Annotated in this window: 52 protein-coding genes and 1 tRNA gene (1 of these 53 only partly in view); 34 read left to right on the top strand and 19 right to left on the bottom strand. The window is 65.5% G+C overall.

Going from position 1 to position 56154, the window contains the following annotated elements:
- Window positions 1-314: the start of an iron-sulfur cluster carrier protein ApbC gene (gene apbC / locus KAK09_RS09885; protein ID WP_210878773.1), read on the bottom strand. The gene continues 748 nt to the left of window position 1, outside the view; only the first 314 of its 1062 coding nucleotides appear in the window; its start codon is at window positions 312-314; its stop codon lies off the left edge, out of view.
- A gap of 1 nt (window position 315) precedes the next feature.
- Window positions 316-510 (bottom strand): DUF6494 family protein, encoded by a 195-nt coding sequence (locus KAK09_RS09880; protein WP_210878772.1) that lies wholly within the window; start codon window positions 508-510, stop codon window positions 316-318.
- A gap of 63 nt (window positions 511-573) precedes the next feature.
- Here KAK09_RS09880 and KAK09_RS09875 point away from each other — a divergent pair, with 63 nt between their 5' ends.
- A complete protein-coding gene (locus KAK09_RS09875; protein WP_210878771.1) occupies window positions 574-1341 on the top strand; it encodes a hypothetical protein in 768 nt (255 codons plus the stop codon).
- Here the strand turns inward: KAK09_RS09875 and KAK09_RS09870 are convergent.
- Window positions 1335-3290, bottom strand: a complete 1956-nt coding sequence (locus tag KAK09_RS09870) for a 4Fe-4S binding protein (RefSeq protein WP_210878770.1) — start codon at window positions 3288-3290, stop codon at window positions 1335-1337. The genes KAK09_RS09875 and KAK09_RS09870 overlap by 7 nt on opposite strands.
- 368 nt (window positions 3291-3658) lie before the next feature.
- Here KAK09_RS09870 and KAK09_RS09865 point away from each other — a divergent pair, with 368 nt between their 5' ends.
- From KAK09_RS09865 to KAK09_RS09820, 10 genes are all read left to right on the top strand, one after another.
- Window positions 3659-4231 (top strand): DUF3305 domain-containing protein, encoded by a 573-nt coding sequence (locus KAK09_RS09865; RefSeq protein WP_418895525.1) that lies wholly within the window; start codon window positions 3659-3661, stop codon window positions 4229-4231.
- Window positions 4228-4854 carry a DUF3306 domain-containing protein gene (locus KAK09_RS09860; RefSeq protein WP_210878768.1) on the top strand — a complete coding sequence of 209 codons (627 nt, stop codon included), beginning with the start codon at window positions 4228-4230 and terminating at the stop codon, window positions 4852-4854. Before KAK09_RS09865 ends, KAK09_RS09860 begins: the two co-directional genes overlap by 4 nt.
- On the top strand, window positions 4851-5480 hold the full coding sequence (locus KAK09_RS09855; protein ID WP_210878767.1) for a TorD/DmsD family molecular chaperone: 630 nt from the start codon (window positions 4851-4853) through the stop codon (window positions 5478-5480). Before KAK09_RS09860 ends, KAK09_RS09855 begins: the two co-directional genes overlap by 4 nt.
- Before the next feature lie 55 nt (window positions 5481-5535).
- On the top strand, window positions 5536-5727 hold the full coding sequence (locus KAK09_RS09850; RefSeq protein WP_210878766.1) for a ubiquinol-cytochrome c reductase iron-sulfur subunit N-terminal domain-containing protein: 192 nt from the start codon (window positions 5536-5538) through the stop codon (window positions 5725-5727).
- A gap of 105 nt (window positions 5728-5832) precedes the next feature.
- Entirely contained in the window at window positions 5833-8730 is a 2898-nt protein-coding gene (locus KAK09_RS09845) for a formate dehydrogenase subunit alpha (RefSeq protein ID WP_210878765.1), read from the top strand.
- Between the two features lie 12 nt (window positions 8731-8742).
- Window positions 8743-9339: a formate dehydrogenase FDH3 subunit beta gene (gene fdh3B / locus KAK09_RS09840; protein ID WP_210878764.1), complete on the top strand. Its 597-nt coding sequence runs from the start codon at window positions 8743-8745 to the stop codon at window positions 9337-9339.
- A 104-nt stretch (window positions 9340-9443) separates the two neighbouring features.
- Window positions 9444-10661 carry a formate dehydrogenase subunit gamma gene (locus tag KAK09_RS09835; protein WP_210878763.1) on the top strand — a complete coding sequence of 406 codons (1218 nt, stop codon included), beginning with the start codon at window positions 9444-9446 and terminating at the stop codon, window positions 10659-10661.
- 4 nt (window positions 10662-10665) lie between these two features.
- Window positions 10666-11952, top strand: coding sequence for a c-type cytochrome (locus KAK09_RS09830; RefSeq protein WP_210878762.1), 1287 nt, complete (start codon window positions 10666-10668; stop codon window positions 11950-11952).
- A gap of 16 nt (window positions 11953-11968) precedes the next feature.
- Window positions 11969-12106 carry a hypothetical protein gene (locus KAK09_RS09825; RefSeq protein WP_210878761.1) on the top strand — a complete coding sequence of 46 codons (138 nt, stop codon included), beginning with the start codon at window positions 11969-11971 and terminating at the stop codon, window positions 12104-12106.
- The gene (locus KAK09_RS09820) at window positions 12103-13473 is read left to right on the top strand and encodes a sigma-54-dependent transcriptional regulator (RefSeq protein WP_210878760.1); all 1371 of its coding nucleotides are present in this window, start codon (window positions 12103-12105) and stop codon (window positions 13471-13473) included. The genes KAK09_RS09825 and KAK09_RS09820 overlap by 4 nt, the downstream gene beginning before the upstream one ends.
- A 13-nt stretch (window positions 13474-13486) precedes the next feature.
- Here KAK09_RS09820 and metG read toward each other — a convergent pair whose 3' ends face one another.
- The 6 genes from metG to KAK09_RS09790 form a co-directional block, all read right to left on the bottom strand.
- The gene (gene metG / locus KAK09_RS09815; protein WP_210878759.1) at window positions 13487-15199 is read right to left on the bottom strand and encodes a methionine--tRNA ligase; all 1713 of its coding nucleotides are present in this window, start codon (window positions 15197-15199) and stop codon (window positions 13487-13489) included.
- Between the two features lie 127 nt (window positions 15200-15326).
- Window positions 15327-17324 (bottom strand): bifunctional metallophosphatase/5'-nucleotidase, encoded by a 1998-nt coding sequence (locus tag KAK09_RS09810; protein WP_210878758.1) that lies wholly within the window; start codon window positions 17322-17324, stop codon window positions 15327-15329.
- Between the two features lie 75 nt (window positions 17325-17399).
- Window positions 17400-18626, bottom strand: coding sequence for an MFS transporter (locus KAK09_RS09805; RefSeq protein ID WP_210878757.1), 1227 nt, complete (start codon window positions 18624-18626; stop codon window positions 17400-17402).
- Window positions 18627-18702: 76 nt separating this feature from the next.
- Window positions 18703-19260, bottom strand: coding sequence for a YceI family protein (locus tag KAK09_RS09800; protein WP_210878756.1), 558 nt, complete (start codon window positions 19258-19260; stop codon window positions 18703-18705).
- Between the two features lie 94 nt (window positions 19261-19354).
- Window positions 19355-19624, bottom strand: coding sequence for a hypothetical protein (locus tag KAK09_RS09795; protein ID WP_418895523.1), 270 nt, complete (start codon window positions 19622-19624; stop codon window positions 19355-19357).
- Between the two features lie 97 nt (window positions 19625-19721).
- Window positions 19722-20540, bottom strand: a complete 819-nt coding sequence (locus KAK09_RS09790) for an IclR family transcriptional regulator (RefSeq protein ID WP_210878755.1) — start codon at window positions 20538-20540, stop codon at window positions 19722-19724.
- 200 nt (window positions 20541-20740) lie between these two features.
- On the opposite strand from KAK09_RS09790, the gene bhcA reads away from it, so the two are divergent.
- From bhcA to bhcD, 4 genes are read left to right on the top strand one after another with little or no spacing between them, the layout of a single operon-like run.
- Window positions 20741-21934 (top strand): L-aspartate--glyoxylate aminotransferase BhcA, encoded by a 1194-nt coding sequence (bhcA, locus tag KAK09_RS09785; RefSeq protein WP_210878754.1) that lies wholly within the window; start codon window positions 20741-20743, stop codon window positions 21932-21934.
- Between the two features lie 11 nt (window positions 21935-21945).
- Complete coding sequence (gene bhcB / locus KAK09_RS09780) at window positions 21946-22920, top strand: beta-hydroxyaspartate dehydratase BhcB (RefSeq protein ID WP_210878753.1); 975 nt, start codon at window positions 21946-21948, stop codon at window positions 22918-22920.
- Between the two features lie 11 nt (window positions 22921-22931).
- Window positions 22932-24095, top strand: a complete 1164-nt coding sequence (bhcC, locus tag KAK09_RS09775) for a 3-hydroxy-D-aspartate aldolase BhcC (protein WP_210878752.1) — start codon at window positions 22932-22934, stop codon at window positions 24093-24095.
- A 37-nt stretch (window positions 24096-24132) separates the two neighbouring features.
- Complete coding sequence (bhcD, locus tag KAK09_RS09770) at window positions 24133-25101, top strand: iminosuccinate reductase BhcD (RefSeq protein ID WP_472908848.1); 969 nt, start codon at window positions 24133-24135, stop codon at window positions 25099-25101.
- A 6-nt stretch (window positions 25102-25107) separates the two neighbouring features.
- Here the strand turns inward: bhcD and KAK09_RS19060 are convergent, their stop codons facing one another.
- The gene (locus KAK09_RS19060; protein WP_210878750.1) at window positions 25108-25806 is read right to left on the bottom strand and encodes a LytTR family DNA-binding domain-containing protein; all 699 of its coding nucleotides are present in this window, start codon (window positions 25804-25806) and stop codon (window positions 25108-25110) included.
- Window positions 25807-26008: 202 nt separating this feature from the next.
- On the opposite strand from KAK09_RS19060, the gene KAK09_RS09760 reads away from it, so the two are divergent.
- Both KAK09_RS09760 and murJ read left to right on the top strand, forming a co-directional pair.
- Window positions 26009-26446, top strand: a complete 438-nt coding sequence (locus KAK09_RS09760) for a PaaI family thioesterase (RefSeq protein WP_210878749.1) — start codon at window positions 26009-26011, stop codon at window positions 26444-26446.
- Between the two features lie 67 nt (window positions 26447-26513).
- Window positions 26514-28052, top strand: coding sequence for a murein biosynthesis integral membrane protein MurJ (gene murJ, locus KAK09_RS09755; protein WP_210878748.1), 1539 nt, complete (start codon window positions 26514-26516; stop codon window positions 28050-28052).
- Window positions 28053-28055: 3 nt separating this feature from the next.
- Here murJ and KAK09_RS09750 read toward each other — a convergent pair whose 3' ends face one another.
- The gene (locus tag KAK09_RS09750) at window positions 28056-30929 is read right to left on the bottom strand and encodes a calcium-binding protein (protein ID WP_247651160.1); all 2874 of its coding nucleotides are present in this window, start codon (window positions 30927-30929) and stop codon (window positions 28056-28058) included.
- A 213-nt stretch (window positions 30930-31142) separates the two neighbouring features.
- Here KAK09_RS09750 and KAK09_RS09745 point away from each other — a divergent pair, with 213 nt between their 5' ends.
- The 3 genes from KAK09_RS09745 to KAK09_RS09735 all read left to right on the top strand — a co-directional run bounded on the left by KAK09_RS09745 (window position 31143) and on the right by KAK09_RS09735 (window position 35898).
- The gene (locus tag KAK09_RS09745; RefSeq protein WP_210878747.1) at window positions 31143-32321 is read left to right on the top strand and encodes an aminotransferase class I/II-fold pyridoxal phosphate-dependent enzyme; all 1179 of its coding nucleotides are present in this window, start codon (window positions 31143-31145) and stop codon (window positions 32319-32321) included.
- Between the two features lie 18 nt (window positions 32322-32339).
- Window positions 32340-35216, top strand: a complete 2877-nt coding sequence (locus KAK09_RS09740; protein ID WP_210878746.1) for a DNA translocase FtsK — start codon at window positions 32340-32342, stop codon at window positions 35214-35216.
- Window positions 35217-35295: 79 nt separating this feature from the next.
- Entirely contained in the window at window positions 35296-35898 is a 603-nt protein-coding gene (locus tag KAK09_RS09735; protein WP_210878745.1) for a LolA family protein, read from the top strand.
- On the opposite strand, the gene KAK09_RS09730 is transcribed toward KAK09_RS09735, so the two are convergent.
- Entirely contained in the window at window positions 35899-36501 is a 603-nt protein-coding gene (locus KAK09_RS09730; protein WP_210878744.1) for a transglycosylase SLT domain-containing protein, read from the bottom strand.
- A gap of 192 nt (window positions 36502-36693) precedes the next feature.
- Between KAK09_RS09730 and hspQ the strand changes: the two genes are divergently transcribed.
- Window positions 36694-37020, top strand: a complete 327-nt coding sequence (gene hspQ / locus KAK09_RS09725) for a heat shock protein HspQ (RefSeq protein ID WP_210878743.1) — start codon at window positions 36694-36696, stop codon at window positions 37018-37020.
- A 25-nt stretch (window positions 37021-37045) separates the two neighbouring features.
- Here hspQ and KAK09_RS09720 read toward each other — a convergent pair whose 3' ends face one another.
- From KAK09_RS09720 to KAK09_RS09710, 3 genes are all read right to left on the bottom strand, one after another.
- Window positions 37046-38623: a gamma-glutamyltransferase family protein gene (locus tag KAK09_RS09720; protein WP_210878742.1), complete on the bottom strand. Its 1578-nt coding sequence runs from the start codon at window positions 38621-38623 to the stop codon at window positions 37046-37048.
- Window positions 38624-38903: 280 nt separating this feature from the next.
- Window positions 38904-39284, bottom strand: a complete 381-nt coding sequence (locus KAK09_RS09715; RefSeq protein WP_247651159.1) for an ATP-binding protein — start codon at window positions 39282-39284, stop codon at window positions 38904-38906.
- Between the two features lie 77 nt (window positions 39285-39361).
- The gene (locus tag KAK09_RS09710) at window positions 39362-39700 is read right to left on the bottom strand and encodes an STAS domain-containing protein (protein WP_210878741.1); all 339 of its coding nucleotides are present in this window, start codon (window positions 39698-39700) and stop codon (window positions 39362-39364) included.
- 93 nt (window positions 39701-39793) lie between these two features.
- Here KAK09_RS09710 and KAK09_RS09705 point away from each other — a divergent pair, with 93 nt between their 5' ends.
- Window positions 39794-40966, top strand: coding sequence for a thiolase family protein (locus KAK09_RS09705; RefSeq protein ID WP_210878840.1), 1173 nt, complete (start codon window positions 39794-39796; stop codon window positions 40964-40966).
- Between the two features lie 103 nt (window positions 40967-41069).
- The gene (locus KAK09_RS09700) at window positions 41070-41531 is read left to right on the top strand and encodes a GAF domain-containing protein (RefSeq protein ID WP_210878740.1); all 462 of its coding nucleotides are present in this window, start codon (window positions 41070-41072) and stop codon (window positions 41529-41531) included.
- Here KAK09_RS09700 and KAK09_RS09695 read toward each other — a convergent pair.
- Together KAK09_RS09695 and dapE are read right to left on the bottom strand one after the other, a co-directional pair.
- Entirely contained in the window at window positions 41464-42099 is a 636-nt protein-coding gene (locus tag KAK09_RS09695; RefSeq protein ID WP_210878739.1) for a TIGR04282 family arsenosugar biosynthesis glycosyltransferase, read from the bottom strand. The two genes, KAK09_RS09700 and KAK09_RS09695, sit on opposite strands and share 68 nt — an antisense overlap.
- A complete protein-coding gene (dapE, locus tag KAK09_RS09690; protein ID WP_210878738.1) occupies window positions 42096-43247 on the bottom strand; it encodes a succinyl-diaminopimelate desuccinylase in 1152 nt (383 codons plus the stop codon). Before dapE ends, KAK09_RS09695 begins: the two co-directional genes overlap by 4 nt.
- 291 nt (window positions 43248-43538) lie before the next feature.
- Between dapE and KAK09_RS09685 the strand changes: the two genes are divergently transcribed.
- The 8 genes from KAK09_RS09685 (at window position 43539) to KAK09_RS09650 (ending at window position 52313) form a co-directional block, all read left to right on the top strand.
- Complete coding sequence (locus KAK09_RS09685; RefSeq protein ID WP_210878737.1) at window positions 43539-45110, top strand: Hint domain-containing protein; 1572 nt, start codon at window positions 43539-43541, stop codon at window positions 45108-45110.
- Window positions 45110-46204, top strand: coding sequence for a Hint domain-containing protein (locus tag KAK09_RS09680; protein ID WP_210878736.1), 1095 nt, complete (start codon window positions 45110-45112; stop codon window positions 46202-46204). The genes KAK09_RS09685 and KAK09_RS09680 overlap by 1 nt, the downstream gene beginning before the upstream one ends.
- A 184-nt stretch (window positions 46205-46388) precedes the next feature.
- On the top strand, window positions 46389-49253 hold the full coding sequence (locus tag KAK09_RS09675) for a monovalent cation/H+ antiporter subunit A (RefSeq protein WP_210878839.1): 2865 nt from the start codon (window positions 46389-46391) through the stop codon (window positions 49251-49253).
- A 1-nt stretch (window position 49254) separates the two neighbouring features.
- Complete coding sequence (locus KAK09_RS09670) at window positions 49255-49608, top strand: Na+/H+ antiporter subunit C (protein WP_210878735.1); 354 nt, start codon at window positions 49255-49257, stop codon at window positions 49606-49608.
- Window positions 49608-51122, top strand: a complete 1515-nt coding sequence (locus tag KAK09_RS09665) for a monovalent cation/H+ antiporter subunit D (protein WP_210878838.1) — start codon at window positions 49608-49610, stop codon at window positions 51120-51122. The genes KAK09_RS09670 and KAK09_RS09665 overlap by 1 nt, the downstream gene beginning before the upstream one ends.
- A 13-nt stretch (window positions 51123-51135) precedes the next feature.
- Window positions 51136-51627, top strand: coding sequence for a Na+/H+ antiporter subunit E (locus tag KAK09_RS09660; protein ID WP_210878734.1), 492 nt, complete (start codon window positions 51136-51138; stop codon window positions 51625-51627).
- A complete protein-coding gene (locus KAK09_RS09655) occupies window positions 51624-51893 on the top strand; it encodes a K+/H+ antiporter subunit F (RefSeq protein ID WP_210878733.1) in 270 nt (89 codons plus the stop codon). Before KAK09_RS09660 ends, KAK09_RS09655 begins: the two co-directional genes overlap by 4 nt.
- Before the next feature lie 9 nt (window positions 51894-51902).
- Window positions 51903-52313 carry a Na+/H+ antiporter subunit G gene (locus KAK09_RS09650; protein ID WP_210878732.1) on the top strand — a complete coding sequence of 137 codons (411 nt, stop codon included), beginning with the start codon at window positions 51903-51905 and terminating at the stop codon, window positions 52311-52313.
- Between the two features lie 7 nt (window positions 52314-52320).
- On the opposite strand, the gene pdeM is transcribed toward KAK09_RS09650, so the two are convergent.
- Both pdeM and KAK09_RS09640 read right to left on the bottom strand, forming a co-directional pair.
- Window positions 52321-52989: a ligase-associated DNA damage response endonuclease PdeM gene (pdeM, locus tag KAK09_RS09645; RefSeq protein WP_210878731.1), complete on the bottom strand. Its 669-nt coding sequence runs from the start codon at window positions 52987-52989 to the stop codon at window positions 52321-52323.
- 183 nt (window positions 52990-53172) lie between these two features.
- Window positions 53173-54861, bottom strand: coding sequence for an acyl-CoA dehydrogenase family protein (locus KAK09_RS09640; protein WP_210878730.1), 1689 nt, complete (start codon window positions 54859-54861; stop codon window positions 53173-53175).
- A 144-nt stretch (window positions 54862-55005) separates the two neighbouring features.
- On the opposite strand from KAK09_RS09640, the gene KAK09_RS09635 reads away from it, so the two are divergent.
- The 3 genes from KAK09_RS09635 to KAK09_RS19105 all read left to right on the top strand — a co-directional run.
- Entirely contained in the window at window positions 55006-55779 is a 774-nt protein-coding gene (locus tag KAK09_RS09635; RefSeq protein ID WP_210878729.1) for a sulfite exporter TauE/SafE family protein, read from the top strand.
- A gap of 95 nt (window positions 55780-55874) precedes the next feature.
- A tRNA-Cys gene (locus KAK09_RS09630) sits at window positions 55875-55948 on the top strand.
- A gap of 46 nt (window positions 55949-55994) precedes the next feature.
- A partial coding sequence (locus KAK09_RS19105) for a phage tail tape measure C-terminal domain-containing protein (RefSeq protein ID WP_418895524.1) occupies window positions 55995-56154 on the top strand: 160 nt, incomplete at its 3' end.

Genomic DNA, 56154 nt, shown 5'->3' with positions numbered 1-56154 from the left:
ACGCCCGGCACCCGCTGCGGGCCTTTGGGTTCGGCCTTGCGGGCGGGCTTGAGGTCGGGCGGGGCCTTTGCGGAATGCGCTGTCAGCACCGCCGAGACGCTGGCCGCGCCCGCCGCTTTCGCCGCTTGTTCAGCCGCGTCGCGCACCGGGGCATAGGTCTCGGCCTTCGCGGGATCGATTTCGAGCACGAAACGCACGGTGTCGCCTTCGACATTGAGCGCGCGCACGATTCCCGCCGAGACGATATCGCTGCCGCTGATCGGATCGGCGATCTTTTTCAGCGCCTCAAGGACGCTTTCGCGTGTTGCTGTCACGTCAGTCCTGCCCCTTGATCGTGCCGGTCACGGTGTGTTCGATATCCAGCCCCTCGACGGTCAGAACCACCCTGGCCGTGAATTCCTGCCCGGCTGTGGCCCCCTTGGCGCGCAGTCCGTCCTCGATAGCCTGCTGCGAGGTGACGCCCACCTGCTTCAGGAACTTGCGCATCGACATGTTGAAATCGTCGCTCATCTCTTTCTCCCTCTCTCTGATCCCGCGCTTGACGCAGCAGCGGGGCTGTTTCTAACCTTGGGCATGGAACGCCTTATCCCAACTCCTGCCCGGATTTGCCAGTGGCTCGCGCTTGGCCTCGCGCTTATGTGGCCGCTGGCGGCAGGGGCGGATGAGCGGCGCTTTCGACTGGCCGCACCCGAGGTTCTGATCGAGAGCGGGCTTCTGGGATATATCCTGCCGCGCTTCTCGCTCAAGAGCGGGGTGCGCATAGAGGTCGTGCCCGAGGGTGCCGAGGCGGAGGCCGGGCTTGGCACGCAGGCGGGCAGCGCGGTCTTTGTCGGCGAGGGCGCGACGTGGCGGTTGCGCCTTGCAGGGGATCATCCCGGCGCGGCGCGCTTTGCCGAGTGGATCGGCTCCGAGATCGGGCAGCGCACGGTGACGGGGTTCGAGGTGGCGGGCGTTGCGCCTTTTTCCCTGCCCGAGGCGGAGGAGCAGGAGGAGACCGGCCCGGTCTTCAACGGCGACGCAGTCGAGGGTCGCCAGGTGGCGCAGGCGCAATGCGGGCGCTGCCATGTGGTCGATCCCGACCGGCGCGGCGGCATCGGCTCGACCCCCTCTTTCGGCGCGCTGAGGACGTTGGCGGATTGGGACGCGCGGTTTCAGAGTTTCTACACGCTCAAGCCCCACCCCGCCTTTACCCGGGTCATCGGCGTGACCGCACCTTTTGCCGAGCATCTGCCGCCCGCGATCGTGCCGATCGAGGTCACCCCGGAAGAACTCGAGTCGATCCTGACCTATGTGGCGGGCATGGTCCCCGCCGATCTGGGCGCTCCGGTGCAAATTCAGTGATCCTTGCGCTTGGAAAGATAATCCTCGGTGGTGCGCACGCGCGGGCGCTCGCCCATGGCAAAGGGGTTGTCGGCTGCGTTGAACTGCGCCTGGATGCGGCAATTCTCGCACATCTGGATCATGCGCGCGGCCTCTGACGTGGCAAAAAGCGCGTGCTTGCCGGCAAGTTTCTCAGTGATCCTTTGAATCGTGGATTTCGAGCCGAAAAGGACGCCGCACTCGACACAGGCAAAGGGCTCTTCCTCGTTGAGCACCACCTGCGTCAGCGCGCTGTCGGTCAGGTTCATCCGGGGCTCCAGCGTGATTGCCTTTTCCGGGCAGATCGTGGCGCAGAGCCCGCATTGCAGGCAGGCATCCTCCTGAAAGCGCAGTTGCGGCAGGTCCTCGTTGTCCATCAGCGCGCCGGAGGGGCAGAGCGAGACGCAGGACAGACAAAGTGTGCAGGCATCCTTATCGACCAGCACCGCGCCATAGGGGGCGGCGGCGGGCAGATCGAGCGTGTCCGCGCCGGGGTTGAGCGCGCGCGCGGCGAGGCGCGCAACCTGACGGCGGCTGCCCATGGGCAGAACAGGCTCTGCCAGCGGGGGCGGCGAGGGCTGGTCGTAAAGTGCGTCGCAGAGCGCGTCGGGGTCGTTGAGGTCCAGAACACGCACGGGATGCCCCCCTGCCAGCGCCTGTGCCAGCGGTATTTCCTGATCGGGGGCATCGCGCTCGGTGCTGGGCGAGAGAAGCACCGATACCTCGGCAAAGCCAGAGGCGAGCGCGGCGAGGATCTCGGCATGGCCGAAACCCGCAAGCGCCGAAACCTCCAGCGGGATAACATCGGCAGGCAGGCCGCGCCCGTGGCGCGCGGCGAGGCGGATCATCTCGGCGCCAAACCCCGCATCATGCACCAGCAGGCGCGGCGTGGTGCCGCCTGCCTTGCGATAGGCCGAGGCCAGCGTCTGGATGCGGCGAAAGATCATGTCAGGCGGCGGCGCATCATAGCTGATCGCCCCCGAGGGGCAGCGCGCGGCACATGATCCACACCCCGCGCAAATCATCGGATCAATGCTGACATGATCGCCCGCAGGCGTGATCGCGCCGGTCGGGCAGATGTCGAGGCATTTGCTGCATCCGGTCTGTTCGGCGCGGGAATGGGCGCAGAGCAGCGGCTGGAGCGTGACATAGAGCGGTTTCTCGAATGTACCGACGAGTTGCGATGCCGCGAGGATCGCGTCGGCCACCGCAGTCAGGCTGCCGGGATCGGCACGCAGATAACCCTCGCGTTTCGTGGGCGCGGGAAAGAGCGGGGTGTTGCCCGACAGATCGAGAATGACATCGCATTGCGTCTGCCCGCCATCGCGGGGGGGCGTCCAGCGCAGGACGCCGCGCCCGCCGGGATCGACCTCTTGCAGCGCGTCGATGCGCACCGAAAACCCGCCGAGCGCGCCCGCGGCCTGCGCGATCCGGCCCCGGATCACGTCAAAGTCACGGGTCTCGGGCGGGTCGATCGCGTCGCTCAGAAGGACGGTCACCCCGAGAACGGGGCTGAGTTTCTCTGCCGCCGAAAGTGCCATCTCGGCGTCGCCGATGATGAGGCACAGCCCCTCGGACACCACGTCCAGCGTCTTGTCCGGCCGTGCAGCGAGCATCGCCTCGGCCGCGAGCGCGGACATTTTGGGTAGTTTCGGGGCCGGGTCGTCGGACCATCCGGCGCGGTCGCGCAGGTCGAGAAAGGCGGGCACTTCCACCCCCAGATCGACTGCAATCTCCTCGAATATCCGCCGCTCCTGTGCGCAGCAAATAATGGCATCCCCCCCCTCGATCGCCTTGGCCGCGGCACCCGCCTCGGCGGTGCAAAGCGCCGAATGAAGTCGCGAACAGCCCATCCCCGTGGCCGCGGCAAGGGCTGTTGGGTCGATCGCCTGAGAGCCGGAACAATCACACAAAATCAGTTTCTTGGGCATGTTTCCCTCGGGGTGTTTCGGTGTCGGGAAGGGCACGGCGCGCGCCGTCTGGACCAGAGGTTAGACATGATTCGCGGCCCCCGTAAACCGGATTTCGAATCATGTCCCGGGTGCGGCAGAGGGTGTTTCGCCCCCGAAGGAAGCCTGATTGATTCCGTTTGATTTCAGTTTCTCGCGATGCGGCGACGCAGCATTCCGTGGCTGTGCCGGTCAATCTGTCCATATCGGGCGGGGCGGGCGCGGAACATGGTTCAAAATGACCGTGATTTGGGGTTTGTGGACCGCTGCACACAGAAATTACTTTGCGTGGTCAGTAAACTGCACCAATCTTGGAGGTGGCTAACAAGGGGATGAAGCCTGCCGTGGATATTGCAGTAACCGACAAGCAGATTCTGCTGCCGATCGGAGTTGTCGTGCGCAAGACGCCGGGCGTGACGCGCTGGGCGGAATGGTGCTGGCGCGCGGTGGCGGTTCTGCCCGGAGCGGGGCCCGCAGACTGGCGCGAGTTGCGGTGCGAGGGTGAGGCAGTGGAATATCACGCTGCCACCGTCACTCTTGATCTGCACCACACACAGACCGAGTCGTATCTTGAGGGCCTGCGCGCGCCCGTGCCATCGGTCTATGTCATCATGCGCCCTGTGCCCGCAGGGGCGGGCGAGATGCCCTATGAGGTGACGCTTGTCACTGCTTCGCCCTATGAGGCACAGGATTATTGCGACACCGGCGAGGAGATCGTGGAAAAGGTGCCGATGCCCGAGGGGGTTATTGCTCTTGTCCATGATTTTGTCGCCGCGCATCACGTCGAGGAAGTGTTTCAGAAGCGTCGGCGCGACCGGGCGAATGTCAATGGAACGCAGGACGGGATTGGCGACGCGCGTATTCCGCAGGCGGCGGATGTCTATCGCGCGCCCGCCCTTGCCCGCAAGGAGAGGCTGCATTGAGCCAGGAGGGCGATTTCTGGTCGCGCCGCAAGGCCCGTGTCGAGGCCGAGGCCGAGGCCGAGGCGCGCGCCTCGGAAGCGGCGGAACTGACCGTGCGCGAGACCAGGCTTGCCGAAAAGAGCGACGAGGAGCTTTGCGAGGAACTGGGTTTGCCCGATCCCGACACGCTTGGCCCTGGCGATGATTTCCGCGCATTCATGGCGAGGGCCGTGCCCGAGCGGTTGCGTCGTCGTGCGCTGCGGCGGCTCTGGCTGAGCAATCCGGTGCTGGCCAATCTCGACGGCATGATCGACTATGGCGAGGATTTCACCGACAGCAGCCGCGTGATCGAGAACCTCCAGACCGCCTATCAGGTGGGCAAGGGGATGCTCGCCCATGTGCAGGAGATGGCCCGCCAGGCCGAGGCCGAGGCGGCAGAGGATGCACCCGCAGGGCGTATCGCAGAGCCCGCGCCGGTGGCGATGACCGCGGCGGCACCGGACCCCGCGCCGGAACCGCACATCGCGCGCGCCTCCGAAGAAGACAGCGCCGGGGCACCCGACGAAGATGCCGCCGAGGCACCGCTGCCGCCGCGCCGCCGGATGCGCTTTGCCTTTGACGACAGCGCCGGAGCGCACGCATGACCAACCAGGAGACCCTCATGGATCAAGAGACCGCCGCGCCCGCGATTGCCGAAGAGGATCGCCTGCGCGCCGATCTTTACGACTTTCTTGCTGCCCTTCTGGCGCGCCCCGCCGATGCGGACCTGCTGGGGCGCACCGCCGGGCTGGCTGGCGATGACACCGCGATGGGGCAGGCGATAAGCGCGCTTGCGCGCGTCGCCGCGGTGAGCACACCGCGCGCGGTGGAGTCGGAGTTCAATGCGCTTTTCATCGGGCTGGGACGGGGCGAGCTCCTGCCCTATGCCAGCTATTACCTCACCGGCTTTCTGAACGAAAAGCCGCTGGCCAGCCTCCGCCGGGACATGGCCGCGCGGGGCATGCGGCGGGCAGACAATGTCTATGAGCCCGAGGACAATATCGCCTCGCTGATGGAGATGATGGCGGGGCTGATCCGGGGCCGGTTTGGTCGTCCGGCCAGCCTTGAGGACCAAAAGACCTTCTTCGGGCGCCATATAGGTCCCTGGGCGGGTCATTTCTTTGCGGATTTGGAAGCCGCTCAAAGCTCGGTTCTCTATGCCTCGGTCGGCGCGGTCGGCCGGGTGTTCATGGAGATCGAGGCCGAGGGCTTCCGGATGAGCGGGGCCTGAGGCCGCGCACCAACCGGCGGCTTCGGTCGCCACAACCAGAGGAGGGGACGACCCCATGACCAGGAAACCCGAGGACGGCAGCAGCCGCCGCGATTTCCTCAAGCTGGCCGCCAGCGGCGCGCCCGTTGCCGCCGTGGCTGCGGCCGTGACAGGCACGCAGGCCGAGGCCGCCGAGCCTGACCTGTCATCGAACCTGATGCAGGATACCGCGCATACCCGCGCCTATTTCGACAGCGCCCGGTTCTGATACCGGACGAGGTCACACCCGCTGACGACTGGTTGCGTGACGCCCGACTGTCTGCGGTTCGTCGTAATGCCCGGCCCATGAACGGCCCAGGGAGGAGAGAGAAACATGCTTAGGAAAAAGACCAACGGGGTTGCGCGACGCCCCCAGCGGACAAGTATCCTGTCCGAGGTCGGCGGCAAATCCGTTGACCGTCGCGCGTTCCTGCGCGGTAGCGGTCTGGCCATCGGTGGCCTTGCCGCAATGGGTGCCCTGGGTGGCACCGTAACCAGGGCGAACGCCCAGAGTGCGGCGGGTGCGGCCGTAAAGACGGTGAAATCCGTCTGCACGCACTGTTCGGTCGGCTGCACGGTCATCGCCGAAGTGCAGAATGGCGTCTGGACCGGGCAGGAACCCGGATGGGACAGCCCGTTCAACCTCGGGTCGCATTGCGCCAAGGGCGCGGCGGTCCGCGAGCACGCCCATGGCGAGCGCCGTCTCAAGTATCCGATGAAGAAGGTGAATGGCGAATGGACCCGCATCAGCTGGGACCAGGCCATCAACGAGATCGGCGACCAGATGCTGAAGATCCGCGAGGAAAGCGGTCCTGACAGCGTCTACTGGCTCGGCTCGGCCAAGCACAACAATGAACAGGCGTATCTGTTCCGCAAGTTCGCCGCCTATTGGGGCACGAACAACGTGGACCATCAGGCGCGGATCTGTCACTCGACCACCGTGGCCGGTGTGGCGAATACATGGGGCTACGGCGCCATGACCAACAGCTACAACGACATCCATAAATCCAAGGCCATCTTCATCATCGGCGGCAACCCGGCCGAGGCGCATCCCGTCAGCCTGCTGCATGTGCTCAAGGCCAAGGAAGAGAACAACGCGCCGCTTATCGTCTGCGACCCGCGGTTCACCCGCACCGCAGCCCATGCCGACGAATATGTGCGCTTCCGTCCCGGTTCGGACGTGGCGCTGATCTGGGGCATCCTGTGGCACATCTTCGAGAATGGCTGGGAGGACAAGGAATTCATCCGCACCCGTGTCTGGGGGATGGACCAGATCAAGGCCGAGGTGGCCAAATGGACGCCCGCAGAGGTCGAGCGCGTGACCGGCGTGCCGGAAAGCCAGATGCGCCGCGTTGCGCGCACGCTGGTCAACAACCGTCCGGGCACCGTGATCTGGTGCATGGGCGGCACCCAGCACACCACCGGCAACAACAACACGCGCGCCTATTGCGTGTTGCAGCTTGCGCTTGGCAACATGGGCGTGGAAGGCGGCGGCACCAACATCTTCCGCGGCCATGACAACGTTCAGGGCGCCACGGATCTTGGCGTGCTGAGCCACTCTTTGCCGGGCTACTATGGCCTCAATGCCGGGGCGTGGAAGCACTGGGCGCGCGTCTGGGGTGAAGACTCCGAATGGCTCGCCTCGCGGTTCGACAAGATCAAGGACAAGGACGGCAAGGACCAGCCACTTCAGTATCTCACTGGCATTCCGGTCAGCCGCTGGATCGATGGCGTTCTCGAGGACGCCGAGAACATCGACCAGCCCAACAAGGTCCGTGCAATGGTGCTGTGGGGACACGCGCCCAACAGTCAGACCCGCGGCAAGGAGATGAAGACGGCGATGGAGAAACTCGACCTGCTGGTCGTGGTCGATCCGTTCCCGACTGTCTCGGCGGTGATGAACGACCGCACCGACGGGGTCTATCTCTTGCCGGCCACGACGCAGTTCGAGACGCGCGGCTCTGTCACCGCCTCGAACCGCTCGCTGCAATGGCGCGATCAGGTCATGGCTCCGCTCTTCGAATCGAAGCCCGATCACGAGATCATCGCGCTTTTCTCGAAGAAGTTCGACTTCCATGACCGCATCTTCCGCAACATCAAGCTGGAAGATGACGGGCTGACGCCGGAGATCGAGGACACGCTGCGCGAGATCAACCGCGGGATGTGGACGATTGGTTATACCGGGCAGTCGCCCGAGCGGCTCAAGCTGCACATGGCCAACCAGCACACGTTCGACAGGACGACGCTGCGCGCCGTGGGTGGCCCGGCCGATGGCGAGACCTATGGTCTGCCCTGGCCGTGCTGGGGCACGCCGGAGATGAAGCATCCGGGCACGCATGTCCTTTATGACATGTCCAAACCGGTGTCTCAGGGCGGCCTGACCTTCCGCGCCCGGTTCGGCGTGGAGCGCGACGGCGACAACCTTCTGGCCGAAGGCGTCTATTCGGTCGGCTCGGAACTTCAGGACGGGTATCCGGAATTCACCATGCAGATGCTGATGGATCTGGGCTGGGATGCCGACCTGACCGATGCCGAACGCGCCGAGATCGAAGCGGCGGGTGGCCCGGCTGCCAACTGGAAAACCGACCTTTCGGGCGGGATCCAGCGGGTGGCGATCAAGCACGAATGTGCGCCCTTCGGCAATGCCAAGGCCCGCGCGGTCGTCTGGACCTTCCCCGACCCGGTGCCGCTGCACCGCGAGCCGCTCTATACGAACCGGCGTGATCTGGTGGCCGACTACCCGACCTACGAGGACCGTCGTGCCTATCGTCTGCCGACGCTCTATGCGTCGATCCAGAAGAACGACTTCTCGAAGGACTATCCGATCATCCTCACCTCCGGCCGTCTGGTCGAATATGAGGGTGGCGGCGACGAGACCCGGTCAAACCCGTGGCTGGCCGAGTTGCAGCAGGACATGTTCGTCGAAATCAACCCGCGCGATGCCAATAATATCGGCGTGCGGGACGGCGCACAGGTCTGGGTCGAAGGTGCCGAAGGCGCCAAGGTCAAGGTCATGGCCATGGTCACCGAGAGGGTGGGCGAAGGCGTTGCCTTCATGCCGTTCCACTTTGGCGGTCATTTCGAGGGGCGCGACCTGCGGGAGAACTATCCCAAGGGGGCCGATCCCTATGTTCTGGGTGAAAGCACCAACACCGCCCAGACCTATGGCTATGACAGCGTGACCCAGATGCAGGAGACCAAGTGTACTCTCTGCAAGATCATGCCAGCGTAAGGAGGAAAGAGAATGGCAAGAGCAAAGTTTCTCTGCGACGCCGAGCGCTGCATCGAATGCAACGCCTGCGTCACGGCCTGCAAGAACGAGCACGAGGTGCCGTGGGGGATCAACCGCCGCAAGGTGGTGACGATCAATGACGGCAAACCCGGTGAACGCTCGATCTCGGTGGCCTGCATGCACTGCTCGGATGCGCCCTGCATGGCGGTCTGTCCGGTGGATTGCTTCTACCAGGACGAGGAAGGCGTGGTGCTCCACTCCAAGGACCTCTGCATCGGCTGCGGCTATTGCTTCTACGCGTGCCCGTTCGGTGCGCCGCAATTCCCGCAGGCGGGCAATTTCGGGTCCCGTGGCAAGATGGACAAATGCACCTTCTGCAAGGGCGGCCCCGAGGAGAACCACAGCCAGGCCGAGTTCCAGAAGTATGGGCGCAACCGGATCGCCGAGGGCAAGCTGCCCATCTGCGCCGAGATGTGCTCGACTAAGGCGCTTCTGGCTGGCGATGGCGATGTGGTCTCGGCCATCTATCGCGAGCGCGTGGTGGCCCGTGGCTTCGGCTCGGGCGCCTGGGGCTGGGGAAGCGCCTACGGCCAGCAAAGCGGCGGATGACCCGCTCCGGCAGGGCGCGCGGTGCGCGCCCTGTTCCTTTCAGCGGCGGGCGGCCCTGGTTGCCGCCCCCGCTTCCTTTGAATTCTCACACAGGATGATCTGCCATGTCCCGCATGATCCTGACGCTGTTTCTGTCGCTGTTCCTTGCGCTGCCGCTGGCTGCGCAGCAGGGGGCAGAGGCCCCGCAACCCGACCGCTCTGCCACTGGCGGCGCGCAAACGCTTGAAGACGTGCTAGCCCGGCAGCGCGGCGAGCGGATCGACGACAGTTTCCGTCGCAAAGCCATTGGCAACCCTGACAATGCCGCCGATATGGCGGGTCAGTTGGGCACGCTAGGCGGTGCGTCCGATGCCGAGGTCTGGCGTGCGCTGCGCTACGGCCTTGAGGATGTGAAGGTTTCGGCGGGCGGGCCGGAGGCGCGCGTGCTCATTCAGGATGCCGGGATGCGCTGGCTGGAGTTCCGCAAGGGGCCGCTTGCCACCTATGGCGCATGGCTTCTGGGGGCCACGATCGTGCTTTTGGCAGTGTTCTACCTGATCCGAGGCAAGATCCGCATCGACGGCGCAAAGACCGGGCGCACCGTCACCCGTTTTCAGGCGGTGGAGCGGTTCGGCCACTGGTTGATGGCGGGCTCTTTCATCGTGCTGGCGGTGACTGGCCTGCTGGTCCTGTTCGGGCGCATGGTGATCATCCCGCTTCTGGGGCGAGAGGCTTTCTCTACCATCGCCGTAGCCTCGAAATGGGTGCACAACAACATTGCCTGGGCTTTCATGCTGGGGCTCGTCATGGTCTTCGTGATGTGGGTCGCGCACAACATCCCCAACCGGGTCGATCTCAAATGGCTGGCCGTGGGCGGGGGCATCTTCACCAAGGGCGTGCATCCGCCGGCAAAGAAGTTCAATGCCGGACAAAAGATGATCTTTTGGTCGGTGATCGTCTTTGGTGCGTCGATCTCGGCCTCTGGGCTGTCGCTGCTCTTTCCGTTCGAACTGCCTATGTTCGCCAAGACCTTCGTCATCCTCAACAACATGGGGCTACCGCAGCTGGTGGGCCTTGGGCCGCTGCCCGAGATCCTCGCGCCGCATGAGGAAATGCAGCTGGCGTCGCTCTGGCACACGATCATGGCCTTCGTCCTCATCGCCATTATCCTCGCACATATCTATATCGGTTCGGTCGGGATGGAGGGCGCGTTCGATGCCATGGGCTCGGGTGAGGTCGAGGAGCAGTGGGCGCGCGAGCATCACGGGCTATGGCTGGCCGAGTTGCAAGAGAAGGGCCATGCGCCCGACACGCCCCACAAGGCCGCCCATCCCGCCGAGTGAGATCATGCGCGGATGGCTTGCGGCGTTCTGGCTTCTGGCGGCGGTCCCGGCCGCGGGCCAGGAGTTCACCACGCTCAAGGGGCATGGCGGGCCGGTCATGGGGCTTGCCGTGCTTGATGACGGCACGCTGGCTTCGGCGAGCTTCGACAATTCCGTCGGGCTCTGGCGGGGGCGCGATCCCCGCTGGCTCGAGGGGCACGAAGCGGCGGTCATCGCGCTGGCCCCTATGGGCGAGGGGCACCTCGTCTCGGGCGGAGATGATTTCGATCTGATCGTGTGGGAGCGAGATAGCGGCACCGCGACGCGACTCGAGGGGCATCAGGGCAAGGTCGCCTCGGTTGCCATATCGCCCGATGGTGCTTGGATTGCCTCGGCAAGCTGGGATGGCTCGATCGGGCTCTGGCCAGTGGCGGGTGGTGCGCCGCGCTTTCTCAAGGGGCATGACGCGTCGGTGACCGATGTGGCTTTTGCCGCCGATGGTGCGCGGCTTTTCTCTACCTCAGCGGATGGCACGCTGCGTGTCTGGCGCTGGCAGGCGGCCGATGTGGTCTCGCGCGTGCTGGTCGATCAGGGCTTTGGAATCAACGAACTGGTGGTGGGGCCTGGCGACGCATGGATCGCCTATGGCGCGGTCGATGGCGCAACGCGGGTGGTTGACGCGGAAAACGGTGCCGAGGTCGCGGATTTCACCCTCGACCGGCGGCCCGTGCTGGCGTTGGTGCATCATGAGGGCACGGGCCAGCTTGCTGCCGGGGACGGGCATGGCTTCATCATGGTGATCGACACGGGCGCCTGGAAGATCACCCGCGATTTCAAGGCCATGGGCCGGGGGCCGGTCTGGGCGCTTGCCTTTTCGCCCGATGGGCGGATGCTCTATGCCGGGGGGTTGTCGGATGTGGTCTATGGTTGGCCCGTCGCCATGCTCGACGATTACGACGCGGCGGGCGAGGCCGAGCACAGCTTTCTGCGCCCGCCCGAGGAGATGGAGAACGGCGAGCGGCAATTCATGCGCAAATGCTCGATCTGTCACGCACTGACACCACCGCCCTCGCGCAAGGCGGGGCCGACGCTCCATGGCCTCTTCGGGCGCGCGGCCGGGGCGGTGACGGGCTATCCCTACTCGCCCATCCTTGCCAATTCCGATATCGTCTGGGGAGATGAGAGCATCGACGCGCTGTTCGACCTCGGCCCGGATCACTATATCCCCGGTTCCAAGATGCCGATGCAACGTATTACCGGGGCACAGGACAGGCAGGATCTGATTGCCTATCTGCGCCGCGCCACCAAATGAGAGGAGACCCGAGAAGATGAAAGCCATGCTTGCAGCCTTTGTGGCCAGCGCCGTGATCGCCGCCGCCGCACCAACCGTGCTGCGCGAACTGGGCTATACGGTCGAAGCGACCCGCGCCAGCGACAGTGTCAGGCTTGGTGACGCGCGCGAATGACTGCGCGCATCGCCGCCAAGGCCCCTGCGCCCCGCGACGATTACGGTGAAAATCTCGGGCGTGCCGCCGTGCTCATCATCGACGACGAGCCGGGGATGCGAAATTTTCTGGTCAAGACGCTGACTCCGCGTTGTCGGCAGGTGGAACAGGCGCGTTCCTGTGCCGAGGCAGGGGCGATCCTCGATCAGGGGCATTTCGACCTGCTGATCCTTGACAACCTCATGCCTGACAAGACCGGGCTGGACTGGCTGGAGGAACAGCGCCGGGTGGGACTTTTCGCCGAGACGATCCTGATGACCGCCTATGCCGATCTCGATACGGCGATCAAGGCGCTCAGGGCGGGCGTCACCGATTTCGTGCTCAAGCCCTTTCGTGCCAACCAGATTCTGAACGCCGTCGCGCGCGCGCTGGACCGCAAGTATCTTGCGCGGGACAACTATCTTCTGAGGCACGAATTGTCGGGTGGTGGCGGCACGGCGCGCGGTCGGCTTCTGGGCCATTCCTCCACCATTCAACGGGTGCGTGAGATGCTGACGCGGCTCGCGCCGATGCCTACCTCGGTCCTGTTCACCGGCGCGAGCGGCACCGGCAAGGAGGTGGCGGCGCGCACGCTGCATGCGCTTTCGGACCGGGCCGACAAGCCCTTTGTCGCGGTGAACTGTGCGGCCATCTCGAACGAGCATATCGCCGAGGAACTGTTCGGCCAGATCGACGAGGATGGCCGCAAGCGCAAGGATGGTCTGTTGCTGCACGCCGAGGGCGGCACGCTTTTGCTGGATGAGGTGGCGCAACTTCCCGACGGGGTGCAGGCCGCGCTCTTGCGGGTGCTCGAAGACCGGCGCATCCGCCCGCTTGGATCCGAGCGCGAAGTGCCGCTTGACCTGCGGTTTCTCTTTGCCACCAATGCCGATCTGGAAGGGGCAGTGCGCGAGGGGCGTTTCCGGGCCGATCTCTACCATCGAATCAACATCGTGAATGTCGGTATGCCAAGCCTGAAGGACCGCAAGGAGGATATCGGCGAACTGGCCGCGCTGTTCATGAGCGAATTCACCAAGGTTCTCGGGATGCCCGCGCTCGAGTTGAACGAGCAGGTGCTGTTGAAGCTGAGCCGCTACGACTGGCCCGGCAATGTGCGCGAGTTGCGCAACCTGATCGAACGGTCGGTGATCCTCGGGGGGTTTCCGCCCGAATTCGCGGGCGAGGGGCGCGTGACCGGCGCGCAGGCGATCGAGACGCTGGAGCTGGTGGAGCAGCGGCACATCATGGCCGTGCTCGATGCCTGCGGCGGTAATCGCGCCGAGGCCGCGCGGCGGCTGGGGGTCGCGCGCAAGACGATCGACCGCAAATGCGCGGCCTGGGGGATCTGAGGGGCGCGGTGCCTTAGCCCCGCACGCCCGCAAACCGCGCCTGCCAGTCCTCGCGCGCCTCGTCGGCAATCTTGGTGAACAGCACCTCGGGCACCTCGAAGGCGTGGCCGGGTTCGAGCATCTCCAGCGCGGCGGCCACATCCCCGGGCCAGCGGTCATCGGCGCTGTGCATTGCGGCCAGCATCGTCGCGGCGGCGTCGGGGATGAAGGGCGCCGAGAGCACCGCATAGAGCCGGATCAGGTTGAGCGCGAGGCGCACCTGCATCGCCGCCGTCGCGGGATCGGTCTTGACGGTGGACCAGGGTGCTGCCTCTTGCAGGTATTCGTTGCCCAGAACCCAGATTGCGCGCAACTCAGAGGCGGATTTGCGCACCTCCATCGCCTCCATATGGCCCTCATAGGCCCGGATGCGGGTGGTGAGCGTGGCAATCAGTGCCTCCTCGGCCGCGCCATACGCGCCGCCCTCGGGTACCACCTCGCCGAATTTCGCGCGGCAGAACTTGGTCACGCGAGAAACGAAATTGCCCAGCACATCGGCCAGATCCTTGTTCACGCTCGCCTGGAAATTCTCCCATGTGAACTCGCTGTCCGAGGATTCGGGCGCGTGGCTCAGCAGCCACCACCGCCAGTAATCGGCGGGCAGGATTTCAAGCGCCTGATCCATGAACACGCCGCGCCCGCGCGAGGTGCTGAACTGGCCACCGTCGTAATTGAGGTAATTGAACGACTTGATGTAATCGACAAGTTTCCATGGCTCGCCGCTGCCGAGGATCGTGACCGGAAAGGACAGGGTGTGGAACGGCACGTTGTCCTTGCCCATGAACTGGGTATAGCGCACGTCATCGGCACCCTTGTCGGTGCGCCACCAGCGTTCCCAGTCATCGCCCTTGCCCGCGTCCACCCATTCCTGCGCGCAGGCGATATATTCGATGGGCGCGTCGAACCAGACGTAGAAGACCTTGCCCTCCATCCCCGGCCAGGGCGCGTCGCCCTTCCTGACGGGCACACCCCAGTCGAGATCGCGGGTGATGCCGCGATCCTGCAATCCCTCGCCGTCATTGAGCCATTTCTTGGCGATCGAGGTCGTCAGAACCGGCCAGCCCTCGCGCGTGTCGATCCAGCGTTCCAGTTCATCCTTCATGGCCGATTGGCGCAGGTAGAGATGGCGCGTCTCGCGCATCTCCAGATCGGTTGAGCCCGAGATCGTCGAGCGCGGGTTGATCAGCTCCACCGGGTCAAGCTGCTTGGTGCAGTTGTCGCACTGATCGCCGCGCGCGCTCTCATAGCCGCAATTGGGGCAGGTGCCCTCGATATAGCGGTCGGGCAGAAAGCGTTGGTCTGCACGGGAATACATCTGCATCTCGCTCACCTCTCGGATGAGCCCCGCCGCGTCGAGCCGTGCGGCGAAATGCTGGGTCAGGCGATGGTTCTGGGGCGAGGAGGAGCGCCCGAAATGGTCAAAGCTGAGGCGAAAGCCACGGGCGATTTCGGCCTGAACGGCCCACATTTCGGCGCAATACTCGGCCACCGGCTTGCCCGCCTTGGCGGCGGCGAGTTCGGCGGGGGTGCCGTGCTCGTCGGTGGCGCAGAGAAACAGCACCTCATGGCCGCGAGCGCGGCAATAGCGGGCGAAAAGGTCGGCAGGCAACTGCGAGCCCACCAGATTGCCCAGATGTTTGATCCCGTTGATATAGGGGATCGCCGAGGTGATGAGATGCCGTGCCATCCTGACTGTGCCCTTGTCCTGCGTCGCGCCCCGTTTAGCGCGGAACGACAGGGGTTTCCAGCAGGGGCGTGGCGCACAAGGCGGGCCGGTCCGACCCGTGCGGGTCGGGTCGAACCCGGCACCCGACTCAGGCTATGGCTAGTCGTCCATCGAGACGCGCGCCCGTCTCGGGTGAGATGCCGCCCACGGCGCGGATATGGGCAATGATCTCGTTGCGGTAGACAAGGCCCGGATGGGTATAGTCCAGCCCGCGCAGGTCCATTCCGGGGATCTCGCCCGGCACGCCGGCGACGATCGGCTGGCCGTTCCACGCCTCGGCAAAGGCCCCCAGCCGGATATAACTGTTAAAGGCGACGCGGAACCGCTTGTCGCGCACCGCCTCAAGCGGGTTGCCAAGCAGCGTGATCGCCTCGGCGCGTGCCTCAAGGGCCGACGCCCCGAGCGCGATGGTGTAGCGCAGCCCCGAAGAGAAATGCAGGAACCCGCGCGAGACAAAGCCGCTCGGATCGATATCGGCGGCCTCTTCGGGACGGACGATGCGATGCGCGTTCGATTGCACCATCGCGGCGATCTCGGCCCCGGTCATTGTTGCCACATGCACCAGATCGGCATAAGGCATGACATCATACCACTGGCCAAAGCTGAGCGGTCCGGGCGTGAGACCCGCAAGGATCGCCGTGGCATTGAACAGCGCGATATCGACCGGCCCGCCGGGGAATGTATCGGAGCGCGCGACAAGCGCATCGTTCATGAAGTTCAGGAGCGCGGTTTCGCGCATGTAACGGTCGGCCATCACAACCTCGGGTGAGACCGGCGCATCCCCGGACACGGTGCCGATTGTATCGGCCATGCGCGACTCGAGTGCGACGAGAAGTGGCGCGACATGGGCGGCCTCGAAAGCGTGGTCGTAATCGTCATCGTTTTCAAGGGTCGCGGCGCGCGGATCGTTGGCGGGCACACGGTCATCGCGCTGTTTGATCGGGTGCAGGCCGACATGGCTGAACCAGCCTTGCCGCCCGTTCTGCGCCGCGATGGACATGACGATTTCGCCGAGATACCTGCCATTGGCCTCGGCCTGCGTCATCAGCACGCCCGCGATCACGTTGTTGGCATCAAGCCCGGCCTCGTTGAGCGGCGTGTGGGAATGGCCGCCGATCAGCACGACCGGCCTGTCGGTGAGGGACCCCGCAGCCTCGGCGATGTCGAAATCGCCCTCGCCGATCATTCGTGCCGCCCCGGCCTTGCCGGTGCGGTGCTGGCCGCTGCCATAGCCGCAATGTGACAGGACGAGCACCACGTCGGAGATTTCCGCGAGTGCGGGCAGCACGTTGCGCACCGCCGCGACGGGGCTTGCCACCCCCATGCCCGGATCGTCGGGCTGGCCCACGCGGGTATCGATCTGCGTCGTGAGGCCCATGACGCCGATGCGCAGGCCCTTCGCCTCGATCACTGCGGCCGCGGTGTAGTCGCGGTCGCGCAGGATATGCCGGGAGCCGTGGACATTGGCGGAGACGACCGGGAAGGCGGCATCGCGCGCAATGCCCAGTTGCAGCATCTGTGCGCCCCGGTCGAACTCGTGATTGCCCAGAACGGCGATATCGACACCCGCAGCCGAGGCCGCGCGATAACCCGCATCGGCCACGAATTCCTCTGGTGTCCAGCCCAGCAACTCGTCGAAGATCGAGCCGGTATGATCATCCCCGCCCGAGGCAAAAAGCACCACCTCGGTCTCGGTGGCGGCGGCACGGGCCGCCTTGACGTGCCGGACCATCTGCGCGAGGCGGTGCGTGTCGCCGTGTTTGGCATGACTGTCGGTGATGTGGTTGTGCAAGTCGTTGTAATGCAGCACGCGCAGCACGCGTCGGGCCCCCTCGTCCAGCGCCGGGGCGGGAACCGGGTTGCCGGTTTCGGTGACGATGGCGCGGATCGGCCCGGCCAAGGGATCGCCCTTGAGTAGGAACAGCCGCTCGGCCACCCCAGCGGGATTCGGCGTGGCGGGCACCATCAGCAACTCGCCCGGGCCTGCTTCGGCGGCGGTGCGGAACGACAGCAGCGGCGTGAGGCCTGCAGCGGCCGTGCCGACGATGAACGCGCGGCGCGAGAATGGGGCGGCAGGGTGGGACATGTCGGAAGAATCCTTGCGGTTATCGGATGGACAGAGCGGTAGCAGCAGGATGTGACAGTTTCTTGATGGCCGGGCTCAGTCCTTGCGGTCGCGGCTGCGCCCGGTCAGCCGCCCGATCAGGAACGAGGTGCGCGGCGACCAGACATAGGCGGTGCGGGTTTCGGTGCCCGGGCGCCTCCACATCCGCCAGAACCCGAACAGCACCAGCGCCGCGTGCCCCATGGCGATCATGTAGAACATGGCAGGCGGCCCGTAGGCATCGATCAGCGTCGAGGCGAGAAGCGGCGCGGCGATCGCCCCCACGGCAAAGAAGAACATGAGCGCGGCAGACAGCTCCACCCGCTCGGAGGCGTCGGCAAAATCATGGGCATGGGCGGCGGAGATCGAATAGATCGGGAATGTGGTCATGCCAAAGAAGAAGGCGGTGGCAAGAATGCCGGGGGTTCCCAGCCCCTCGATGGTCGCGGTCGAGAGACAGGACAGGATTGCCGCGACCGACAGGCCGATAAGCACCCACCGCCGGTCATAACGATCCGCAAGCCAGCCCACCGGGTATTGCGCCACCGCGCCCCCCAGCACGAAGACCGCCAGAAACCCGGCGATCTGGTCGATGGCAAGGCCGACCTGCTGGCCATAAAGCGGCCCGACCATTCGGAAGGACGCGCTTGAGAGCGCCGCCACCAGCACCCCTGCCGTGGCGAGCGGCGAACAGGCGACGAGCAGCATCGGACGCAGGCGCGGGGCTTTGGGTGTCTCGGGTTCTTTCAGCCGCGACAGGGTCAGCGGTAAAAGCGCCGCACAGCACAGTAACGCAAGGATATTATAGGAAAAATAGGCCGCAGGGGTGAGCACGGAGATGATCAGTTGCGCCGCCAGAGACGCGCCCATATCCACCACGCGGTAGACCCCCATGGTGCGCCCGCGCGTCTCGTTGGTGACCTTGGCCTGCAACCAGGCCTCGATCACCGTGTAGCAGCCCGCTACGCACAACCCCGACGCCACCCGCATCAGCGCCCAGGCAAAGGGGTCCGTCACCATCATATGCGCCAGAAGGCCGATGGCGCCCGCAGCGGTGAAGGCGGCGAAGGCGCGCGAATGCCCGATGGACCCCATGAGGCGCGGCGCGAACCAGCACCCTATGAAAAACCCGACGAAATGTGCCGATCCAAGAAGGCCGATCTCGGTGGTGGTAAAGCCCAGAACAATTCCCGAAAGCGCATCGAGCGGGCCGACCCCGCCGGTCGAAAGCTGCAGTAGCACGACCGAGAGAAAGAGGGCGGCGAAGGAGATGAGTAGGCGCATGATGCCCCGACCATGGCAGGGGCGCCTGACCGGGCCTAGAGGGATTTCGACAGGGCCATGTCGTTTTCGTCCGCCCTCACGGTCTTTCGATCCGCGCCACGATGCGCAGCGCGATTGTCGGGCCGACCAGATCGGCAAAACCCGAGGCGCCGAAGTCGTGGCGGTCGATTTCGCCGGTGAGCAGCACCGTCAGGCTGTCGATCGCGGCCGGGTCCGTGTCAACCGCGCGGTAGAGACCGGCCACCAGCGTGACGGGTCGGGTCACGCCGCGTGCGGTCAGTTTCCCCTCTATCCGGGCCGCGCGGGGCGTGCCGGTAATCCGGGTTGAGTGGAAGGTGATCACGGGATGCCGCCCGGTGTCCAGCACCTGCGGGCCACGCATCGCCTGCGTGGCCAGGACAAATCCCGCCCGCGCGGCCCGCGCGTCGAGCGTCACCGCCACCGTGCTTGCGGGAAGGTTGCGCATGTCGAGGCGGATATCAGCGGCGGTGACCGGCATGGTGCCGCGATTGTCGCCCTGCGCGATCTGATAGGTGAAGCCCACCGTCGATCGGGCGGTGTCGAGCCGCCAGGATTCGGGCGCGGCAGCGGCGGGCAGGGCCAGGAGACAGAGGGCGATGGCGTGGCGGAGCATGGTCCTTCATACGCGCCCTGGTTTCGGATGGATGTTCACATCCGGGTGAGCGCCCATGCGGCGGCGCGCGTGATGCCAGCGGTCGCTGTGCGACTCATGCGCCGGGGCCATGTGCCAGCGGCTCTCGACCCCCGGCGCGCCGCCTTCGCCGGGGGTGAGGAGAAGGCCAAGGGAAGGTTGAGGCGCGCGCGGCCCCTTCCTCGGCGGCCAGATGCAGGCGGCGCACCGGGGTCAGGCCGCGCGGCACAGGCAAATCGGCCACGCCAGCGCCGCTGCGCCGTGCTTCCTCCATGCACCACAAAAGGTCGCCGTCCTGCTCGGGGCGCACGAAAACAAAGCGTTCCGGCCCTGCGAAGGGCTGCATTCCGTGCGGGTCAGGTCGGTCGCGGGGCACGGGCGAGCAGGGGCGCGTTCATGACATCAAGGGCATTATGCTCTGTTTTCGTTCGCAACCCCCGCCATCATGCGGCGGGGTGCCCGGCGATGCGCGCGGTGATCTGGCGTGCCGCCGCCGCCACGGCGCTGCCAAACCCGGCCAGCCGGTCCTCGGCAAAGCGCGAGGACGGGCCGGAAATCGAGATGCCTGCGCAGGGTTCTCCCCGGTCGTTGAAGATCGCCGCGCCGATGCAGGACATGCCCTCGTAACGCTCGTCGCGATCGAAGGACCAGCCGCGCGCGCGGATCGTGTCGAGATCGGCGGTTAGGCTGGCAAGGCTGACATGGGTGCGCGCGGTAAAGCCCGGAAGCCCGGTCGCAGGCAGAAGCCGCGCGCGGCGTGCCTCGGGCAGGGCGGCGAGGATCGCCTTGCCGGTGCCCGAGGCGTGCATGGGCGTGCGCGAACCGGGGGGAAAGAAGGCGCGAATCGGGTTCGGCGTCTCGATCTGGCCGATAAAGACCACTTCGGCCCCGTCGGGCACGGCAAGATTGGCGGTCTCGCCGGTTTCCTCCATCAGCGCGCGCATGACCGGGCGACCCATGTCGGCAAGGCCAGCGCGCTTGAGATAGGCGACGCCCGTGCGATAGGCCTCGATGCCGATGGACCAGTCCTGTCGTTCTTCGTCAAATCGCAGAAAATCTTTTGATTGCAAGGTGGTCAGGATGCGGTGCGTGGTGGCGGTGGGGATGTCGAGGGCGCGCGAGAGATCCGTCAGGCTGATGCCGTCATGCTGCGCGATGGCGGTGAGGACCGACAGCGCGCGGTCGAGCGCCTGCATGGTGCCGGCGCTGCTCTCGGTGAATTGCGATTTGGGTCGGCCCCGAGGGCGCTTGGTCTGGGTCATCGGGAAATCCTTTCGCGATCGAGGGTGGGTATAATGAAAAATATTTCCAAATATTTTTCAAGCTGCGCTGGTGGAAAATTAAATACTATTATATATCAATAATATATATGGTTTATTATGAAAATGAAAAAACATTTCAAGAAAATTGCATCGCGCGGCGGGACAGGCGATGATGGCCTCATCTTGAGGAGGGCTTTGCCATGTCAGACCAGAATCCGGTGTTCATCCCCGGCCCGACCAATATTCCCGACCGCCTGCGCCGCGCGATGCAGGTGCAGACCATGGACCACCGCTCGCCCGCCTTTGCCGGTGCTCTCGCGCCGGTTCTGGAGGGGTGCAAGACGGTTTTCGGCACGAAATCCGGTGAGATCGTGACATTTCCCGCCTCGGGCACGGGCGGCTGGGAGGCGGCGATCACCAACACGCTGTCGCCCGGCGACAGGGTTCTGGTGGCGCGCTATGGCATGTTCAGCCATCGCTGGATCGACATGTGCCAGCGGCATGGGCTGGATGTTGAGATCCTCGAATGCGCCTGGGGCAGCGGCGCACCCGCCGACCGGTTCGAGACGGCGCTGCGCGCCGATACGGGCCATGCGATCAAGGCGGTTCTGGTCACCCATAACGAAACCGCGACCGGCGTGCGCTCGGATATCGCGGCGGTGCGTCGCGCGATGGACGCGGCGGGTCATCCGGCGTTCTTGATGGTGGATTGCGTCTCGTCGCTGGCCTCGATGCCGTTCGAGATGGACGCCTGGGGCGTCGATATCGCCGTTTCCGGCTCTCAGAAGGGTTTCATGCTGACGACCGGCATGGCGATTCTCGCGGTCAGCCCAAAGGCGCTGGCGGCGATGGACGGGGCCACCCTGCCGCGCACCTTCTTTGATTTCCGCGACATGATGGGCGCGAATGCCAAGGGTGGATTTCCCTACACGCCGCCGTTGCAACTGATCTTCGGGATGGCCGAAAGCCTGAAGATGCTGTTCGAGGAGGGGCTGGACACTGTCTATGCCCGCCACACGCGGCTGGCCGAAGGGGTGCGGCGCGCGGTCGAGGCATGGGGGCTGCGCCTTGTGGCGCAATCGCCCGATCTTTACTCGGACACGGTGAGCGCCATCTATGTCCCCGAGGGGTTTGACAGCAATGTTTTGGTGAACCATGCTTTTGCCTCATACGGGATGAGTTTCGGCGTGGGCCTGGGCGAGATGAATGGCCGCGCCTTCCGCATCGGCCATCTGGGCAGCCTGACCGATGCCATGGTGCTTTCGGGTCTGGCCACGATCGAGATGGCCATGACCGACCTGAACTATCCGATCCGGTTGGGCAGCGGGGTGATCGCGGCGCAGGAACATTTCCGTGCCACCGCCGCGACTGCCGTCACCGGCAAAGCCGCCTGAAGGAGACAATCATGCTTGACGTGAAAGACAAGACCGGGGCCGATCTGACGCTTGACGACATGCTCGCCGCGCGCGAGCGGATCGCGCCCTATATCCACCGCACGCCGGTGCTGACCTCGTCCTATCTGAATGCGTTGACCGGGGCGGAGCTGTTCTTCAAGTGCGAGAATTTCCAGAAGGCGGGCGCTTTCAAGGTGCGCGGGGCCTCGAACGCGGTCTTCGGACTGAGCGATGAGGTGGCCAGGCGGGGCGTTGCCACCCATTCGAGCGGCAACCATGCGCTCTCGCTCAGCTATGCGGCCGGGCGGCGTGGCATTCCCTGCCATGTGGTCATGCCGCGCACCGCGCCGCAGGCCAAGAAGGACGCCGTGCGCGGCTATGGCGGCATCATCACCGAGTGCGAGCCCTCGACCACAAGCCGTGAAGCGGTCTTTGCCGAGGTGCAGGCGCGTACGGGGGCGGAATTTGTGCATCCCTACAACGATCCGCGCGTGATCGCGGGGCAGGCGACCTGTTCGGCGGAGTTGCTTGAGCAGGTGGACGGGCTTGATGCCGTGATCGCGCCGATTGGCGGGGGTGGCATGGTCTCGGGATGCTGTCTGACGCTTTCGAACCTTGCGCCGGGGATGAAGATCTATGCCGCCGAGCCGGAGCAGGCGGATGATGCGGCGCGCTCTTTCCGCGCGGGCCACATCATCGCCGATGACGCGCCGGTGACGGTGGCAGATGGTCTCAAGGTGCCGCTGAAGGAGAACACCTGGCATTTCGTGAGCCATTTCGTGACCGATATCCTGACCGCGAGCGAGCAGGAGATCATTGACGCGATGAAGCTGACCTGGCAGCGCATGAAGATCGTGATGGAGGCAAGCTGCGCCGTGCCGCTGGCCACGATCCTGAAAAACCCCGAGATTTTTGCCGGCCGCCGTGTCGGCGTCATCATCACCGGCGGCAATGTCGATCTCGACACGCTGCCCTGGATCAAATGAGGAGAGAGACCATGAACAAGCCTGTGACACTCGACGGCCTGGAAGTGGGTTACGACGTGCCTGCCCTGCCCGGCATGGCAGAGGCCGACATCCAGACGCCCTGCCTGATCCTCGATCTTGACGCGCTCGAGCGCAATATCAGGAAGATGGGCGACTGGGCCAAGGATCACGGCGTGCGTCACCGCGTGCATGGCAAGATGCACAAATCCGTTGACGTGGCCAAGTTGCAGGAAAGCCTCGGCGGCGCCTGCGGTGTCTGCTGTCAAAAGGTCAGCGAGGCGGAGGTGTTCGCGCGCGGCGGGATCAAGGATGTGCTGGTGTCCAATCAGGTGCGCGACCCGGCCAAGATCGACCGTCTGGCCCGCCTGCCCAAGCTGGGCGCGCGCACCATCTGCTGTGTCGATGACGTAGCCAATGTGGCGGACCTGTCGGCAGCGGCGCAAAAACACGGCACCGAGATCGAATGTCTGGTGGAAATCGACTGTGGCGCGGGGCGCTGCGGCGTGACCACCACCCCCGCCGTGGTCGAGATTGCCAAGGCGATCGACGCGGCACCGGGGCTGAAATTCGCAGGCATCCAGGCCTATCAGGGCGCAATGCAGCACATGGACAGCTACGAGGATCGCAAGGCCAAGATCGAAGTGGCGGTCGCACAGGTCAAGGACGCGGTGGACACACTCAAGGCCGAGGGGCTGGAGTGCGACATCGTGGGCGGCGGCGGCACCGGCAGCTATTACTTCGAGGGCACATCCGGGGTCTATAACGAGCTTCAGTGCGGTTCCTACGCCTTTATGGATGCCGATTACGGGCGTATCCTCGACAAGGATGGCAAGCGTATCGACCAGGGGGAATGGGAGAACGCGCTGTTCATCCTGACGAGTGTGATGAGCCACGCCAAGGCTGACAAGGCGATCGTGGATGCGGGTCTCAAGGCGCAGTCGGTCGATAGCGGTCTGCCGGTGATCTTTGGCCGCACGGATGTGCAATACGTCAAATGTTCTGACGAGCATGGCGTGGTCGCGGACCCCGACGGCGTGCTCAAGGTCAACGACAAGCTGCGGCTGGTGCCGGGCCATTGCGACCCGACCTGCAACGTCCATGACTGGTATGTGGGCGTGCGCGGTGGCAAGGTCGAGACGGTCTGGCCGGTCTCGGCGCGCGGCAAGGCGTATTGAGGGCATGGGCATGGACAGTCAGAGCACGGCGCAGGGGATCGTCATCGTATCAGAGGCGATCTGCGAGGAGGTGATCACCCGCGCCGATGCCTTCGGCGCGGTGGAGGCGGTGTTCGCCGCCATGGCACGGGGGGATGCCTACAATTTTCCCGTGGTGCGCGAGGCGATCGGGCACGCGGACGCGCTCTATGGCTTCAAGGGCGGGTTCGACCGGGCGGGGCTGGCGCTTGGCCTCAAGGCCGGTGGCTATTGGCCGGGGAACATGGACAAGGGGCTGACCAACCATCAGTCCACCGTGTTCCTGTTCGATCCCGACACCGGGCAGTTGTCGGCGCTGGTGGGGGGCAACTACTTGACCGCGCTGCGCACGGCGGCCTCAAGCTCGGTCTCCATCGCGCATCTGGCGCGCAAGGATGCGAAAGTTCTGGGCATGGTCGGCGCGGGCCATCAATCGACCTTTCAGTTGCGCGCCGCCGTTGAGCAGCGCGCCTTTGAGAAGGTCGTGGCCTGGAACCCGCATCCCGAGATGCTGCCGCGTCTGGGCGCGGTGGCCGAGGAGCTTGGGCTGGCGTTCGAGGCGGTGAGCCAAGAGGAGCTGGGCGCGCAGGCCGATGTGATCATCACGATCACAAGCGCGTTCGAGCCGCTGATCATGGCCGACTGGATCAAGCCCGGCACGCATATCGCCTGCATGGGCACCGATACCAAGGGCAAGCAGGAGGTCGATCCGGCGCTGTTCACCCGTGCCACGGTCTTTGCCGACGAGATCGCGCAATCCATCAGCATCGGAGAGGCGCAGCACGCGGTGGCGCAGGGCCTGATTGCCGAGGATGATATCACCCCCGTCGGCGCGGTCATCAACGGCACCCATGCGGGGCGTGCCTCTGACGACGAGATCACGCTTTTCGACGGAACCGGCGTGGGATTGCAGGATCTGGCCGTGGCCTCGGTCGCGGCGCGGATCGCGCGCGAGCGCGGGCTGGGCGATATGACGCGGCTCGGCTGAGCCGCGTCAGTCCTCGGAGACGGGGCGCGGCGGGATCACACCCGCCGCTTCCAGTTGCGGCGCATAGGTGCGCGATACCGGCACGCGCTCGCCATTGCTCAGGCGCAGGAAAACCTTGCCCTCGCGGCATTCGCGGCCGGTCATGGCCGCGAGCGTTACCCAGTGGGACCGATGGGTACACATGCCAGCCACCGGCTCCATTTCGTCGATGGCATCCGAAAGACGTAACCGAAGGGTGTGCGCGCCTTGGTCTGTCACCACCTCGACGGTATGGCCGTTTCCCGACAGGCGCAGGATGTCGGCCCCTTGCAGCGCCTCGGGCAGGCGGCGCGCAAGGCGGGGACGTTCAGGCGCGGGGGCAGATAGACCCTTTTCGAGGCCGAACTGGCGCCGCAGGAGAAAGATCGGTGCCACGACGAACATCGTGTGGACCCAGATCACGCCAACGGCAAGTTCGTCATGCGTCAGCACCGGGTCGAGTGAGGCCCGCAGCGTACAGATAAGCGGGGCGAGCAGTGTCGCGGTGCCAAGGCTCATCGCGGCATCCACGATCAGCGGTCGCCAGCCGAGGCACAGGGGCAGAACCACCGCTCGGCAGGCCGCTGCGATGATCACGCCCGTGACAATGACAAAGCCCCAGTAGACCAGCCGCAAACCCATGCCCATGGTCTGAAACGTGCCGAATGGCCCCGCGACGACGACCACGAGCCATCCTGTCAGCAGGATCGAAAGGTTGGGTAGAGACGTAAATACGGCGAGCGTCTGAGAGACCACATTCCGGAAACCGGACCAGATCAATCCGTCACCCTTGCTCATACCGTTACGACATGCATCTATCTGGCGGTGTTATCGATTCCAACACGGGGTTGGGTCAATGAGGAATTTGTCGCAGGATGGAGGCAGGGTGATGGGACATGCAGGCACGGTTTCCACCGGGGTCGAAGCGCGCATCCGCGAGAGTTTCGCCGCGCAAGGCATGATGGCCACGCTCGGCGCGCGGCTGGCCCATATCGGGCCGGGGCTGGTGCGGATCGAGGCCCCGATTCTTCCGGGCAGTCGTCAGCAGCACGGTTTTGCCCATGCCGGGCTGACGTTTTCCATCGGTGACAGCGCGGCGGGTTATGCCGCGCTGAGCGTGATGCCCGAGGGGCATGAGGTGCTGACCAGCGAGATGAAGATCCACCTTCTGGCCCCGGCAAAAGGCGATCTTCTGGTGGCCACGGGCCGGGTGATCCGTGCGGGCCGCCGTCTGGTGATCGTGCAGGCGGATGTGCACGCGCATGCGCACGGGCGACAGAGCCATGTGGCGCTATTGACCGGCACGATGATACCGCTGGCGCCCTGAGCCGCCGCCCCTTTTCCCGGCGGGGCCAATCGGCTAGAGCGGAGCAAGCAACTGCACAAGGCCCGCCATGAGACCTGTCCGCCTGCTTACCGGCATCCTGACCGTCAGCGGCTGGACGCTGATGAGCCGCATCCTCGGCTTTGGCCGCGACGTGATGCTGGCAAGCCTTGTCGGCCCCGGTGTGCTGATGGATGCCTTTGTCGCGGCGTTCCGCCTGCCCAACATGTTTCGCCGCTTCTTTGCCGAGGGCGCGTTCAACGCGGCCTTCGTGCCGATGTTCTCCAAGCGGCTGGAGGTGCATGGCGATGCGATCGGCTTTGCCTCGTTGGCGTTGTCGGGGCTTGGGCTGGTGCTGCTGATCCTGACCGGGCTGGGCATGGTATTCATGCCGGCGCTGGTCTGGCTCACGGCCGAAGGCTTTGCGGGGGATGCGCGCTTTGGCCTGACGGTGGACTATGGGCGCATCGCCTTTCCCTATATCTTCTTCATCTCGCTGGTGGCGCTGTTTTCGGGCGTGCTCAACGCGGCGGGGCGGTTCGCGGCGGCGGCGGCGGCGCCGGTGATCCTCAACACGATCACGATGGCGGCGATGGCGCTGGCGGCCTTCATGGGCGGTCCGGTGGTCGAGGCGCTGATCTGGTCGGTGCCTCTGGCGGGGGCGGCGCAGCTTGTGCTGGTGTGGTTAGCGGCGCGGCGGGCGGGGCTGGGGCTGCGGCTGGTGCGCCCGCGCTGGACGCCGGAGATGCGGCAACTGGTGCGGATCGCGATTCCGGCGGCGCTGGCGGGCGGCGTGGTGCAGGTCAATCTTGTGGTGGGGCAGTTGGTGGCGTCGCAATACGACAAGGCAGTGAGCTGGCTCTATGCCGCCGACCGGCTTTATCAACTGCCGCTGGCCGTGGTGGGCATTGCCGTGGGCATCGTGCTCTTGCCGGATCTGTCGCGGCGGCTCAAGGTGGGGGATGACACGGGCGCGCGCATGGCGTTGTCGCGTGCGGGCGAGGTGGCGCTGGCGCTGACGGTGCCTTGTGCGGTGGCGCTGGTGATGATTCCGCTGCCGCTGGTGTCGGTGCTGTTCGAGCGCGGCGCGTTCGGCGCGGATGACACGGCGGCGACGGCGCTGGCGGTGGCGATCTACGGGCTGGGCCTGCCGGCTTTTGTCATGCAAAAAATCCTGCAGCCGATCTATTTCGCGCGCGAGGACACGAAAAGCCCCTTCCGCTATGCGGTCGTCGCGATGGTGGTGAACGCGGTGCTGGCCTTTGGTCTTGCCGGGTCGATCGGCTGGATCGCGGCGGCGCTGGCGACGACGGTGGCGGCGTGGTTCATGGTGGCGCAACTGATCTGGGGCGCGCGCGGCTATGGCGAGGTGGTGCGCTTTGACGTGCAGTTTCACCGGCGGCTCTGGCGGATCGCGCTGGCATCAAGCCTGATGGGCGTGGTGCTCTGGGGTGCGGGGGGGGCACTCGGGCCGTTGCTGGCGATAGGGGGCTGGCGGTGGCTGGCGTTGCTGGCGCTGATCGGCGCGGGGGCGGTGAGTTATGGCATCGCGGGACAGGTTCTAGGGGCGTTCAGCATGGCCGAGATCCGGGGGCGGATGCGGCGCTGAGGGTTACATGAGGTCGCTGAGCGCGACGGGTGCGCCGGGGGTATCGGCAAACTCGACCGCTTCGACATCGGTGAGCGTGAGCGTGCCCGCAAGCCCCTGAAGGATCACGCGCGCGCCCTCGCGCCCCAGGCCATACTCGGCGCGCTTGCCCGGAAGGATCACCAGGTCGCGCCCGGCGCCGCCATGGATCAGGTCATCGCCGCCATGGCTTAGGAACACGTCGTCGCCCGCGCCCCCGATCATGATGTCGGATTTCGCTGTGCCCTCGATCCTCTCGCCACTGTTGCCCGCGCGCAGATATGCCCCGTGCAAGAAGGTGCCGGGCGGGCGCGGATCGTCCCATGACGGCACCTGTGCGTTGGCCTGCATCAGCACCTGCCAGCGCGGCGTGGCATCGTCGAGATGCCGCAGCGCGCCCCAGCTTCCCCATTTCGAGGGCCGGGTCACATCGACAAAGGCATTGAAGAGCGTGCCGCCCGATGCGTGCCAACCGCTCAGCAATTCCTCGTAGAGCGTGCCCATCTGCGGGGAATAGCTGAAGGCGGTGAAAAAGCGGGTGATCTCGTCGTTTGCGATTGTGGATCCGTGACCCACCACATGTGTGCCGCCCTCATACATCACAAGCTCGAGGCCGTGGCGCGCGGCGACCTGCGCGTGATAGGGCAGGGCGTCACGGAGCAATTCACCAAGCGAGCCTTGCCGCAGCGCCTCTGCCGCCAGATCGAAGGCCAGATCGTCACCATGGGCGGCGAGATAGGCCGCCTCATCGGCACCGGCCCCGGCCTCGGTGGCGCGGGCGTGGGCCACGGCGCGGCTGGCGGCGATCCAGCCCTCAATGGTGGGGATCATCGACTCCTCGCCCAGCTCATGCCCGAAATAGCCAGTGACGGCATAGGCGTCGAACTGATCCACCGGGGCCGCGTCAATCTGGCCGCCCCGCACGGCCAGCGGGGCCATCAGCATCGGCTCTTCCAGCCCCGGCCAGCCGGTATGGGTGCCCGCAACCACCACAAGCCGCTCGGGCGCGTCGGCAAAGACCTTGCGCCAGATCGCAGCCATCTGTGCCGCGCGCAGCCCCGCGAACTGCATCCAGGCATCATCGCCGGCACCGTCGCCCCAAAGCGCCATGGCCGCCTCGCGTGCCCAGACCGCCTGCGGAAAGACGAGATTCCAAACCTCGTTGGAATATTCCAGATGCACCTTGAGACCGGGCGCGAGGTGGTCGCGCATGTATTCGGCAAAGGCGCGCATATAGGCGTCATCGGCGGCGTGGGGCATGTTCACCCACGGGTCGGCGCCGATCCGGTTGGCGAGCCGCACCATGATTTCCACCGGCGCGCCGCGCCAGACATAGCTGGCATCCTCGGGCACGGGGCGATCTTCCCATACGGTCTGGTCCGACCCGTTGGTAAACTGCCAGTCCATGAAGCGGACAAGCCGCAGGTCGGCGATCCGCGCCAGCCAGAGCGGGTTGAACACGGCACCTGCGGCATGGAGCGTCTCATGCTCCTCGCGCACGATGGTGATGTCGCGGAGCGGATTGTCCCGGTCGGTCCGGGTCAGTTGCAGGACAACCGATCCCTCGCCGGGGCCTGAGTCAAAGCGGATCTCGCGAGCAGCGTAATCGTAGCGCACATTGTCGGCGCGCCCCGTCACGCGCAACACGCCCTCGCCCTCGTAGCGCAGGATGTAGCGCCCGCGCAGATGCGCGGCCTCTGCGGGCTGATCGGTGAGGATGAGGGATTCGAGTGCGCGCGCCCCGTCGGGCAGCGCCAGCGGCCAGCCATGCGCGTCGAGATAGCCGCCTGCGCGCAGCGCCTCGGTCGGGAATGCCCCCCATTCAGAGGCGGTATGGCCGATCCAGGGGCGGGCGGTCTTCATGATGTCGATGAACGGATGCTGCGTGGACCAGTCCGAAAGCCCGTTGAGACCCATGCCAAGGCTCGGATTTTCCAGTCCAAGTCCCGCCTGCCGCTTCTGTGACGCGGGCGCGCGCGCCTCGTCGTGCAGGCCAAGCGCCTGTGCGATCTCGTCGGTGATCTGGCGGTAGCGCGCGCGCACCAGCGGGTGCAATGTCTCGGGCAGGGCGAAGTCAGGAGGGGCAGGGGTCTGGTAGAGCGCGGTATAGGTGACAAGCGCGGCGAGGAAATACTGTGTCGCCGTGCCATGGGGGGAATCGTCGGAAAAGAGCGCCTCGACCGGCACATCCTCCAAGAGGCCGGTTTGCAGGCCGGAAAGGACGGAAGAGATCGGTAGAAGCGTGATCTCCGCCTCGGGGCGGGCGTTCTGCAGGATGGCGATGAAATCGCGATACCAGTCGTGATAATCCGAGAGCGCATAGCCGTGCCAGCGCCGCAGATTGCGCAAGGACGGCGGAAAGCGGTGGGTAAAGCCGCCCATGTCCGGCCAGCCTTCGTAGATCAGGATGGGCGCGTCGGGCCATCTGTCGCGCGCGGCTTTGATAGTGGCGAGTGTGGCGCCGAGTGGCGTGGCGCCTTCGGGATTGTCGCCGTGATAGGGCTGGTCGGGGGCTTGATGCTGGATGAAATTCGTGGGCGTCAGGATGATGGCGTCCACCGGATCGGGCGCGCGCGCCACGCCGTCGAGCACCCATCGGTCGGCCACCCCGTCGCGGGCGAAATCGCGCAGAAAGCCCCATTGCCCCGAGAGCGCGAAGCCCTTGCCGCCCGCGCGGGCAAGTTCTGCCAGCCACCAGTGAACCGCGGTCTGCGGGCTGTCGGTGAGGTGATGAACGAGGCTGTTGCCAAAGACATGCACGGTGATCGCATCGCGCTCGGCCTTGGCCTGCACGGCGAAGACCGCGAGACCCGCCAAAAGGACAAGCATGGCGATGACTTGTCGAAATCCTGTCGTCATGGCGTTTCCTCGCGGGGAAGGAGGGTCTTGCGTCGCACTATAGGCAAGGGCCGCGCGGCTGCAAACAGCCCCGCGACGGTCCGGTTTCGCCAAAATGCCACAATTGCGCTGTCAAGCCCTTGGTTTTGCTGGACCTGAACCGGGGGCTTGAGTTAGATTCCGATCAACGGGGCAAAAACGACCCTGACACCGAGGCAGCAAAGCAGACACATCATGTTCCCCGAGCGGTTCTCGAACCTACCGGCCTATGCCTTCCCGCGTCTGCGGGCGCTTCTCGACGTGCACGCGCCGGGGGGCGAGGTTGTGCATATGACCATCGGCGAGCCGAAACATGCCTTTCCTGATTGGATCGTTGATATCATTGCCGAAAATTCGAATGGATTCGGTCAATATCCGGTCAATGAGGGGATGCCCGCGCTCTTGTTGGCGACAACCGATTGGGTTGCCCGCCGCTACGGCGTGACGCTCGATCCCGGCACCCGCGTGATGGCGCTGAACGGCACGCGCGAGGGGCTTTATAATGCGATGATGGCGCTTTGCCCCGAGCAAAAGCGCGGCAAGCGACCCGTGGTGCTGCTGCCCAATCCGTTCTATCAGGTCTATATGGTGGCCGCGCTCAGCGTGGGGGCGGAGCCGGTGTTTCTCAACGCGACGCGCGCGACGGGCTATCTGCCGGATTTCACGGCGCTTGCACCCGAGGTGCTTGAGCGGGTGACGGTGGCCTATCTGTGCTCGCCGTCGAATCCGCAAGGGGCCGTGGCCTCGCGGCAATACTGGGCAGATCTGATCGCGCTGGCCGAAAAGTATGATTTCCGCATCTTCGCCGATGAGTGTTATTCCGAGATCTACCGCGATGTGCCGCCTGTGGGCGTGTTGCAGGTGGCCCATGAGATGGGCGCGGACCCCGAGCGCATCGTGGCCTTTCACAGCCTGTCGAAGCGGTCGAACCTGCCGGGGCTGCGCTCGGGTTTTGTCGTGGCGGGTCCGGAAAGCATCGCGGCGATGAAGCAGTTGCGCAATTACGCGGGCGCCCCCCTGCCGATGCCGTTGCAGCACGCCGCCACCCGTCTCTGGGCGGATGAGGCGCATGTGGTCGAAAACCGCGCGCTTTACGCACGAAAATATGCCCGCGCCGACGAGATCATGGGCAACTTGCCCGGCTATCGCAGTCCCGAGGCGGGTTTTTTCCTCTGGCTGCCGGTGCCTGATGGCGAGGCGGCGGCGCTGCGGCTCTGGCAGGAGACCGGCGTGCGGGTTCTGCCGGGGGCCTATCTCGGGCAGGAGGCCGGCGGCGTGAACCCCGGCCATGGCTATATCCGGGTGGCGATGGTGGCCCCCGAAGATGAGATGGCGCAAGGGCTGATCCGCCTGCGCGACTGTCTTTATGGTTGAGCGAGGGTGAGCAGGAAAATGGCATATCAGACACGCGGGCGCGAGCCGCTCTTTGACAGCACCACCGCCGAGGCAATCGAGAAGCGCGGCAAGGAATTGCTGGGTCTGGCGGTTCTGGCGCTGGCGCTTGTCGCGGCGGCCACCGTCCATTCCTACAGTCCCACCGACCCAAGCTGGATGGCCGCGACCGACGCGCCGGTGCAGAACTGGCTGGGCGCGGCGGGGGCGGGGATTGCCGCGCCACTTTTCATGATCATCGGCTGGGGGGCCTGGGGCCTTGCGCTGGTGCCGGGGGCCTGGGGGCTGCGGCTGGTGCTTCATCGCGGCGAGGATCGCGCCGCCGGGCGGCTCATCTTCGCGCCGGTGTGGCTTGCGCTTTTGTCGCTTTATGCAGCGACCCTCGGCCCCGGCGCGGATTGGTCGGCGCATCACAGTTTCGGGCTGGGGGGGCTTTTCGGCGATACCATCCTTGGTGCGCTTCTGGGCCTGTTGCCGTTCGATGCGGGTCTTGGTCTGCGGCTGTCGTCGCTGGTGCTGGGGGTGGGGGTGCTGCTGGCCGGGGCCTTTGTCCTGGGCTTCAGCCGCGTGGAATTGCGCCGCACGGGGCGGTTCCTGCTGCTGGGCGTCATCATGACCTATGCCGCCTTGCGCACGGGGCTTGGCCGGGGTGCGGGCGGGCTGGCGCGCGCGGGGCAGGGAGTGCAGGCGCGCATGGCCGAGCGCCGTGCAGCGGTGGCGCCGGTGGACGCTGTGGCAACGGCATGGCCCGAAGCGCGCGCCGAGCCTCTGCTGACGGGGGCGCGGGTGCGTCGGGCGGAACCTCTGCCGGTGACCGCCCCTGCGCCTGTTGCCGACAAGCCCGGCGGGCTGCTCGCGCGGATGCCCGCGCTGTTGCGCAAGCCCGAGGCGATGCCCGTGCCGGAACTGGTGGAGCCCGACGCCCTTGACGCCGAGGCCCCCCCTGACGACCGTATCCGGGCCCGTATCACCGATGCGATCCGCAGCCGCGTGCGACAGAACCCGGCCGTTCAGGTGGAAAGCGTCGCGCCGCTGACCAAGGGGCGCGGGCGCGGACCCGATCCGCTGATCCTCAAGCCGAAGGCGCATGCGCCGATGCCGCCCGAGCCGCCGCTGACCGCGCGGAAGGCCACGCTGGCGGTGCCGCCCGCGCCCGCCTTTGACGAGGCCCCCCTTGTCGAGGATGACCTTGACGCCGCTTACGAGATGGGCTTCACCCCCGACCCCTCGCCCGTGCCGCGCATCGCCATGCCAGAACCACGCAAGGTGGTGCAGCATGTGCCGCCCAAACCGCTTACACCTTCGACGCGCGCTATGGCCGAGGCGCAGCCCGCGCTGCCCTTTACCCCCGAGGCGCCGGAATACGAATTGCCGCCGCTTTCGCTTTTGTCGGACCCGTCGAACATCAAGCGTCACCACCTCAGCGACGAGGCGCTGGAAGAAAACGCACGGATGCTGGAGAACGTGCTCGACGATTACGGCGTCAAGGGCGAGATTGTCAGCGTGCGCCCCGGCCCGGTGGTGACGATGTATGAGCTGGAGCCGGCGCCGGGCCTGAAAGCCTCTCGCGTGATCGGCCTTTCGGACGATATCGCGCGGTCGATGTCGGCGCTTTCGGCGCGGGTCTCGACTGTGCCGGGGCGATCGGTCATCGGGATCGAACTGCCCAACGACAACCGCGAGATGGTGAATTTCCGCGAAATCCTGTCGAGCCGTGCCTATGGCGATGGCAACCAGAAACTGCCGCTGGCGCTTGGCAAGGATATCGGCGGCGATCCGGTGGTGGCGAACCTCGCCAAGATGCCCCATCTGCTGATTGCCGGGACAACCGGCTCTGGCAAGTCGGTGGCGATCAACACGATGATCCTCAGCCTGCTTTACAAGCTGACGCCCGAGGATTGCCGGTTGATCATGATTGACCCCAAGATGCTGGAACTGAGCGTTTATGACGGTATTCCGCATCTCCTCAGCCCCGTTGTGACCGATCCCAAGAAGGCGGTGGTCGCGCTCAAATGGGTGGTGGCCGAGATGGAGGACCGCTATCGCAAGATGTCCAAGATGGGCGTGCGCAATATCGACGGCTACAATGGCCGCGTCGCCGAGGCGCTGAAGAAAGGCGAGATGTTCAGCCGCACGGTGCAGACCGGGTTTGACGACGTGACCGGCGAGCCGGTGTTCGAGACGGAAGAATTCGCGCCCGAGAAGATGCCCTATATCGTGGTGATCGTCGATGAGATGGCCGATCTGATGATGGTGGCAGGCAAGGAGATCGAGGCCTGCATCCAGCGTCTCGCGCAGATGGCGCGGGCGTCGGGTATTCACCTGATCATGGCGACGCAGCGCCCGTCGGTCGATGTGATCACCGGCACGATCAAGGCCAATTTCCCGACGCGGATTTCGTTTCAGGTCACGTCGAAAATCGACAGCCGCACGATCCTGGGCGAGCAGGGGGCCGAGCAGCTTCTGGGGATGGGGGACATGCTCTACATGGCCGGTGGCGGCAAGATCACCCGCTGTCACGGGCCTTTCGTGTCGGATGAGGAGGTGGAGGAGGTCGTCACCCACCTCAAGGCATTCGGCCCGCCCGACTATCTTCACACGGTGCTGCAAGGCCCCGACGAGGAGCGCGCCGAGAGCATCGACGCAGTGCTCGGCCTCTCCACTGGCGGCAATACCGAGGGCGATGATGCGCTTTACGATCAGGCGGTGGCGATCGTGGCCAGGGATCGCAAATGCTCGACCTCCTATATCCAGCGCAAGCTGGCCATCGGCTACAACAAGGCCGCGCGGCTGGTGGAGCAGATGGAGGACGAGGGGGTTGTCAGCCCCGCCAACCATGTCGGCAAGCGCGAGGTTCTGGTGCCCGAGCCGCAATAGGCGACCGCCCGCACAAGCGTGAAAAAATTTCTGCCCCGCGCCGGTGCAATCCGGCGCGGGGCCGCTTATCTGAGAGGGCATGAAAACCTTGCGTATCCTGATGGTTCCCGCCCTCTGGGCGGCGATGACCCTCCCGGCGGCGGCGGAGAAGCTCTCGCTTGGGGAAATCTCGTCCTATCTCAACAGCCTGCGCACCGCCGAAGGGCAGTTCACGCAGGTGAACGAGGATGGCTCGATCAGCACGGGGCGTATCCTGCTCAAGCGTCCGGGTAAGGTGCGGTTCGAATACGATCCGCCCGAGGCGGCGCTGGTGGTGGCCGATGGCGCGACCGTGGGCATCATCGACCCGCGTTCGAACGAGCGGCAGGGCTATCCGCTTCACCGAACGCCGCTCAAGATCATCCTGGAACGCAATGTCGATCTGACGCGGGCGAGAATGGTAACGGGTCATGCCAGCGACGGCACCGCCACCACGGTGCGCGCGCAGGATCCCGACAACCCGGATTACGGCAGCATCGATCTGGTCTTTACCGCCGATCCGGTGGAACTGCGGCAATGGATCATCAACGATGCCAATGGCGGGCGCACGACGGTGATCCTTGGTGATCTGGCCACCGGTGTGCGCCTCTCGGACGAGAATTTCGTCATTCCCGGCCGTGACCGGACGCGCATCGACAGGTGATCAGACCAGACCGCGCCCGGCACGGCAGGTGCCAAGCTGCGCGCGGTAGCGCGCGGCGCGGTCCTCGACCTCTCCCGATACCCGCAGGAGCCAGGGCTTGGCGTTCTGGCTGCCACGCGCAAAGCCGGTGCGACCCTCGTGATAGGCCAGATACTGGTTGCGCGCGTCAAAGGGCGAAATCCCCAGCCGTTCTGTTGACTTGGCCATATACCACCCGATGAAGTCCGCCGCGTCGTGGATATCGGTGCGCCGCGCGCCGAAGCGCCCGCTTTCGGCCAGGTATTCCTCCCATGTGCCATCCAGGGCCTGGCTGTAGCCATAGGCCGAACTGATCCGCCCGGTGGGGATCACGCCAAGGCTCCAGCGGTAGGGCGTGCGCGCGTCCGAGACGAACTTGCTTTCCTGATAAATGGTGGCCATCTGCACATGGGCGGGCACGCCCCAGCGGCGTTCCGCCGCGCGAAAGGCGCGGGCATATTCCGGCCGCTCATCGAGGATCGCACAGGCATTGTCGAGATTGCGCGGAGAGGTGCCATAGCCCAAGCCGCCGCCACAGGAGGACAACACAAAAAGCACCAGAACGGCGCGCAGGAACCTGCTCATCTGCCTCTCGCTTTCGCGTTTGTTTTGTCTGATCCTAGCCGATTTGCGCCTGGGAGGAAATCACGAATCCGTCCGTCCGGCGGCACATATCCGCTGTCACGCATGTGATCACAGACTGTTTCCCGAAGCCGCGCGCGCAGCATTGGACAAACCCGGCTTGCAGCGGTAAATATCTGTGCTAGGGCAATGCAAATGATCAAGACACACGCGAAATACGCTTTGGGCCAGGTTGTGCGCCATCGAAAACATCCTTTTCGGGGTGTGATCTTTGACGTGGATCCGCAGTTTTCCAACACCGAGGAATGGTATGCGGCCATCCCCGAGGACAGCCGCCCCGAGCGCGAACAGCCGTTCTATCACCTTCTGGCCGAGAACGAGCAAAGTTATTATGTGGCCTATGTCAGCGAACAGAACCTGGTCGCCGACTATTCAGGCGAGCCTGTGGATCACCCCGATATTCCCGATCTTTTCGGGCCGTTCGAGGACGGGCATTACCCGCTGCATTTTCAGTTGAACTGAGGCGGGGTTTCCCCCGCCCCTCGCGCTAGTACCCGAGCGCGCAGCCGTCCTTGCGCGCGTCGCTGCCGCCTTCGAGCAAGCCGCTGTCGTGGATGCGGATCGCCTGGGCACCGCCAAGGGCCTCGGGCGGGACGATCACCTCGTGGCCCAGATCGGCCAGCCGCGCCGCCACCTCCGGCGCGAAGCCGCGCTCGAGCTTGAGGCCGGCCGGGTCGGCAAAGGCGCGCGGTGCGTCGATGGCCGCCTGCACATCCATGCCGAAATCGACGATGTTCGAGACAAGCCGCGCGTGCCCGGTGGACTGATAGGCCCCGCCCATGACGCCGAAGGGCATCGTCACGCGGCCATTCTCGGCCAGCATGCCGGGAATGATTGTGTGCATGGGCCGCTTGCCGCCTGCGAGTTCGTTCGGGTGGCCCGCCTCCAGCGTGAAGCCCGCGCCCCGGTTTTGCAGCAGGATGCCGAATTTTTCCGATGCGATGCCGGAGCCGAAGCCGTGGAAGATCGAATAGATGAACGACACCGCCATGCGGTCGCGGTCTACCACGGTGATATAGATCGTGTCGCGATGCACGGCCTCGGTGAGCGGCTCTGCCGCGGCCATGGCGCGTTTCGGGTCGATGAGCGCGGCAAGCCGTGCCGCCGTTTCGGGGGAAAGCATGTGGTCGAGACGCGCGGTGTGATCGGGATCAGCGATGAAGCGGTTGCGCGCGTCATAGGCGAGCTTGGTGGCCTCGGCCTCGATATGAAGGCGCTCGGCCCCGAGCGGATCCATCGCGGCAAGCTCGAAATGGCTCAGGATATTCAGGAGCAGGATCGCCGTCGCGCCCTGGCCGTTGGGTGGATGCTCGACCAGCGTGGCGGTCTTGTAATCGCCGCTCACCGGGTTGGTGTAATTGCTTTCGGCGGCGGCGAAATCGGCTGCCTCGTGCACGCCACCAAGCGCGTTGAGGGCGGCCAGCATGTCTTCGGCCACTTCACCCTCGTAAAAGGCGGAGCGCCCGTTCCTAGCGATACGGCGCAGCACCTCGGCCTGACCAGGAGCGCGGAATATCTCGCCTGTCGTGAGCGGTTTGCCGCTGCGGCTGAAATGGGTGATTCCGTGGCCCTGAAGCGTCACGCCCGCGCGCGGCCAGTCGAAGGCCACGCGGGGCGCGACCGGCACGCCCTCGTCGGCATAGCGGATCGCGGGGGCAAGAAGCGCGTCGAGGCCAAGGCGTCCGTGATCCGCGCTAAGCCGGCAGAAGGCGTCGATGGCGCAGGGCACGGTGACGGCATGGGCGCTGTGCAGCGGCACGGTCTGGTGGCCCTCGGCGCGCAGCGCCTCGGCCGAGGCGGCGGCGGGCGCGCGGCCCGAGCCGTTGAGCGCGCGAATTGTCTGGTCGCCGGGGGTGGTGAAGAGCACGAAGCAATCACCGCCGATTCCGGTCATCTGCGGCTCGCACATGCCCAGCAGGACCGCGCCCGCAATCGCCGCATCCATGGCGTTGCCGCCGCGTTCAAGAATGTCGATGGCGGTTTTCGCGGCAAGCGGGTGCGACGTGGCGCACATCCCGTTCGTTGCATAGGTGCCCGAGCGCCCCGGCATGTGGAAATCGCGCATGATCCTCTCCCTTGTCCTGCGTCGGGGCGCAGGTTAGGGCGCGGCGCGGGAAAAGCCAATGCGTCCGGTGGATCATTCGGTCGCGGGCGGGCGGGCAGAAACCTCGACGCCGCGCACTGGGTGGGGGCAATGACACGCGGCGCCGAGGGAAGCTTTATGCAGCTACAAAAGCGTGTATGCTGAGGCTCTGCGGCGGCACTTGGTTCGGAATAAGGTGATTTCTTGGCGGGCACACGCCACGGTTGCGCCTTGCGCCTCGGTGGATTGGTTCGGCCAGGTTTTACACATCAAAACAAAGGGTAAGATGGTTTTCTTGCGCTGTGCGCTGATAGTGCAGATCGCGTGTCAACGTGCGAATCAGGAACCAGCCGAATCCGCCCTCGGGCAGCGTGTCGCGATGTCCCTGCGACACCGGCGGGTCATTGATCGGGATGCCGGGGCCGGGCAGGGGGGCACCGTTGTCGCGCAGATCAATGCGCAATCCCTGCGCCCCGAGCGCCATGTCGAACGTGATCTCTCCGGGCGTCCCGGCATAGGCATGCTCGACTATGTTGTTGAGCGCCTCCGCCAGAGCGATTTCCACGGTGCCGCAACGATCCGGGTGCAGCCCCGCCGTCTGCAACTCGGCGCGCATCTCGGCCAGCAGGGTGCGCACGGCCATGCTTTGCGCTACGATGTGCCTGTGAAACACTCCCGTCATATGCCTCCCTTTCCGCCCGCGGGGCGCGGGCCTTCTGCTCAGCCCGAGGCGTGGCGGATCGACGCCCCGGCAGTTTCATGGATAACGAAAACCGTGTCCATCCGCGTAAGCCGGAATACCTTGGCGACGTCGGCGGTGAGCCCGGCAAGGTCGAGCCTGCGCCCCGCGCCCATCTGTTTCATCGCGGCAACGATGGCGCCAAGCCCGCTGGAATCGACAAAGAACACGTTGGACAGATCAAGCACCACGCGATCAGGCCCCTCGGCCGTCGCTTTGCGCATCGCCTCCTTGAACTGGATGGCGGCCGCGGCGTCGATCCGTGGTCCGGGCGCGGTGACAATGCTTACCGTGTTGTGACTGGTTACCTCGAGTTTCATCCTGCCTCCGCTACGTAGTAATACAGGGCAGGCTAGACCCGATTCCTTTCCATCCGGTAAGCACGGGCCATATTTTCACGAGGAGGAGTCATGATGCGGGAAGTTGTGATCGCGGGGGCGGCGCGCACGCCCATGGGGGGCTTTCAGGGCGATTTCGACGGGGTGCCCGCGGCGGAACTGGGCGGCGCGGCGATCCGCGCGGCGTTGGCGGATGCGCGCGCGGCCACGGTGGACGAGGTGCTGATGGGCTGTGTGCTGCCTGCGGGGCAGGGGCAGGCCCCGGCGCGGCAGGCCGGATTTCTGGGCGGTCTCGGGCAGGAGGTGCCCGCCACCACGCTCAACAAGATGTGCGGGTCTGGCATGAAGGCGGCGATGATGGCCTTTGACCAGATCGCCCTGGGCCATGCGGAAACCATGATCGCGGGGGGCATGGAATCGATGTCCAATGCCCCTTACCTCTTGCCCAAGATGCGCGGCGGGGCGCGGATCGGGCATGGCGAGGTGATCGACCACATGTTTCTCGACGGGCTCGAGGATGCCTATGACAGGGGTCGCCTGATGGGCACCTTCGCCGAGGACTGCGCGGAGAAGTTCCAGTTCACGCGGCAGGCGCAGGACGACTATGCGCTCGGCTCGCTGGAAGGGGCGCTGGCGGCGGAGAAATCCGGGGCCTTCGCGGACGAGATCGCGCCGGTGACGATCCGCACGCGCAAGGGCGAGGTGACGATCAGCAAAGACGAGCAGCCCGCCAAGGCGCGCCCCGAGAAGATCCCGCAGCTCAAACCGGCCTTTCGCGAGGGGGGCACGGTGACGGCGGCCAACTCCTCCTCGATCAGCGACGGGGCGGCGGCGCTGGTGATCGCTTCGCGCGAAGCGGCGGTGGCACAGGGCCTCAATATCCGCGCGCGCATCCTTGGCCACGCGAGCCACGCGCAGGCGCCGGGCTGGTTCACCACCGCGCCGGTGCCTGCGGCACAGAAGTTGCTCAAGCGGCTTGGCTGGAGCGTTGACGATGTGGACCTCTGGGAGGTGAACGAGGCCTTTGCCGTGGTGCCCATGGCCTTCATGCATGAGATGGGGTTGCCGCGCGAGCGGGTGAACGTCAATGGCGGGGCCTGCGCGCTCGGCCATCCGATCGGGGCCTCGGGCGCGCGGATCATGGTGACGCTGCTGAACGCGCTGGAAAAGCGCGGGCTGAAACGGGGTGTCGCGGCCATCTGCATCGGCGGCGGCGAGGGCACGGCCATTGCCATCGAACGGTTCTGAGCGTCTTCTGGCCTGAAATATCCCGGGGGTGTGGGGGCTGGCCCCCACTTGGCCCTGCGTGTGGGGGCCAGCCCCCACCTCTGCCTGAACAAGGAGCGCGCCAATGCGCATTGATTACCCCGCCACCACACGCGCGATCCTGTCGCTGACCGAGGGCGAGAGTGACGAGGTCGCTCTCATGGCCACGGTGGTCTGTGAGCTGCACCATGCCGACGACCGGTTCGACTGGACCGGGTTCTATCGCGTGACCGGGCCGGAGATGCTCAGGATTGGCCCCTATCAGGGCGGGCATGGCTGCCTGAAAATCCCGTTCTCGCGCGGGGTCTGCGGGGCGGCGGCGCGCACGGGCGAGGTGCAGATCGTCGAGGACGTGGAGGCGTTCGAGGGCCATATCGCCTGCGCCGCGTCCACGCGCTCGGAGATCGTGTTGCCGGTGTGGAACGGGGCAGGGGCGCTGATTGGCGTGCTTGATATCGACAGCGACCGGCTGGCGGCCTTCAGCGAGGAGGACGCCGTAGGGCTGGCAGAGATTTTGCGATTGGTATTCGGGCGCTTGCCGGGTTGAGATCGCGCGCCTCATCCACATCGCGCAGCGTGTCGATCAGGGCTACGCGTGCCGCTCCGAGGCTGCGGATCGTGTCGGCGCGGGCGTGCGCGCTTGACCAGCGCACACCATCGAAGATCCGCGCGGGCACGGCGGCGCTGCGCCGCAGCCCGATCAGCCAGTAGCCGCCATCGGGCGCGGGGCCGATCACCGCGTCATGGTTGCCGAGGGCTGCGAAGGCGCGGGCGATATGGGCGCGGGTGATGCCGGGAATGTCGGCCCCGATGATGCAGACCGGCCCCGGTGGCAGGCTGCGCAAAAGCCGCCCCATCCGGTCGCCCAGATTGCCCGTGCCCTGCGGCACGCGGGGCAGGCGGGCGGGCCAGACGCGGCTTGTCAGCCCCTCGGCATCGGGGCTGACGGCGAGCACGAGGCGCCAGCGCGGATCGTCGATCCGGCGCAAGAGGCGCGTGACCTGATGGCGGAACCACCACGCTGCGGCGACCATGCCGATGCCGCGCCCCAGCCGCGTCTTGACGCGACCGGGGCGCGGCTCTTTCACCATCACGACAAGGGTGGTCTGCCTCATGCGAAGAAGTCGCGCAGGATGCTGGCATAGATGGCCTTCAACTGGTGGATCTGCGCCATCTCCACGCGCTCATCCACCTGATGCATGGTCTGGCCGACAAGGCCGAATTCGACCACCGGGCAGTGATCCTTGACAAACCGCGCGTCCGAGGTGCCGCCCGAGGTGGAAAGTTCTGGTGTCACGCCGGTCTCACGCTCGACCGCGCGCGCCACCAGATCCGAGAGCGGGCCGGGGGGGGTGAGGAACGATTCGCCCGAGACCTTGACGTCCATCTCGCCGGTGGTGCCGAACTCGGCACTCACGCGGTCAAGTTCGTCCTGCATCCACCGGGTGAGCGATCCGCTGTCATGGGTGTCGTTGAAGCGGATGTTGACGGTGGCGCGGCAGCGCGCGGGAATGACATTGGTGGCGGGGTTGCCGGTATCGATGGTGACGACCGCCAGCGTGGAGGGATCGAAATGCGCGGTGCCCTCGTCGAGGGTATGCGAGGCGAGCCGGTCCATCAGCCGCGCCATGGCGGGAAGCGGATTGCAGGCGCGGTGCGGATAGGCGGAATGGCCCTGCACGCCGGTGATGGTGAAAAAGGCGGTGAGCGATCCGCGCCGCCCGATCTTGATCATCTCGCCCATGCGCGCGGGGCAGGTGGGTTCGCCTACGAGGCAGGCACTCATCCGCTCGCCCTCCGCCGCCATCCAGTCGAGCAGAGCGCGGGTGCCGTCCACAGCGTCGCCCTCCTCGTCGCCGGTGATGGCGAGGATGACTGCCCCGTCGGGCGGCGTCATGGTGACGAAATCCACCGCCGCCGCGACAAAGGCGGCAACCCCGGACTTCATGTCGGTGGCGCCGCGCCCCCAGAGCATCCCGTCACGCGCCACCGCGCCGAAGGGCGGCACGGACCAGGCGGCCTCATCCCCCACCGGCACGACATCGGTATGGCCGTTGAAGCCAAAGCTTCTCGCCGCGCCCCTCTCGCCCCAGCGTGCAAAGAGATTGGCCACGCTGCCGCGATCCACGCGGGTGCACTCAAAGCCCGCCTCCGACAGCACCCCTTCGAGAATCCGCAGCGCGCCGCCCTCCTCGGGCGTGACCGAGGGACAGCGGATCAGATCGGCGGTCAGGCGAACGGGATCGAGCGGGGCATGGGGCATGGGGCGACCTTTCGGCATGTTTCCCTTCGCCTAGCGCGGATCGCGGGCAGGCGCAAATGCCGCAGGCGCCACGCGAATAAACCTTAACATGACAGGAAGGATTTGCTATCAATGCCGCGTTGACAGACCCGAGGCAGGGCACAAGCAAGAGCAGACAGGGCCGCACGATCCGGGCACCGGACACGAGGCCCGCACATGGACAGCGGTTTCGGGGCATCCGTGCCTTGCCGCCATTCGTGAGGCCGGAAACGGCCTGTTGCGGCTTTGCCTCATGTAATGAGGTGGACAGGCATGGTCGCAGGTGTGGAAATCCCGATCAACCGAAACGCAACGGCCATTCAGATGGCCGAGACGATCTTTGGCGACGGGGTGCAGGTTATCAGCGCCTCCTACACCGGCAGCCGCAATTCCTCTGGCATCTACACCAATGGCGATGCGGTCTCGCCGGGCCTGACTCCGGGCGACACGGGCATCATGCTGTCCACTGGTGATCTGCGCGATTTCACCAACAGTTCCGAACAGGCGAACCTGTCATCGAGCACATCGACCAACACGACCGGACCGGACGGTCTGTCCGATTTCAACGCCGCCGCGGGCGCGCCCACCTTCGACGCGGCCATTCTCGACGTGGATTTTATTCCGACGGGCAACGTCATGACGATGCAGTTCGTCTTTGCCTCCGAGGAATATCCCGAATACGCCGTGGGCGCGTTTCAGGATTTCTTCGGTGTGTGGATCAACGGCAGCCTTGTACCGCTTTCGGTGGGCGATGGCGATATCGACCCGAACAACATCAATGCCGGGACGAACGGCAACCTGTTCATCGACAACACCAACAGCGATTTCAATACCGAGATGGACGGGTTCACCCTTACGCTGACGCTGACCATTCCGGTCAACCCGGATGTGGTCAATTCGATCCGCATCGGTATCGCCGATGTCGCGGATTCCAATTACGATTCCACGGTGCTGATCGCCGCCAACAGCGTGCAGACCGCGCTGGTCGCGATGGATGACATGGCGACGCTGTTTCCAACCGGCTCGCGGATCATCGACGTTCTGGCCAATGACGTGAACGCCACTGGCGGAACGCTGATGATCACCCATCTGAACGGGGTGCCGGTGGTCGCGGGCGATATCGTCACGCTCAAGTCCGGGCAGCAGATCCAGCTCAATGCCGATGGCACGATCACGGTGGTGGGCGATGGCGACACCGAGCTGTTCAACTTTACTTATGGCGTCGCAAGCAGCACTGGCGCGACCGACGTGGGCATTGTCACGGTCGATTCGGTGCCCTGTTTCGTGGCCGGCACGCGCATCCGCACGCCCGAAGGCGCGGTGGCGGTGGAATGCCTGCGCCCCGGCGATCTGGTCCTGACCAAGGACGAGGGCGCGCAGCCGCTGCGCTGGATCGGCACGCGGCGGGTGCAGGCCATCGGGGATTTTGCCCCGATCGCCATCGCAGCGGGCACCTTCGGACGACATGGTGCGCTCAGGCTTTCGCCGCTGCACCGGGTGCTGATCCGCGACAGCCTTGCCGAACTTCTGTTCGGCGAGGCCGAGGTGCTGGTGGCGGCGCGCGATCTGGTCAATGACCACACGGTGCGGCGGATCGAAGGGGGCGAGGTCGAGTATGTGCACCTGCTTTTCGACCGCCATCAACTGATCTGGTCCGAGGGGCTTTTGACCGAAAGTTTTCTTCCCGGGCCGCAGGCCGCGCGCAGCTTCGAGGCCGCGATCCTGGCCGAGATCTGCGCGCTTTTCCCCGCGATCGACCCCGAGACTGGCGCGGGCTACAGCCCTGCCGCGCGGCGCACGCTGCGGCCCCATGAGGCGCGGCTTCTGGCGGGGCGGGAGGCCTGATGGGGTGGATCGCGCTTGCCACCCGGCAGGGCGGGCGGTTCGCGCCCGGTGGGTTGGGTGTGGCCGGGCAGGGGGGCGTGCCCGAACCCGAGGCACTCATGCCGCGCGGCACATTGATGATCGAGACGCGCCCCGCGATCGAGCGCCGCCCGCTGACGCTGCTGGAATTCGGGCGCTCCCATCCGTGGCAGGGCCGTTTCGCGCTGCAACTCATGCCGTCGGGCGGGATCACGCTGATCGAGGACCAAGCAGGCGACCTGCGCCATGCCACCTTGCCCTTCAGCCCCGACGACCGAAGCGAGAGCCTGCGCATCACCTATAGCTGGGACGCGCCCGCGCGCTGGGGGCGTCTCACGCTGGAGCGGCCCGATACACTTGGTTTCACGAGCGTCAGGCTGGCCCCGCCACGCCCGATGCCGCTGGCCGACCTGCACACGGTCTTTAGCGACCCGCGCCGGCGGCGGATGGACCCGCAGGTGGTCTTTGCCGCGCTCTCCGACACGGTAGAGCCGGTGGGGCCGATGCCGGGGCTTGGCGCGCAGGTGCCCGTGCGTGTGCCGGGCGGCTATGTCCATGCCGGACGGTTGCGACGCGGGGATTGCGTGTACGGGGCGGGCGGCACTTCGGTTCCGGTGCTTCAGGCGATTGTCCGCACGGTGCCTGCGGCGGGCAGTTTTGCGCCGGTGCGCCTGCGCGCGCCCTATTTCGGCCTGCGCGCAGATATTGTCGTGGCGCCCCATCAGCGGCTGGTGATCCGGGGGGCGGACGTGGATTACCTCTTTGGCTGCGAGGCGGTTCTGGTACCTGCGCGCCATCTGGTCAACGGTTTTGCCGCCGTGCCCGCCGTGCCCGCCGAGACCGGATCGCTGGTGCGATATCACGGGCTGATCCTGCCGGAACACGAAGAGATCGAGGCCGCGGGCACGACCACGGAAAGCGTCTATCTGGGCCGGATGCGGCGCAAGCCCGAAGCCGTCGCCATGAGCCTTCTGGCCGGGTTCGACCGGGCGCGCCTGCCCGAACATGCGCGCCCGGTCTGGCAGGTGCTGCGGCAGTTCGAGGCGGTCACACTGGCGATGGCCCGGGCGGCCTGAGCGTGCGCGCCCTGCCGCGAGATGGGGCAGAGACCCCGGCCCGGACCGCGAAATACAGACAAAATCGGTCGGAATCGGCTTGTTGCTACCGCCCCTGTCCATATATTACCGCGAAAGTTCGGAAAGGCCCGCCACAAGACCGAGGAGCGGGCCACCACAACAGGACAAGGGGGGGCAGGTCGTGATGGAGACCGTCGCAGGGTTCTTGCCGATCATCGCGGCGTTGCCGTTTCTGGGCGCGCTTCTGCCGGGGCTGATGATCAAGGCGGGGCGCAACACCTGTGCCGCCTTTACCGCCGCTCCTACGATCCTTGCGCTCACGCTTCTGCTGATCTGCGCGCCGGCGGTGATGCGCGGCGAGGTGCTGACCTTTGGCATCGCGTGGCTGCCCTCGCTGGGTCTCAACGTCAATTTCATGCTGGACGGGCTGGGGTTGCTCTTTGCCGGGTTGATCCTTGGCATCGGCCTGCTGATCATCCTCTATGCGCGGTTTTATCTCTCGCGCGAGGATCCGATGGGGCAGTTCTATACCTATCTGCTGCTCTTTCAGGGCGCCATGGTGGGGATTGTCCTGTCCGACAACATCCTGCTTTTGCTGGTGTTCTGGGAGCTGACCTCGCTCTCGTCCTTCCTGCTCATCGGCTATTGGAAGCATCTGCCCGAGGGTCGTCAGGGCGCGCGCATGGCGCTGACGGTCACGGGCATGGGCGGGCTTGCGATGATCGCGGGGATGCTCATTCTGGGCGACATCGCGGGCAGCTATGACCTGAGCGTGATCCTGACCCAGAAGGACGCCATTCAGGCCAGTCCCATGTATCTGCCCGCGCTCATTCTGATTCTCGCGGGATGTTTCACCAAATCGGCGCAGTTCCCGTTTCATTTCTGGCTGCCGCACGCCATGGCCGCGCCCACGCCGGTTTCGGCCTATCTTCATTCGGCCACCATGGTGAAGGCGGGGCTGTTTCTGATGGCGCGCATGTGGCCGGTGCTGGCGGGCACGCCGGAATGGTTCTGGATCGTGGCCTCGACGGGCCTCATCACCATGGTGATGGCGGCCAAGATCGCGCTGTTCAAGGATGACCTCAAGGCGCTTCTGGCCTTTTCCACGGTCAGTCATCTGGGCCTCATTACCATGCTTCTGGGCCTTGGCACCAAGGCGGCAGCAGCGGTGGCGGTGTTCCACATCATCAACCACGCCACGTTCAAGGCCGCGCTCTTCATGACTGCGGGGATCGTGGACCACGAGGCGCATACCCGCGACATCAAGCGGTTGGGGGGGCTGCGCCATCTCATGCCGATCACCTTTACCATCGCCACGGTGGCGGCGCTGTCGATGGCCGGTATTCCGCCGCTCAACGGGTTCCTGTCCAAGGAAATGATGCTGGAACAGGTGGCCCATACCCAATGGATCGGACCGGCATGGTTCATGGGCGCGGCGGTCACGCTGGGGGCGCTTTTCTCGGTCGCCTATTCGTTCCGCTACATCGCGCATGTGTTCCTTGGGCCCAAGCGGCACGATTACCCGGCCAAGCCGCATGATCCGGGTTTCGGCATGTGGGCCGCGCCCGCGCTGCTGGTGGTGCTGGTGGTGCTGATCGGCCTGATGCCGATGACCATGGTCGGCGATCTGGTGCGGGTCACGGCGGGGGCGGTGACGGGGGACGCGGCCTATGTGAACATCTATCACTGGCACGGGCTGGTGCCCGCGTTCTGGATGTCGGTGATCGCGGTTGCAGGCGGGTTTGTCCTGCTCAAGACCCACGCGCCGCTCGCCGCAATGTGGAACGCCGCGCCGCGCCCCGAGGCCAAGGTGATGTTCGACGCGGTGACGGCTGCTGCCACGCGGGGCGCCACGGCGCTGACCGACGGGCTTCACAACGGCGCGCTGACGCGCAACGCGGCGGTGTTCAGCGTGGCGGTGCTGATCGCTGGCTGGCTTGCCTGGCAGGGGGGCGGGTTGCAGCCGCCGACGCGAGAGATGATCCCGATCACGCCGGTGCCGGCGATCGGCTGGCTGCTGCTGGTGGTGGCGACAGGGCTTCTGGTGGTCTATCATCGCGAGCGGTTCACCGCGCTGGTGCTCATCGGCATCGTCGGCTTGATGGTGTCTCTCGGCTTTGTCTATTTCTCTGCACCCGATCTGGCGCTGACGCAGATTTCGGTCGAGGTGGTTACGATCATCCTGCTTCTGCTGGCGCTCAACTTTCTGCCGCGTGAAACCCCGGTCGAGAGCACAGCCGGACGCCGCACGCGCGACGCGGCCATCGCGATCGCGGGCGGCGTGGCGGTGACGTGGCTGACCTATGCCATTCTGGTGCGCGATTTCGCGGCCGAGAGCATCTCTGCCTATCACCTTGCCAATTCCTACAAGGGTGGTGGTGGCACCAATGTGGTCAACGTGATTCTTGTGGATTTCCGGGGCTTTGATACCTATGGCGAGATCATCGTGCTGGGCATTGCCGCGCTGGTGATCTTTGCGCTGACCGAGGCGGTTCTGCGCGGCCCCGGCGGGCGCTGGCTGGCCAACTGGGATCAGCCGACCCTGCCCGAGGCGGGCGACCGCCACCCGCTGATGATGGTGGTGGCGACGCGCGTGATGATGCCGATCGCGTTGATGGTGGGGGCCTATATCTTTCTGCGCGGCCATAACGAGCCGGGCGGCGGGTTCATCGCCGGTCTGATCGTGGCGATTGCGTTCCTCATGCAATACATGGCGTCAGGCTTTGCCTGGGCCGAGGCACGGCAGCGCGTGACCTATCACGCCACCATCGGCGTGGGCGTGCTGATTGCCAGCGTGACCGGCATCGGCGCCTGGCTGGCGGGGCGGCCCTTCCTGACCTCGGATTACGGCTATCTGCATTTTCCGCCCATCGAGGAATTCGAATGGGCCACGGCCATCGCCTTTGACATCGGCGTGTTCCTGACGGTCGTGGGCGCGGTGATGCTGGCGCTCAACAGCCTGTCGAGCATGGCGCGCCGCGCGGGCGAGACCGTCAACGTGGAGCCGATGGACATCGACCCCACCCGCGAGCCAGAGGAGGGCAAGTGAGATGGAACTCCTGATGGCAAGCGCGATCGGGCTGATGACGGCGGCGGGGCTTTACCTTGTGCTGCGTCTGCGGACTTTCCCGGTCATTCTTGGCCTGTCGCTGCTGACCTATGCGGTCAACCTGTTCCTCTTTGCGAGCGGGCGACTGGCGGTGAACATGCCCCCCGTCCTGCGCAAGGGGGTCGAAACCTATAGCGATCCGTTGCCGCAGGCGCTTGTGCTGACCGCGATCGTGATTTCCTTCGGCATGACAGCGGTGGTGGTGATGATGGCGCTTGGCGCCTATCTGACGGCGCGCAACGATGACGTGACGCTTCCGCCCGAGGATGACGCCACGCGGGAGGGCGAGGCATGATTGGTCACTGGATCGTCGTGCCCGTCGTTCTGCCGGCTGTGCTCGCGGCGGTGCTGACGCTGGCCATGCGGCATCATATCGGGCTTCAGCGGGTGTTTTCGGTGGCGGGCAGCGTGGCGCTTCTGGCGGTGGCGCTCGGGCTTCTGGGCCATGCCGGAACCGGCGCGATCGAGGTCTATGAACTGGGCAACTGGCCTGCGCCTTTCGGCATCGTGCTGGTGCTTGACCGGCTGTCGGCGGTGATGGTGGTGCTGACGGCGGCGCTGGCGCTGATTGTGCTGCTTTATGCCATCGGCACGGGCTGGGATGCGCGGGGGCGCAATTTCCATCCGCTGTGGCAGTTTCAGCTCATGGGGATATGCGGCGCGTTCCTGACCGGCGACGCGTTCAACCTGTTCGTGTTCTTCGAGGTTCTGCTGATCGCGTCCTATGGGCTGATGATCCATGCGGGCGGCGCGCGCCGGCTCAAGGCGGGTGTGCAGTATGTGATCTACAACCTGCTTGGCTCGACGCTGTTCCTGTTCGCGCTCGGCACGCTTTATGCGGTTACGGGCACGCTCAACATGGCCGATCTGGCCCTGCGCGCCGCCGAAATTCCTGCCGGCGACAGCGCGCTTCTGCGGGTCGGTGCGATGCTGCTGTTTCTGGTCTTTGCGATCAAGGCGGCGCTGCTGCCGCTGCATTTCTGGCTGCCCAACACCTATGCCGAGGCGCCCGCGCCGGTAGCGGCACTGTTTGCGATCATGACCAAGGTCGGCGCCTATGCGATCCTGCGCTTCTACACGCTTGTCTTTGGGCCTGACCTCGGCGTGACGGCGGCATTGATTGACCGGATCCTGATCTATGGTGCGATCCTGACACTGGTCGTGGGGATGATCGGGGTTCTCGGCGCGCGGCGTCTGGGGCGGCTGGCGGCCTTCGCCGCCATCGGCTCGATGGGGACGCTGCTTGTCGCCATCGCGGGCTTTACCGAAGCCTCCACCGCGGCTGCGGTCTATTACACGCTCCATTCGACGCTGGCGGGCGCGCTTCTGTTCCTTGTGGTCGATCTGGTGCGCGAGCGGCGCGGCGCAACAGCGGGTGCGCTGGTGCCGGGGCCGCGACTGGCACAGCACGGCATGATCACGGCGCTGTGGTTCGGGACGGCCATCGCCATCGCCGGGATGCCGCCGCTCTCGGGTTTTCTGGGCAAGCTTCTGATCCTTGACGCGACGCGCCACATGGAGGCGGTCTGGCTGATCTGGGCGGCGATCCTTGCCACCTCGCTGGTGGCCATTCTCGGGCTGGCGCAGGCGGGCAGCGTGGTGTTCTGGAAAACCACCGACAGCGCCGACAGTGCCGGGACGCCGCCCGCGCCGCAACCGGCGTTGCCGCTTGTCGCCTGTTTCACGCTTCTCGGTGGGATCGTGGCGCTTGCGGTATTCGCCGGGCCGGTGATGCGCTATCTTGAGGCGATGGCGGCGCAGCTTCATGCGCCCGCCGCCTATATCGCCGCCGTTCTGGGTCAGGGCTGAGGGAGGAACCGAGATGCTGCGCAAGATCCTGCCCCATCCTTACCTGACCCTGCTTTTGCTCGTGGTCTGGCAGATGCTGGTCAACAAGATCACGCTGGGAAACCTGGTGCTGGGGCTGATCCTGGGGATTCTCATCCCGCTTGTCACCGCACCTTACTGGCCCAACACGCCGCGGCTGCGGTCGATCCCGCGGATCGTGGAATACGTGCTGCTGGTGCTCTGGGATATCTGCGTGGCCAATGTGCAGGTGGCCTATATCATCCTGTTCAAGTCCAACGCCAACACGCGCCCCGCCTGGGTGACGATCCCGCTGGAGTTGAAAACGCCCGAGGCGATCACCGTGCTTGCGGGCACGATCACCCTGACCCCCGGCACGGTGTCGAGCGATCTGTCCGCGGACGGGCGCAGCCTTCTGGTGCATTGCCTTGACGCGCCCGACCCCGAGTCCGTGCGCGACCAGATCAAGGCCCGCTACGAGCGACGGCTGATGGAGATTTTCGAATGATCGGAGTTGCCCTCACCTTTTCCATTGCCTGTTTCGGTCTGGGGCTGTTGCTCAATATCTACCGGATCGTGAACGCGCCCACGGTGGGCGACCGCATCCTGGCGCTGGATACGATGGTGATCAACGCCATCGCGCTTCTGGCGCTGTTCGGCATCCTTGAGGGCACGGCGGTCTATTTCGAGGCGTCGATGATCATCGCCATGACCGGCTTCATCTCTACCGTGTCCTACACGCGCTACCTGTTGCGCGGCGACATCATCGAATAGGGGCGCGCCATGCTTGTCGAAATCCTCATCTCTCTCTGCCTGGTGATCAGCGGCATTTTCGGGCTGGTGGGTTCGGTCGGGCTGATCAAGCTGCCGGATGCCATGATGCGCCTGCATGCGCCGACCAAGGCGACCACGCTCGGGGTGGGGGGCGCACTGATCGCCTCGATGCTGTATTTCTATTTTGTGGTGGGGCGGTTCTCGTTTCACGAGCTGATGATCACACTGTTTCTGTTCCTCACCGCGCCCATCACCGGGCATTTCATTGCCAAGACCCATCTGCATCTCGGCCACAAGCCCGAAGATCTGCCGCCCACCGGCTCTGAGCGGCCATGGGCGAACTATGAGAGCGATGAGTCCCGCGCTGCCATCGAGACGCCCGAATCGGCGGTGAACGAGGCTGCCCGCAAAAGCGGATGAGCGGGGTTCAGCGGCGCGCGTGCAGGGGCAGGGCGTGCGTCTTTGGCCCGGTCAGCACCGCCAGCGCCTCGGGCCGCATCAGGCCGGTGATCACCGGGTCTTCGCAACTCAGGCCCCCGGTATAGGTGCCATAGGCGGGCAGGATGACCCGGTCGCCGTCAATCAGAAAGGCCGGGCGGCTGATGCTCTGGCCCCGCAATGCCAGCCGCATCTTTGGGTGGTAATGGCCTGAAACCTCACCCGATTGTCCCGGTCGCGCGATATGGCGAAAGGTCAGCGGCGGGTCGGGCAGTTCCGCCAGATGCGCGCCACCAAGGGCCACCGGGCCGGGATCATGATTGCCCTCGATCCAGACCCAACGTCGCCCGGCCTGCAGCTTGGCGATCCAGAGCCGTTCGGCCTCGGGCAGGGCGCGGGCGGCGTCGGTGTCGTCGAAACTGTCGCCCAGACAGATCACCGTGGCCGCGCCGGTGCGGCGCAGGTCGCTTTCCAGTCGGCTCAGCGTGTCGCGCGTCTCGTAGGGGGGCAGCGGCGGCTCTCCTGCGCGGGCGCGGCGCAGCGCCTTGCCCAGGTGCAGGTCAGAGACGCAAAGCAGGTTGCGCGCGTCCCAGTAGAGAGCACCCGAGGGCAGCGCGACAAGCGTCGCGCCCGAGAGGGTAAAGTCATGGCCATCCATGCGCCCTTGGTGGCCCCTCGCGGGCGGATTCGCAAGAGGGTCTCGGCCCGGACGCCGCCGCGCGATCACCTGCGCGTGGATCTTCACGTGCCGCAGATGACAACGCCGCCCGGACGTTTTCCGACATCTGCTGACGCGTGCCGCACCCGTCCCGGGAATGACCCTGAACAGGTGCAGTATGTGTTAGCCGAGCAATCTGCGGGCGATCACCTGCGCCTGAATCTCTGCGGCCCCTTCGAAGATGTTCAGGATACGCGCGTCGCACAGGATCCGGCTGATGGTGTATTCGAGCGCAAAGCCATTGCCGCCGTGGATCTGGAGCGCATTGTCGGCCGCCGCCCAGGCGACGCGAGCCCCGAGAAGCTTGGCCATGCCCGCCTCCAGATCGCAGCGCCGCCCGTGATCCTTTTCCCAGGCAGAGAAATAGGTCAGTTGCCGCGCCACCATGATCTCGACCGCCATCATCGCAAGCTTGTTGGCCACACGCGGAAACTCGATCAGGGCGCGCCCGAACTGCTTGCGGTCCTGCGCATAGCGCATCCCCACATCAAGCGCCGATTGCGCGACGCCGACGGCGCGGGCGGCCGTCTGGATGCGGGCGGATTCGAACGTCTCCATCAACTGCTTGAAGCCCTTGCCCTCTTCGCCGCCCAGAAGGTTCTCGGCCTTGACGTGGAAATTGTCGAAGGCCAGTTCGTATTCCTTCATGCCGCGATAGCCGAGAACCTCGATCTCGCCGCCGGTCATGCCGGGGGTGGGGAACGGGGCCTCATCGGTGCCGGGGGTTTTCTCGGCCAGAAACATCGACAGCCCCCGGTGATCGGTCGTGTCGGGAACGGTCCGCGCCAGCAGCGTCATCACATGGGTGCGCGCGGCATGGGTGATCCAGGTCTTGTTGCCGGTCACCTTCCAGTCGCCGCTCTCGTCCCTGACCGCGCGGGTGCGCAAGGCCCCGAGGTCAGAGCCTGTATTGGGTTCGGTGAAAACGGCGGTCGGCAGCGTCTCGCCGCTGGCCAGACGCGGCAACCACTTGGCCTTTTGCTCCTCGGTGCCGCCGCACAGGATCAGTTCGGCGGCGATTTCCGAGCGGGTGCCAAGGCTGCCCACGCCGATATAGCCGCGGCTCAACTCCTCCGAGACCACGACCATCGACGCCTTCGACAGGCCAAAACCGCCATATTCTTCTGGGATGGTCAGGCCAAAGACGCCCATTTCGGCCAGTTCCTCGATGATCTCCATCGGGATCAGTTCGTCCTTGAGGTGCCATTCATGTGCGTGGGGCTCAACCTTTTCCACCGAGAAGCGGCGGAACTGCTCGCGGATCATCTCTAACTCGTCGTCAAGTCCGGTGCGGCCCACGGTGATCTCGGCGGCGCGCTCCTGCATCAGCGCGACAAGGCGCAACCGCGCCGCTTGCGTGTTGCCGCGCGCGATCAACGTCTGAACCTCCGCCGTGCGGAACCGCCCGAGCGAGGCCTCGTCAAGGCCGAGATCCGCGAGGCGCAGCATTTCGCCCTGGTTCATGGCGATGCCGCCGGCGATCTGGGCGAGATATTCGCCAAAGGCAATCTGGTGAATCAGCTGCTCAACCTCGCCGAAATTGCCCGCTTCGGTCAGACGCGCGGCCCAGCCCTGCATCTGGCGTAGTGATTCGACATACGTTGCGAGCCAGGCGAGGCCATGGGTGGCGCTTTGTTCGGCATCCATGGCCGCGCCTGAAATGCGGCCATCTTTGGTTACGGTGGCGCGTACGGCCTCCTGTGCCTGTATCAAAAGGGTTTCCGCGGGTGCGACCGCCGCTCGGGTAAGCGCCAGAAGGTCGCCGATAAGGGTGGGCTGGGCCATCGCAATGTCCTGTCCGTCATGTGCCATGAATCGCGTCCTTTCCTGTTTCCCGCCTTCTATCTATTATGCAGATGCAGCGCAACTATTATGCCAATTATCATGGAGTTTTGTTCTAAAGTTGCGCATTGATTTTTTGCAGCGCGGCGCTTTCGGGCGTGCTAACGCTGCGCCATGGAAACGCTGTTCTTGTCCTTGCCGCTCTGGGGGGCGGTCTTTGCCGTCGCGGTGTCCCTGCTGGCGGGGGTGATCAAGGGCATGGTCGGCTTTGCCATGCCGATGGTGATGATCGCCGGACTCAGCACGATCCTGCCGCCCGATCTGGCGCTGGCGGGGCTGATCGTGCCGACGCTGCTCAGCAATCTCTGGCAGGCATTGCGGCAGGGGGTGCGGGCGGCCTTTGCGTCCTTGCTGCGGGTGCGGGTGTTCCTGATCGCGGGCGGGGTGGTGATGGCGGGGTCGGCGCAGATGGTGCCGGCGCTGCCGCCCGCGGCGATGTTCCTGCTTATCGGACCGATGGTCACGCTTTATGCGGCCGGAACGTTGATGGGGCGGGGCCTGCGGTTGGCGCGCGGCGCGGGTCGGCGCGGCGAGGCGGGCATGGGGGCGCTTGCCGGGTTCTTCGGTGGCATTTCCGGCATCTGGGGGCCGCCGACAGTGGCGATGCTGGTGGCGCGCGGCACCGAGAAACGCGAGCAGATGCGGGTGCAGGGGGTGATTTACGGCCTTGGCTCGGTGCTGCTTCTGGTGTCGCATCTGGGGTCGGGCGTGCTTCGGGCCGAGACGGTGCCGTTGTCGCTTGCGCTGGTGCTGCCGGCCCTAGCGGGAACGGCTGTCGGATTCTGGCTGCAGGACAAGCTCGATCAGGAGATGTTCCGTAAACTCACGCTTTGCGTGCTGCTTGTCGCAGGGCTGAATCTGATCCGGCGCGGCGTGCTGCTGCTGTGATCGGGTGCGTATCCGAGGCGTCCTCTTGCGACATCCGCCGCGGCACGGGCGCTTGCATAGACGCAAACGATGCGGTATCGACACGCACCACCCGAGGCGAGTTGGCGGAGTGGTGACGCAGCGGATTGCAAATCCGTGTACACCGGTTCGATTCCGGTACTCGCCTCCATAATCTTCCCGTTCGCCACTCTGCCTGACCCGACTTCGCACGGGTCTTGCGCGCTTGGTCGGGTGTTTTGCTCGGCATTGTCAAGACCGCGTTCAAGTCGATGGAAGACGCCTTTGTCAGCCTCGCGCGCACCGGCAAGATCGAGACCGCCGATCTGGTGGATTTCGCGCTGCGCCAGCTTTTCCGGCTGGCCGCCCAGGCGGCGG

Origin of the sequence: Roseovarius autotrophicus (genome assembly GCF_018069895.1) — a bacterium.
Taxonomy (GTDB): domain Bacteria; phylum Pseudomonadota; class Alphaproteobacteria; order Rhodobacterales; family Rhodobacteraceae; genus Roseovarius; species Roseovarius autotrophicus.
Note: the sequence above shows the minus strand (reverse complement) of the source record. Positions and strands in the feature narration are given on the sequence as shown.

Bases quoted from the DNA above. Each gene is read 5' to 3' on its own strand.
- KAK09_RS09825 (WP_210878761.1), top strand. From the start codon at position 11,969: ATGAAAGCCATGCTTGCAGCCTTTGTGGCCAGCGCCGTGATCGCCGCC.
- KAK09_RS09760 (WP_210878749.1), top strand. From the start codon at position 26,009: ATGGGACATGCAGGCACGGTTTCCACCGGGGTCGAAGCGCGCATCCGC.
- fdh3B (WP_210878764.1), top strand. From the start codon at position 8,743: ATGGCAAGAGCAAAGTTTCTCTGCGACGCCGAGCGCTGCATCGAATGC.
- KAK09_RS09635 (WP_210878729.1), top strand. From the start codon at position 55,006: ATGGAAACGCTGTTCTTGTCCTTGCCGCTCTGGGGGGCGGTCTTTGCC.
- KAK09_RS09850 (WP_210878766.1), top strand. From the start codon at position 5,536: ATGACCAGGAAACCCGAGGACGGCAGCAGCCGCCGCGATTTCCTCAAG.
- KAK09_RS09705 (WP_210878840.1), top strand. From the start codon at position 39,794: ATGCGGGAAGTTGTGATCGCGGGGGCGGCGCGCACGCCCATGGGGGGC.
- KAK09_RS09845 (WP_210878765.1), top strand. From the start codon at position 5,833: ATGCTTAGGAAAAAGACCAACGGGGTTGCGCGACGCCCCCAGCGGACA.
- KAK09_RS09720 (WP_210878742.1), bottom strand. From the start codon at position 38,623: ATGCGCGATTTCCACATGCCGGGGCGCTCGGGCACCTATGCAACGAAC.
- pdeM (WP_210878731.1), bottom strand. From the start codon at position 52,989: ATGGATGGCCATGACTTTACCCTCTCGGGCGCGACGCTTGTCGCGCTG.
- KAK09_RS09750 (WP_247651160.1), bottom strand. From the start codon at position 30,929: ATGACGACAGGATTTCGACAAGTCATCGCCATGCTTGTCCTTTTGGCG.
- metG (WP_210878759.1), bottom strand. From the start codon at position 15,199: ATGGCACGGCATCTCATCACCTCGGCGATCCCCTATATCAACGGGATC.
- KAK09_RS09680 (WP_210878736.1), top strand. From the start codon at position 45,110: ATGGGGTGGATCGCGCTTGCCACCCGGCAGGGCGGGCGGTTCGCGCCC.
- KAK09_RS09820 (WP_210878760.1), top strand. From the start codon at position 12,103: ATGACTGCGCGCATCGCCGCCAAGGCCCCTGCGCCCCGCGACGATTAC.
- murJ (WP_210878748.1), top strand. From the start codon at position 26,514: ATGAGACCTGTCCGCCTGCTTACCGGCATCCTGACCGTCAGCGGCTGG.
- KAK09_RS09800 (WP_210878756.1), bottom strand. From the start codon at position 19,260: ATGCTCCGCCACGCCATCGCCCTCTGTCTCCTGGCCCTGCCCGCCGCT.
- KAK09_RS09870 (WP_210878770.1), bottom strand. From the start codon at position 3,290: ATGCCCAAGAAACTGATTTTGTGTGATTGTTCCGGCTCTCAGGCGATC.
- KAK09_RS09855 (WP_210878767.1), top strand. From the start codon at position 4,851: ATGACCAACCAGGAGACCCTCATGGATCAAGAGACCGCCGCGCCCGCG.
- KAK09_RS09640 (WP_210878730.1), bottom strand. From the start codon at position 54,861: ATGGCACATGACGGACAGGACATTGCGATGGCCCAGCCCACCCTTATC.
- KAK09_RS09710 (WP_210878741.1), bottom strand. From the start codon at position 39,700: ATGAAACTCGAGGTAACCAGTCACAACACGGTAAGCATTGTCACCGCG.
- KAK09_RS09655 (WP_210878733.1), top strand. From the start codon at position 51,624: ATGATCGGAGTTGCCCTCACCTTTTCCATTGCCTGTTTCGGTCTGGGG.
- KAK09_RS09880 (WP_210878772.1), bottom strand. From the start codon at position 510: ATGAGCGACGATTTCAACATGTCGATGCGCAAGTTCCTGAAGCAGGTG.
- KAK09_RS09835 (WP_210878763.1), top strand. From the start codon at position 9,444: ATGTCCCGCATGATCCTGACGCTGTTTCTGTCGCTGTTCCTTGCGCTG.
- KAK09_RS09730 (WP_210878744.1), bottom strand. From the start codon at position 36,501: ATGAGCAGGTTCCTGCGCGCCGTTCTGGTGCTTTTTGTGTTGTCCTCC.
- KAK09_RS09660 (WP_210878734.1), top strand. From the start codon at position 51,136: ATGCTGCGCAAGATCCTGCCCCATCCTTACCTGACCCTGCTTTTGCTC.
- KAK09_RS09790 (WP_210878755.1), bottom strand. From the start codon at position 20,540: ATGACCCAGACCAAGCGCCCTCGGGGCCGACCCAAATCGCAATTCACC.
- KAK09_RS09875 (WP_210878771.1), top strand. From the start codon at position 574: ATGGAACGCCTTATCCCAACTCCTGCCCGGATTTGCCAGTGGCTCGCG.
- KAK09_RS09805 (WP_210878757.1), bottom strand. From the start codon at position 18,626: ATGCGCCTACTCATCTCCTTCGCCGCCCTCTTTCTCTCGGTCGTGCTA.
- dapE (WP_210878738.1), bottom strand. From the start codon at position 43,247: ATGCCCCATGCCCCGCTCGATCCCGTTCGCCTGACCGCCGATCTGATC.
- KAK09_RS09695 (WP_210878739.1), bottom strand. From the start codon at position 42,099: ATGAGGCAGACCACCCTTGTCGTGATGGTGAAAGAGCCGCGCCCCGGT.
- KAK09_RS09735 (WP_210878745.1), top strand. From the start codon at position 35,296: ATGAAAACCTTGCGTATCCTGATGGTTCCCGCCCTCTGGGCGGCGATG.
- bhcB (WP_210878753.1), top strand. From the start codon at position 21,946: ATGCTTGACGTGAAAGACAAGACCGGGGCCGATCTGACGCTTGACGAC.
- KAK09_RS09795 (WP_418895523.1), bottom strand. From the start codon at position 19,624: ATGCAGCCCTTCGCAGGGCCGGAACGCTTTGTTTTCGTGCGCCCCGAG.
- KAK09_RS09675 (WP_210878839.1), top strand. From the start codon at position 46,389: ATGGAGACCGTCGCAGGGTTCTTGCCGATCATCGCGGCGTTGCCGTTT.
- KAK09_RS09685 (WP_210878737.1), top strand. From the start codon at position 43,539: ATGGTCGCAGGTGTGGAAATCCCGATCAACCGAAACGCAACGGCCATT.
- KAK09_RS09810 (WP_210878758.1), bottom strand. From the start codon at position 17,324: ATGTCCCACCCTGCCGCCCCATTCTCGCGCCGCGCGTTCATCGTCGGC.
- KAK09_RS09650 (WP_210878732.1), top strand. From the start codon at position 51,903: ATGCTTGTCGAAATCCTCATCTCTCTCTGCCTGGTGATCAGCGGCATT.
- KAK09_RS09670 (WP_210878735.1), top strand. From the start codon at position 49,255: ATGGAACTCCTGATGGCAAGCGCGATCGGGCTGATGACGGCGGCGGGG.
- bhcC (WP_210878752.1), top strand. From the start codon at position 22,932: ATGAACAAGCCTGTGACACTCGACGGCCTGGAAGTGGGTTACGACGTG.
- KAK09_RS09745 (WP_210878747.1), top strand. From the start codon at position 31,143: ATGTTCCCCGAGCGGTTCTCGAACCTACCGGCCTATGCCTTCCCGCGT.
- hspQ (WP_210878743.1), top strand. From the start codon at position 36,694: ATGATCAAGACACACGCGAAATACGCTTTGGGCCAGGTTGTGCGCCAT.
- KAK09_RS09830 (WP_210878762.1), top strand. From the start codon at position 10,666: ATGCGCGGATGGCTTGCGGCGTTCTGGCTTCTGGCGGCGGTCCCGGCC.
- KAK09_RS09700 (WP_210878740.1), top strand. From the start codon at position 41,070: ATGCGCATTGATTACCCCGCCACCACACGCGCGATCCTGTCGCTGACC.
- KAK09_RS09715 (WP_247651159.1), bottom strand. From the start codon at position 39,284: ATGGCCGTGCGCACCCTGCTGGCCGAGATGCGCGCCGAGTTGCAGACG.
- bhcA (WP_210878754.1), top strand. From the start codon at position 20,741: ATGTCAGACCAGAATCCGGTGTTCATCCCCGGCCCGACCAATATTCCC.
- KAK09_RS09740 (WP_210878746.1), top strand. From the start codon at position 32,340: ATGGCATATCAGACACGCGGGCGCGAGCCGCTCTTTGACAGCACCACC.